This window comes from Cyanothece sp. BG0011 (genome assembly GCF_003013815.1).
In the GTDB taxonomy this organism is placed as follows: Bacteria; Cyanobacteriota; Cyanobacteriia; order Cyanobacteriales; family Microcystaceae; genus Crocosphaera.
In genome coordinates, this window is sequence record NZ_PRLH01000192.1 from 1 (window position 1) to 41,105 (window position 41,105).

The 41,105-nt window shown below is 36.8% G+C and carries 43 protein-coding genes, 1 tRNA gene and 1 pseudogene; 31 read left to right on the top strand and 14 right to left on the bottom strand.

The window, feature by feature from the left end:
• The first annotated feature begins 407 nt into the window (after positions 1-407).
• From C4E06_RS24675 to C4E06_RS27465, 6 genes and pseudogenes are all read left to right on the top strand, one after another.
• Positions 408-1,824, top strand: a pseudogene (locus C4E06_RS24675) (PP2C family protein-serine/threonine phosphatase).
• A 68-nt stretch (positions 1,825-1,892) separates the two neighbouring features.
• Positions 1,893-2,135, top strand: coding sequence for a hypothetical protein (locus tag C4E06_RS24680; RefSeq protein WP_107671020.1), 243 nt, complete (start codon positions 1,893-1,895; stop codon positions 2,133-2,135).
• 43 nt (positions 2,136-2,178) lie between these two features.
• Entirely contained in the window at positions 2,179-3,567 is a 1,389-nt protein-coding gene (gene argH, locus C4E06_RS24685; RefSeq protein ID WP_107671021.1) for an argininosuccinate lyase, read from the top strand.
• 17 nt (positions 3,568-3,584) lie between these two features.
• Positions 3,585-3,839 carry a plasmid stability protein gene (locus tag C4E06_RS24690; protein ID WP_107671022.1) on the top strand — a complete coding sequence of 85 codons (255 nt, stop codon included), beginning with the start codon at positions 3,585-3,587 and terminating at the stop codon, positions 3,837-3,839.
• Positions 3,836-4,255 (top strand): type II toxin-antitoxin system VapC family toxin, encoded by a 420-nt coding sequence (locus C4E06_RS24695; RefSeq protein WP_107671023.1) that lies wholly within the window; start codon positions 3,836-3,838, stop codon positions 4,253-4,255. Before C4E06_RS24690 ends, C4E06_RS24695 begins: the two co-directional genes overlap by 4 nt.
• A gap of 70 nt (positions 4,256-4,325) precedes the next feature.
• Entirely contained in the window at positions 4,326-4,478 is a 153-nt protein-coding gene (locus tag C4E06_RS27465; protein ID WP_157951240.1) for a hypothetical protein, read from the top strand.
• 76 nt (positions 4,479-4,554) lie between these two features.
• Here C4E06_RS27465 and C4E06_RS24700 read toward each other — a convergent pair whose 3' ends face one another.
• Both C4E06_RS24700 and C4E06_RS24705 read right to left on the bottom strand, forming a co-directional pair.
• On the bottom strand, positions 4,555-5,142 hold the full coding sequence (locus tag C4E06_RS24700; protein ID WP_107671024.1) for a ParA family protein: 588 nt from the start codon (positions 5,140-5,142) through the stop codon (positions 4,555-4,557).
• 314 nt (positions 5,143-5,456) lie between these two features.
• Positions 5,457-6,464, bottom strand: a complete 1,008-nt coding sequence (locus C4E06_RS24705) for an ABC transporter permease (RefSeq protein WP_232826366.1) — start codon at positions 6,462-6,464, stop codon at positions 5,457-5,459.
• 244 nt (positions 6,465-6,708) lie between these two features.
• On the opposite strand from C4E06_RS24705, the gene thrC reads away from it, so the two are divergent.
• The 5 genes from thrC (at position 6,709) to C4E06_RS24730 (ending at position 11,495) form a co-directional block, all read left to right on the top strand.
• Positions 6,709-8,016: a threonine synthase gene (thrC, locus tag C4E06_RS24710; protein WP_107671025.1), complete on the top strand. Its 1,308-nt coding sequence runs from the start codon at positions 6,709-6,711 to the stop codon at positions 8,014-8,016.
• A gap of 104 nt (positions 8,017-8,120) precedes the next feature.
• Complete coding sequence (locus C4E06_RS24715) at positions 8,121-8,396, top strand: MoaD/ThiS family protein (RefSeq protein ID WP_008274339.1); 276 nt, start codon at positions 8,121-8,123, stop codon at positions 8,394-8,396.
• Positions 8,397-8,468: 72 nt separating this feature from the next.
• Entirely contained in the window at positions 8,469-9,281 is an 813-nt protein-coding gene (locus C4E06_RS24720) for an endonuclease/exonuclease/phosphatase family protein (protein ID WP_198649013.1), read from the top strand.
• Positions 9,282-9,312: 31 nt separating this feature from the next.
• A complete protein-coding gene (locus tag C4E06_RS24725; RefSeq protein ID WP_107671026.1) occupies positions 9,313-9,750 on the top strand; it encodes a hypothetical protein in 438 nt (145 codons plus the stop codon).
• Positions 9,751-10,013: 263 nt separating this feature from the next.
• The gene (locus C4E06_RS24730) at positions 10,014-11,495 is read left to right on the top strand and encodes a cyclic nucleotide-binding domain-containing protein (RefSeq protein ID WP_107671027.1); all 1,482 of its coding nucleotides are present in this window, start codon (positions 10,014-10,016) and stop codon (positions 11,493-11,495) included.
• Positions 11,496-11,504: 9 nt separating this feature from the next.
• Here the strand turns inward: C4E06_RS24730 and C4E06_RS24735 are convergent, their stop codons facing one another.
• Positions 11,505-13,523, bottom strand: coding sequence for a TrkA family potassium uptake protein (locus C4E06_RS24735; RefSeq protein ID WP_107671028.1), 2,019 nt, complete (start codon positions 13,521-13,523; stop codon positions 11,505-11,507).
• Positions 13,524-14,039: 516 nt separating this feature from the next.
• Between C4E06_RS24735 and C4E06_RS24740 the strand changes: the two genes are divergently transcribed.
• The 3 genes from C4E06_RS24740 (at position 14,040) to C4E06_RS24750 (ending at position 17,525) form a co-directional block, all read left to right on the top strand.
• A complete protein-coding gene (locus C4E06_RS24740; RefSeq protein WP_107671029.1) occupies positions 14,040-14,507 on the top strand; it encodes a DUF29 domain-containing protein in 468 nt (155 codons plus the stop codon).
• Between the two features lie 285 nt (positions 14,508-14,792).
• A complete protein-coding gene (gene recN, locus C4E06_RS24745; protein ID WP_107671030.1) occupies positions 14,793-16,559 on the top strand; it encodes a DNA repair protein RecN in 1,767 nt (588 codons plus the stop codon).
• 198 nt (positions 16,560-16,757) lie between these two features.
• Positions 16,758-17,525 (top strand): HAD family hydrolase, encoded by a 768-nt coding sequence (locus tag C4E06_RS24750; RefSeq protein WP_107671031.1) that lies wholly within the window; start codon positions 16,758-16,760, stop codon positions 17,523-17,525.
• Positions 17,526-17,582: 57 nt separating this feature from the next.
• Here C4E06_RS24750 and C4E06_RS24755 read toward each other — a convergent pair whose 3' ends face one another.
• Positions 17,583-19,130, bottom strand: coding sequence for a hypothetical protein (locus C4E06_RS24755; RefSeq protein ID WP_107671032.1), 1,548 nt, complete (start codon positions 19,128-19,130; stop codon positions 17,583-17,585).
• 271 nt (positions 19,131-19,401) lie between these two features.
• On the opposite strand from C4E06_RS24755, the gene C4E06_RS24760 reads away from it, so the two are divergent.
• From C4E06_RS24760 to C4E06_RS24770, 4 genes are all read left to right on the top strand, one after another.
• Positions 19,402-20,280, top strand: a complete 879-nt coding sequence (locus C4E06_RS24760) for a formylglycine-generating enzyme family protein (RefSeq protein ID WP_107671033.1) — start codon at positions 19,402-19,404, stop codon at positions 20,278-20,280.
• Positions 20,281-20,353: 73 nt separating this feature from the next.
• Positions 20,354-20,665, top strand: coding sequence for a carbon dioxide-concentrating mechanism protein CcmK (locus C4E06_RS24765; protein WP_198649014.1), 312 nt, complete (start codon positions 20,354-20,356; stop codon positions 20,663-20,665).
• A gap of 61 nt (positions 20,666-20,726) precedes the next feature.
• Positions 20,727-20,858, top strand: a complete 132-nt coding sequence (locus C4E06_RS29355) for a hypothetical protein (RefSeq protein ID WP_255412193.1) — start codon at positions 20,727-20,729, stop codon at positions 20,856-20,858.
• A 2-nt stretch (positions 20,859-20,860) separates the two neighbouring features.
• Positions 20,861-21,208: a carbon dioxide-concentrating mechanism protein CcmK gene (locus C4E06_RS24770; RefSeq protein ID WP_107671035.1), complete on the top strand. Its 348-nt coding sequence runs from the start codon at positions 20,861-20,863 to the stop codon at positions 21,206-21,208.
• Between the two features lie 62 nt (positions 21,209-21,270).
• Here C4E06_RS24770 and C4E06_RS24775 read toward each other — a convergent pair whose 3' ends face one another.
• Complete coding sequence (locus C4E06_RS24775) at positions 21,271-21,549, bottom strand: hypothetical protein (RefSeq protein ID WP_107671036.1); 279 nt, start codon at positions 21,547-21,549, stop codon at positions 21,271-21,273.
• Between the two features lie 333 nt (positions 21,550-21,882).
• Here C4E06_RS24775 and C4E06_RS24780 point away from each other — a divergent pair, with 333 nt between their 5' ends.
• On the top strand, positions 21,883-23,013 hold the full coding sequence (locus tag C4E06_RS24780; RefSeq protein WP_107671037.1) for a TIGR00341 family protein: 1,131 nt from the start codon (positions 21,883-21,885) through the stop codon (positions 23,011-23,013).
• Positions 23,014-23,248: 235 nt separating this feature from the next.
• On the opposite strand, the gene msrA is transcribed toward C4E06_RS24780, so the two are convergent.
• The 5 genes from msrA to C4E06_RS24805 all read right to left on the bottom strand — a co-directional run bounded on the left by msrA (position 23,249) and on the right by C4E06_RS24805 (position 27,303).
• Positions 23,249-23,785, bottom strand: coding sequence for a peptide-methionine (S)-S-oxide reductase MsrA (msrA, locus tag C4E06_RS24790; protein ID WP_107671038.1), 537 nt, complete (start codon positions 23,783-23,785; stop codon positions 23,249-23,251).
• A 193-nt stretch (positions 23,786-23,978) separates the two neighbouring features.
• Complete coding sequence (locus C4E06_RS24795) at positions 23,979-24,749, bottom strand: peptidase (protein ID WP_107671039.1); 771 nt, start codon at positions 24,747-24,749, stop codon at positions 23,979-23,981.
• A gap of 130 nt (positions 24,750-24,879) precedes the next feature.
• Positions 24,880-25,200, bottom strand: coding sequence for a hypothetical protein (locus C4E06_RS24800; RefSeq protein ID WP_232826367.1), 321 nt, complete (start codon positions 25,198-25,200; stop codon positions 24,880-24,882).
• Positions 25,151-25,321, bottom strand: a complete 171-nt coding sequence (locus C4E06_RS29090; RefSeq protein WP_232826368.1) for a hypothetical protein — start codon at positions 25,319-25,321, stop codon at positions 25,151-25,153. Before C4E06_RS29090 ends, C4E06_RS24800 begins: the two co-directional genes overlap by 50 nt.
• A 299-nt stretch (positions 25,322-25,620) precedes the next feature.
• Complete coding sequence (locus C4E06_RS24805; protein WP_107671051.1) at positions 25,621-27,303, bottom strand: metallophosphoesterase; 1,683 nt, start codon at positions 27,301-27,303, stop codon at positions 25,621-25,623.
• Between the two features lie 294 nt (positions 27,304-27,597).
• Here C4E06_RS24805 and C4E06_RS24810 point away from each other — a divergent pair, with 294 nt between their 5' ends.
• The 3 genes from C4E06_RS24810 (at position 27,598) to C4E06_RS24820 (ending at position 30,863) form a co-directional block, all read left to right on the top strand.
• On the top strand, positions 27,598-28,833 hold the full coding sequence (locus tag C4E06_RS24810) for a glycosyltransferase family 4 protein (protein WP_198649016.1): 1,236 nt from the start codon (positions 27,598-27,600) through the stop codon (positions 28,831-28,833).
• A 14-nt stretch (positions 28,834-28,847) separates the two neighbouring features.
• The gene (locus C4E06_RS24815; RefSeq protein WP_107671041.1) at positions 28,848-29,774 is read left to right on the top strand and encodes a glycosyltransferase family 2 protein; all 927 of its coding nucleotides are present in this window, start codon (positions 28,848-28,850) and stop codon (positions 29,772-29,774) included.
• A 117-nt stretch (positions 29,775-29,891) separates the two neighbouring features.
• Positions 29,892-30,863 carry a GDP-mannose 4,6-dehydratase gene (locus C4E06_RS24820; RefSeq protein WP_107671042.1) on the top strand — a complete coding sequence of 324 codons (972 nt, stop codon included), beginning with the start codon at positions 29,892-29,894 and terminating at the stop codon, positions 30,861-30,863.
• A gap of 49 nt (positions 30,864-30,912) precedes the next feature.
• On the opposite strand, the gene C4E06_RS24825 is transcribed toward C4E06_RS24820, so the two are convergent.
• Positions 30,913-31,206, bottom strand: coding sequence for an RNA-binding protein (locus C4E06_RS24825; protein ID WP_009545489.1), 294 nt, complete (start codon positions 31,204-31,206; stop codon positions 30,913-30,915).
• A gap of 201 nt (positions 31,207-31,407) precedes the next feature.
• On the opposite strand from C4E06_RS24825, the gene C4E06_RS24830 reads away from it, so the two are divergent.
• Entirely contained in the window at positions 31,408-32,616 is a 1,209-nt protein-coding gene (locus tag C4E06_RS24830; protein ID WP_198649017.1) for a glycosyltransferase family 4 protein, read from the top strand.
• A gap of 98 nt (positions 32,617-32,714) precedes the next feature.
• The gene (locus tag C4E06_RS29360) at positions 32,715-32,843 is read left to right on the top strand and encodes a hypothetical protein (RefSeq protein ID WP_255412194.1); all 129 of its coding nucleotides are present in this window, start codon (positions 32,715-32,717) and stop codon (positions 32,841-32,843) included.
• 137 nt (positions 32,844-32,980) lie between these two features.
• Here the strand turns inward: C4E06_RS29360 and C4E06_RS24835 are convergent.
• Positions 32,981-33,052 (bottom strand) — tRNA-Asn (locus tag C4E06_RS24835).
• Between the two features lie 156 nt (positions 33,053-33,208).
• Between C4E06_RS24835 and C4E06_RS24840 the strand changes: the two genes are divergently transcribed.
• Positions 33,209-33,688 carry a hypothetical protein gene (locus C4E06_RS24840; RefSeq protein ID WP_107671043.1) on the top strand — a complete coding sequence of 160 codons (480 nt, stop codon included), beginning with the start codon at positions 33,209-33,211 and terminating at the stop codon, positions 33,686-33,688.
• Between the two features lie 50 nt (positions 33,689-33,738).
• Here C4E06_RS24840 and C4E06_RS24845 read toward each other — a convergent pair whose 3' ends face one another.
• Positions 33,739-34,071, bottom strand: a complete 333-nt coding sequence (locus tag C4E06_RS24845) for an antibiotic biosynthesis monooxygenase (protein WP_107671044.1) — start codon at positions 34,069-34,071, stop codon at positions 33,739-33,741.
• A gap of 275 nt (positions 34,072-34,346) precedes the next feature.
• Here C4E06_RS24845 and C4E06_RS24850 point away from each other — a divergent pair, with 275 nt between their 5' ends.
• From C4E06_RS24850 to C4E06_RS29095, 4 genes are all read left to right on the top strand, one after another.
• On the top strand, positions 34,347-35,819 hold the full coding sequence (locus C4E06_RS24850) for an aldehyde dehydrogenase family protein (RefSeq protein ID WP_107671045.1): 1,473 nt from the start codon (positions 34,347-34,349) through the stop codon (positions 35,817-35,819).
• Between the two features lie 125 nt (positions 35,820-35,944).
• A complete protein-coding gene (locus tag C4E06_RS24855; protein ID WP_107671046.1) occupies positions 35,945-37,507 on the top strand; it encodes a patatin-like phospholipase family protein in 1,563 nt (520 codons plus the stop codon).
• An 11-nt stretch (positions 37,508-37,518) separates the two neighbouring features.
• Positions 37,519-37,839, top strand: coding sequence for a hypothetical protein (locus tag C4E06_RS24860; protein WP_107671047.1), 321 nt, complete (start codon positions 37,519-37,521; stop codon positions 37,837-37,839).
• Positions 37,826-38,818, top strand: a complete 993-nt coding sequence (locus C4E06_RS29095) for a PIN domain-containing protein (RefSeq protein WP_157951242.1) — start codon at positions 37,826-37,828, stop codon at positions 38,816-38,818. Before C4E06_RS24860 ends, C4E06_RS29095 begins: the two co-directional genes overlap by 14 nt.
• Before the next feature lie 29 nt (positions 38,819-38,847).
• On the opposite strand, the gene rsmH is transcribed toward C4E06_RS29095, so the two are convergent.
• Entirely contained in the window at positions 38,848-39,750 is a 903-nt protein-coding gene (gene rsmH, locus C4E06_RS24870; protein ID WP_107671053.1) for a 16S rRNA (cytosine(1402)-N(4))-methyltransferase RsmH, read from the bottom strand.
• Positions 39,751-39,919: 169 nt separating this feature from the next.
• On the opposite strand from rsmH, the gene C4E06_RS24875 reads away from it, so the two are divergent.
• Positions 39,920-40,459, top strand: coding sequence for a DUF4168 domain-containing protein (locus C4E06_RS24875; RefSeq protein WP_107671049.1), 540 nt, complete (start codon positions 39,920-39,922; stop codon positions 40,457-40,459).
• Positions 40,460-40,840: 381 nt separating this feature from the next.
• Positions 40,841-41,105: general stress protein (locus tag C4E06_RS24880; RefSeq protein WP_339377200.1), on the top strand; the 265-nt coding region annotated here is incomplete at its 3' end.

A 41,105-nucleotide genomic window follows, 5' to 3' on the forward strand; every position in this document is an offset into this window, starting at 1 on the left:
ATAAAGATGTTCGAGGATACCAGTGTCAAAGATGGAAACACAGATAACCCTTTTCTAATCGAAGAAATGGTGGAGACATCTAAAACCCAGACTTCCTCATAAAATGTTGGCCAATTAAATTGTAGAGATGGAGGCTTGGTTAAACCAAGCCTCCATTTTTTTGACTCGAAAAGATAAAATTTTTACAGAAATCCCTTGGCAGATTGGTCAATTAACGTTATTATTAACCAGCCCTGAATCGAGTAAGGAATTTTCAACGCTGGGAAATTGGTATTTTGTTAATCCCAGTCTGTCCAACCTACTATGATCTCAACCATAGGGAGACGATCGCTCCTCTTGAACATTTCAGGGTCTAGGATAGAGAAAATCATTTTGGTTGTCAATCAATGTCCTCATCTCCTGATATCATGACTGCTGTGTCAATTAAACAACAGCCTCCCTCTAAAATGCACGGGCCCATCGGTGAACCATCAACTGAATCGACACCAGTATTTGCTTTGAAAGAACTGGTGGCTAGTCTGTATCGAGAACAAAACAAAGTTCAAAACTTATTAAGTTCTCTGGGGTTTGCCCTGCGAAGTTTTAATAATCTCAATCAATTTTTAGAATTGACCCCTTTGATGGCAGCCAGAGTCACCGATGCTGATGGGAGTGCCTTAATGTTATCGAAACGTCAAAACCATGTCTCTCTTGAACAAATACATTGTCAAGATCATCAAATGGCTCAAGACATTCGAGGCGTTATCAACGGTATTATCGATCAAACTAATAATAAACAAGCCACACCGGGAATTATCCCTATGTTTAGATGAGAAAATTCGTCAAGCATTAGGAAAAAGAATTCGTCTTTATAGCACCCCGATTTTAGTTAAAAATGTGGAAAGGGGACGCATTTATGTCTTTAGTAGTGACCCCGAATATGTATGGACTCAAACCAGACGAAAATTGCTACAGTTAGTCGCGGATCAAACCTCAGTGGCCATCGCTAACAATGAATTAACAGTAGAATTACGGTCCAAAGAAAGACAAGATCGAGAACTAGAAATTGCCTCAGAAATTCAACTGCGGTTATTACCCCGTCAATGTCCAGTGATCGACGGTATAGAATTGGCCGCCCGTTGTCAAACCGCCAACCGAGTGGGGGGAGATTATTACGATTTTATCCCCACTAATTATGATCAATTACGTCAAGATCAAGAAATTAAACCAGGGGATGCGGCCACCTTGGTTCCTTGGAGTATTGTGATCGGGGATGTCATGGGAAAAGGGGTTCCGGCTGGCTTAATTATGACCATGACCAGAGGAATGTTACGAGCAGAAGTGTTAAACCGTCATTCCCCGGCTCGAATCCTACAACATCTCAATCGCGTCATGTACGCTGACTTAGATAATTCTCATCGCTTTGTCACCTTATTTTACTCCGAATACGATCCCCAAACAAAAATACTGTCCTATAGTAATGCAGCCCATAATCCTCCCTTACTATGGCAAACAGCAAGCCAAACCATTAAAAAACTCGATACCGATGGGATGTTAATTGGATTAGACCCCAATTCTCAATACGAAGACGGACAAACTCAACTGGCTCCTGGGGATACGATTCTTTACTATACCGATGGTTTCACCGATGCCGTGAATCAAAAAGGTCAACGCTTTGATGAAGAAAATCTGATCAAAGTCTTTGAAGAAGGATGTCAACGCTATGATAGTCCTCAAGGCATTCTTGATTACCTGTTTGAGCAAATTAAAGCATTTATTGGCTCAGGACATAATAACAGCGATGACATGACTTTAATTGTGATACGGGTGAAATCAACTCAATAAAAGACGGAAAAATCTGAGCTAACTTTCGATCTTGATGTCTGACACGATTAAATATCTAAGGCTGTTTTATGCTGTTGTTTGAACCGACCATTCATCTAAACTGGCCCCATTTTGCCTTGTGGTCAGAGCCTTTATCATTATTTCATAATCCCCCGATGGAGGTGACTCACTTGTTTGCCCAAAAAATAGAAGATCCCCAAATCATTGAAAAAATGCAAAAATCTTGGAGAAATTTTATTGAGTCCGGTCAAGTTTGGGCTTTGGGGATTGGTTTTGTTTTGGGATATATATTCCGAACCTTCACTTCTTAAGACAGATTAAAGTTAAGTTTATTATTATTGACAAGGGTTGACCGTGACACAAAAAAAGACTTGGAGCGATCGCTTTGAAGGTAGTTTACACCCTGCGATTGTCGAATTCAATGCTAGTATTACCTTCGATATTGAACTGATTGAATATGATTTAACGGGGTCCATCGCCCACGCTAAAATGTTGGCGAAAACGGGCATCATCAGCGAAGCAGAAGCCCAAAAATTAGTTAATGGATTAGAACAAATTCGTCAAGAATATCGAGATGGCAATTTTACCCCAGGTATTGATCAAGAAGATGTTCACTTTGCCGTAGAAAGACGTTTAACCGAATTAGTGGGAGATGTGGGTAAAAAACTCCACACAGCAAGATCCCGTAACGATCAAGTCGGAACGGATATTCGTCTTTATCTACGGGATCAAATTCAACAAATACGGGAATACATCAGAGCCTTTCAACAAGTCTTATTAACCCACGCTCAAGAAAATGTTGAAACCCTAATCCCTGGTTATACCCATCTACAACGGGCCCAACCCATTAGCCTCGCTCATCATCTTCTCGCTTATTTCCAAATGGCCCAACGAGACTGGGAACGCTTAGGAGAAATTTATACTAGAACTAATGTTTCTCCTTTGGGCTGTGGGGCATTGGCTGGCACAACCTTTCCCATTGATCGCCATTATAGTGCCGAATTGTTAGGCTTTGAAGAGGTGTATGGTAATAGTTTAGATGGGGTGAGCGATCGCGATTTTGCCGTCGAATTTCTCAATGCAGCCAGTTTAATTATGGTCCATCTCAGTCGTCTTAGCGAAGAGATGATTCTCTGGGCTTCTCACGAGTTCGGTTTTATCAGTTTAACGGATAGTTGTGCCACCGGCTCGAGTATTATGCCTCAAAAGAAAAATCCTGATGTTCCTGAGTTAGTTAGAGGGAAAGCAGGGCGCGTTTTTGGGCATTTACAGGGAATGTTAGTGTTAATGAAGGGATTACCTTTAGCCTACAATAAAGACCTCCAGGAAGATAAAGAAGCCATCTTTGACGGGGTAAAAACCGTGAAAGGCTGTTTAGAAGCCATGACGGTGTTATTAGGAGAAGGGATCACCTTTCGCACAGAAAGATTAAGTGAAGCCGTAGCCGAAGACTTTTCTAATGCGACAGATGTGGCTGACTATTTAGCCGCCAAAGGGGTTCCTTTTCGTGAGGCTTATAATTTAGTGGGAAAAGTGGTAAAAACGAGCTTAGCCTCAGGAAAATTGTTAAAAGATTTAAGCTTAGAAGAATGGCAAGCATTACACCCCAAATTTGAAGCCGATATCTATGAAGCGATCGCCCCTAAACAAGTGGTTGCTGCCCGCAATAGTTATGGTGGAACTGGGTTTGAACAAATTCATCAAGCTATTGAAAGGGCAAAAAAACAGCTTGAACTATCTTAAATTCAAATAGGAAAATCATGAACAAATTAATCTTAGATAACCTTGATGAAAATCTCCAAGTTAGTCTAGAAAAACAAGCAAAAGAAAATGGACGTTCTCTAGAAGAAGAAGCAAAAGAGATTCTCCGAGGGGTATTACTAGAAAACCCTTCACATCCAAGGAATCTCGCATTAGCTATCAAAAGAAGATTCGCAGAGTTAGGAGATTTTGAAATACCTACAACTAGTAGAGATTCTATGAGGGAACCTCCTAACTTTGAAGACTTATTATGATTATTCTTGATACTAATGTTATATCTGAACTCATGAAACCCCAAGGTTCAACTATAGTCTATCAATGGGTAGCAGTACAACCAATCAAGCAACTTTTTACTACCACAATAACACAAGCAGAAATTCTTTATGGTATTGCTCTTTTACCAATAGGAAAACGTCAAAAACAACTAACAAAAATAGCTCAAAAAATGTTTACAGAAGATTTCGAGGATAGAATTCTTGCTTTTGACCAACAAGCAGCGATTTGCTTTGCTAAAATAGCCAGTCAGAGAAGACAGAAGGGTATTCCTATTTCTCAAGCTGATGCTCAAATAGCAGCCATTTGTGCTGCTAAACAAGCAACTCTAGCAACTCGTAATGTGACTGACTTTAGAGACTGTGAAATTGTTATAATTAATCCTTGGGGAAATTAGAAATTAGTTGTTAAGATATTGATATAATTGATGACAGTACACCTTAACTTTTCAGTAAAACTACAGGTTAATGATGACTAATATTCTCTCTGATGTTGATTTTAAAACGATGAAAAATGACCCGAATTTTAAAGAGGATAGTGTTAGAGAAGTTATGATTGTCCCTCTATTAAAACAGTTAGGTTATCAACAAGAAAATAAGGATCAGATGTTGATACCATAGAACAGATATGAGGACAGTTAAGTTTATTCTAACGGTAAGGGTCAACAACCGTTGACCCCTACGCCATCCGATATATTTAAGGTAATATTTCTTTACCGACTGCTTCATACGCTGACCAAGCAGTTTTGGAAGTAGGACTAGGATAATCTCTAGTAATAACACCCCTTTGAGAAGCCTTTTCAAAGACAACCAACAGAGGAATAGATGTCTTAAAGCGAGGTAAGTCAGCTTCTTTTAGTCGTTTTCTGGCTTCTTGTCCGCTTTTGGTACGGCCATCCACTTTGGTCAATAATACTTTAAAATTAGCATTAAGAGCTTGTAATTGTTCAACCGCTTTAAACGTTGCATCTAAGTCCAAATGATTAGGGGTGGTGGGAATAATTAATAAATCACTCCCATCGGCAAGATCCTTAAATTCTTCAGGTTCCGGTCTGGCCCTAGTATCAACAATAATGTGGGGATATTTACGAATAATACTGGTTGATCCGGCTTGGGAAGCCACATGAAACGGTAGTTTATCTTCCCTAGACCAAATTAACGCAGATCGATTGCGATCGGCATCTATCAGTAAAGTAGGGGCTTTTTCTTGTAAATACGCTGCCAGATGAATAGAAGTCGTGGTTTTGCCGACACCCCCTTTCAAAGCAGTAATAGAAATAATCATGATAGGGTAACTTATTGATCAAATTTATTATTATTTCCTCCCCGTTCCTAGATTACACTACTGTGAGCCTCTTTTTTCTGATGACAATTGAAAAAGCGTCACTTTTAGGAAACTTATTGGTTAAGGCTTGCGTCAGAATTAGAGTGTGTGTGAGGAGTAAGAACGAAAGACAAAAGCCTTTGAGGTCGAAACATGGCCAGACTCTTAAAGGCTTTTTTTCTTGTTTATTTTTCAGTTTGTGTGAAATTTACCCCTTCATAAAAATCTATCATATTCAGTTGAACAGGAATCGACTCTTGTAACGATGCTAGTTCTTATTTTTTGACTTGTGTACTAATAGCAACAAATAGTAAAGTTAATCCTTGAATTACCCCGACAATAGTCACGGGAACTTCTGCACTTCTTTGCATAATATTTGCTCCACTTAATAAAGCACCAAAAAATAAGGAAGTTACGCAAACACCGAGAACATTACCCCGACTTAAAAAGGCGATCGCAATGGCATTAAATCCATAACCAGGGGAAAAGTTTTCAAATAAACGGTATTTTAATCCCATCACTTCTGTTGCCCCTGCTAAGCCACATAATCCCCCCGATAATGCCATAACTAAAAGAATGGTTTGACTAACAGAAATCCCTCCATAACGGGCGGCTTGCTCGTTTAAGCCAACCACTTCTATTTGATAACCAACAATAGTTTTTTTGAGTAAAATACCAACAATAATAATAAATAAAATTCCTATCAAAATACCAGCATGAGCCAAGGTTTTTGGTAAGATAATGGGCAGTTTAGCAGATTCAGCAATTAAGGGAGAATAGGCACTAGGGGCATTAGGTTCAGCCAAAGGATGATGCACTAAATAACTAATTAAATTAATAGCAATGTAGTTTAGTAATAAGGTGATTATGACTTCATTTACCCCTCGATAAGCTTTCAAATAACCAGGGATAATTCCCCATAATGCACCGAATAAAAATCCAGCGGTTAAAGCTACAATAATATGCAAAAAACTGGGCAAATTATTAACCCATAAACCCCCTAAAGTGCTACCCAAAGCCCCTAAATAGATTTGTCCTTCTCCTCCAATATTAAATTGTCCTCCTTTTAAGGCAATTAAAATTCCTAAACTAGCTAATAATAATGGACTTGTTTTTGTTAATGTATTAGCAAAACCATAATAATTAAATAGAGATTCTTGAAATAAAATTTTGTATGCTTCTAAGGGATTTTTACCGATTAATACAATTAAAATTCCCCCCACTATTAAAGACATTACAATAGCAAAAACTGGATAAATTAAATGACTAAATTTATCTAACAAAGTTCAGATTTTCCCCCATCACATGAATAAATTTCTTCGCTATTAATATATAGCACTACGGATGATTACGTTAATCAGATTTCTTATCACTTCAGCATGACAGTTAAACCATCCTTCTCCCTGTTCCCACCGTAAAAACCTCAATAAAATCAATCCCGACCAATTTAGTCGGGTATGTTTGACGCTAGTTTTTGACCGTGTTACTATCCAAAAAGATTGACAAAGTGTTACTCAGTACCCAACTATGACCCAGGCAACTCAAACCCAAACAACTCAAGGCTTAGCTCCTACTTTCACCCACCTCGTTTCTAAAGAAGGTGGGGTTAAATATCCCCTCAAAGCCCTTCATGTTTGCGAAGAAACCTTTTCTCCCTTGGAAGTGGCCTATGATTACGATGCCATCCGCGCTCAAGTGAGCCGTGAAACCATCGAAGCTGGACCTAACTCCATCTGGCGTTATAAAGCATTTTTGCCCGTAAACAGCGAAAATCCTATTGATGTCGGCACAGGAATGACACCCCTGGTTAAATCTACTCGTCTCGCCCGTCGCCTGGGTCTAAAAAATCTCTACATTAAAAATGATGCGGTGAATATGCCCACCCTCAGCTTTAAAGATCGGGTGGTTTCCGTCGCTTTAACCCGTGCTAGAGAATTAGGGTTTACCACCGTTTCTTGTGCCAGTACCGGGAACTTAGCCAATTCTACCGCAGCGATCGCAGCCCATGCTGGTTTAGACTGTTGTGTGTTCATTCCCTCAGACTTAGAAGCCGGTAAAGTGCTAGGAACCCTCATCTACAACCCGACTGTAATGGCAGTGAAAGGTAACTACGACCAAGTTAACCGCCTCTGTTGCGAAGTGGGCAATACTTACGGTTGGGGCTTTGTCAATATTAATCTACGTCCTTACTATTCTGAAGGGTCCAAGACATTAGGCTTTGAAGTCGCCGAACAGTTAGGATGGAAATTACCGGATCATGTAGTTGCACCTTTAGCTTCTGGTTCTTTATACACCAAAATTTATAAAGGCTTCCAAGAGTTCGTTAAAACCGGCTTAGTGGAAGATAAAGCCGTTCGTTTCAGTGGCGCACAAGCCGAAGGCTGTTCTCCCATCGCCTCTGCCTTCAAAGAAGGACGGGACTTTGTCACCCCAGTTAAACCTAACACAATTGCTAAATCTATCGCGATCGGCAACCCTGCAGATGGTTACTACGCTTTAGATATTGCTCGCAAGACCAATGGTAATATTGAAAGTGTTACCGATGCTGAGATCGTCGAAGGGATCAAGTTATTAGCCGAAACCGAAGGCATCTTTACCGAAACCGCCGGCGGAACCACCGTTGCTGTTCTCAAGAAGTTGGTAGAAGCAGGAAAAATTGATCCTGAGGAAACCACCGTGGTTTACATCACCGGAAACGGACTGAAAACCCAAGAAGCGGTACAAGAATATATTGGTCAACCTTTAACCATTGAGCCAAAATTAGATAGTTTTGAGCGTGCATTGGAACGTTCTCGCACCTTAGATCGTCTAGATTGGCAACAAGTTCTCGTTTAGTCCCCCTTAAAGTCGTCAGGGTTTCCCTTGTTGTATCCTTGACGGCTGTTTTTTTGGCAATTTTTAGCCATCATGATTGATAATTGGTTCATTTTTGGATAACTATGGCTGTCAAAGTATTAATTCCCACTCCTTTGCAAAAATACACCAACAACCAAGCGACTTTAGAATGTAGCGCGGATAATGTTGGGGCATTAATTGAAACCTTGGAAAGTAGTTTTCCTGGGATAAAAGCCCGTTTGTGCGATGATGATGGTAAACCCCGTCGCTTCTTAAATTTTTATGTGAATAGTGAAGATATTCGCTTTTTAGACAATACCGAAACTGCTTTAAAAGATGGAGATGAAGTCAGTATCGTTCCTGCGGTTGCTGGTGGTTAAATTCAACACTAACGGTATATGATGTAACATAATAAAAATCCTGCTAATGTGGGATTTTTTTCTTTTGAATTGATGAAAACCTTTTTATTTTGGAATCTCAATAAGAAACCACTCATTGATAATATTGTCTCTTTAACTCAATTTTATGATGTTGATGTCTTGATGTTTTGTGAGTGGAATATTGTTATTGCTGATCTCCTCAATGCTTTAAATGCTGATGGAAAAGGAAGTTATTATTATATACCTGGTAATTGTGAAAAAATTAAAATTTTTACTAAATTTCCTAACGAGTTTATTAAACCTGTTTTTGAATCTGATCGCTTAACCATTCGCCATATTACCTTACCAGGAAGTGACAGTATATTATTAGCAGTTATTCATTTTGTTGACAAATATAACTGGGATGACGACAGCCAAAATGCAGAATGTTATAATTTAGCGGAAACCATCAAAGAAACAGAATTAAGATTAGGTCATAGTCGGACTGTTTTGGTAGGTGATTTGAATATGAACCCGTTTCAAGCAGGAGTTATTATGGCCAATGGGTTACACGCAGTTATGACTAAAAAAATTGCGTCATCCATGTCTAGAAAAGTTCAACAAAAAGAGTATAAATTCTTTTATAATCCAATGTGGAATTTATTAGGGGATCATTTTCCAGGTGTACCAGGAACCTATTATTTGCGTCAAGGAGTTCATAAAGTTTATTTTTGGAATATGTTAGATCAAGTGTTAATTCGTCCTGAACTTTTGGATAATTTTAGGGTAGAAGATTTAGAAATTGTTGAGTTTGATGGGAAGGTTTCTTTATTGAATTCTCAAGGGTATCCGAATAAAAAACAATATTCTGATCATCTTCCCATTAAGTTTACATTAGCTATCTAACTTATATTTATTATTAAAGGAGAATTTTAAAATGGTAGATTACAAACAAGATTTATGGCCAGATGAAATTAAATCTATAGAAGTTATTTCTCCTGTCACTATTATTAAAGAACAAGGAAAAATATTGGGAAAAAAGACAAATAATATTGTTGTTGGAGAAGTTAAAACTTTTCAGTCTAGTCAGTTTCCACCTAGTCGCTTTCCCTTTACTTATAGATTTGTTCTTGTTTGTTCTATTATGAATTATGTCTATAGGTTATTTGATTTTGGATTTGCAATAGAAATGTATCCGGTAACTATTGTTCCTGATGCTTCAATAAGAAAAGAATTAGCTTGTAAAGAAGAAATAAAAGCTGATTCAGAAGAAGATTTAATACAAACACTTAAAGAAATTTTTTCAGCCCAAAAAACAGTAAAAATTATTACTACTTTACTTGCACAGTCACAAGATATTAAAGATGAAAGTTAGTAATTATTCAATTTCTTTTTAATTTTTAGATTGACATAGACTTTCAAACTGTACAAGCAAGATGCTTGTGTTACAGGGTTCATAACTTTAAAAGAAACAAAAAAATTTTATTAAATAAAGACTACTTTACTATTTAACAGCGATAGTATTAATTCAAGCTGTTTGCTGGTCGTAGATTTATATAAAAATTATTATTTTGAATTAAAAATCATATCAAGTCACACTATGAATTATTTATCTAGATAAAGAAAGGATATTAACTAATGTTTAACTTACAGAAAATTTTCAATAATCTAATTGGTATTTTAGATAGTATCACCTTTTCTATTGGCAAGAATGAGGTTACTTTAACCTATTTATTTCAAGTTATTGCTTATTTAATTATTATTGCTATTTTAGCCAATTACTTAAACAAAATTTTAAGACGTAGACTACTAACAAGATTAATTAGTGAACATGGAATTCGTTATGTTTTTGCTAGTTTAATTAGTTATGGAGTGGGTGCTTTTTGTTTTATTATAATCTTACAAACCACAGGATTTAATGTTTCAGCCCTTGCTTTTTTAGGAGGTGGTGTTGGCATTGGAATTGGTTTAGGGTTACAAGGAATGACTAAAAATTTGGTCAGTGGACTCAGTTTATTGTTAGAAAGAAAAATAAAAATAGGTAATTTTATTAAGTTTAATGAGATAGAAGGTTATGTCACTGAAATTTCGACTCGTTCTGCTACAATTCAACTAGAAAATGGAGCTTCGGTGATTGTACCTAACCGTAATTTAATGGAAAATCCACTGACTAATTACCATTATAAAACTGATAACGTACGTTTAAATTTATTAATTAGAGTTGACTATAATAGTGATCTAGTATTAGTTACTGAAACTTTATTGATGTCTGTTTATTCAGAAAATCATATTATTAAAAATCCTCATCCTAAAGTTATTTTTAAAGGATTTGCTGATAGCTGTTTAGAATTTGAACTTTGGTTTTGGATAGAAAGTGATAATATGGGGATTCGCTTTGAAATTATGAGTTCTTTATACTTTGCCGTTGAATATAATTTACGAAAACGACAGATTAGAATACCGTTAGCACAACGAGAATTATGGTTTAAAAATTATGAAACAACTAACTTTTTACCCACAAATCAAGCCGATCATTTGATAACATTAGCTACTCATCAAGCAATTAATAATCATTATACACAACCTGATAGATTAACTTCATCTGGTTTATTATCTATTAAAGACTTATTAACCAAAGTAGAATATTTTAAAACATTGGATGATTTACACATTAGAAAGTTAATTGAAATTGGTACATTAAAACAATTAAAACATAATGAAGTTTTATTTAAAGAAAATGATCCAGGAGATGCTTTTTATATTATTTTATCAGGAGCAGTGGAAATTTATACAGAAACCTTGAATAAAACCTTAGCTATTTTACAAAAAGGGGATTTTTTCGGAGAATTAGCATTAATGTTAGGTATTCCTCGCACGGCAAGCGTCAAAGCGCAACAAGAAACTATCTTATTTTCTATTAATAATCAACAATTTGATAGACTTTTAAAAGATTATCCAGAATTGTCTGAATGTATTATAGGACAATTAACTAAAAACCAAGAAGAATTGAATCGTCGTCGCCAAGAATTAAAAGAAAAAGGATTGCTAAAAGTTGAAGAAGAAGAAAGTAATATTATTGATTGGGTGCGTCATCGTCTTCAATCTATTCTAACATTATAATTCAATTATTTAACTGTTATTTCCTTCAAGAGAAATTAAATGAGATTCAACCCGTAACTTACGTAATTCTCGCACTAATCTTAATCCTTGATGATGATATAACGGAATGGGAAAAAGAGTCGGTAATTGCTTCATTAAATTTCTTGCTAAGCTTAAAGAACAACCAGAAATCCTAGATAAAGTGTTAGCTCCTTCAAAAATAGCGTCATTGGTAGCAGCATCTTGGATCTGAATTTTCCATATCTTTTTATCTAAAGCAAGTTGTCCTTTTTCAATGGATTTTAACCCCTCAATGGTAGCTAAAATAACCAAGCGATCGCCCACTGATAACCTCAATTCTTCATGGGGCATAAAAATAGGAGATTGAGGGGGTTTTTGATACAAAATAGGAACAACACCGTAACCATAAGCGATATCTGCTAACAATAATCCATTTAAAGTATCATGGGACTCAATATAATATTCTGTCACTAAAATGGTTTGATTATTGAGGCGAAAAAGGGTAAGAATATTCTCTCCAAAAGCCGCACCTGCGAATACTTCTGCAGCCACTTCGTAGGTTCCTACAATTTGAGCATGGGGTAAAATTTGTAGTAAATATTTTCCTAATTGTTGTCCAGCAGTCCGAATCACTAAATGACAATTAGGATTGAGTTTTTTGGCGGTTAAAGCGACTTCTAAGTTGAGAATTTCATCATCAGTTACTACTACAATACTTTTAGCCGTTTCTAAATTAGCTTGAGGAAGAATATCTTGTAAATGTCCAGTCATTAAAGGAATATCTAACATCATTTCTGAAGCAATATCAGCCTTAAAACTAATGCCTAATAAAGCTTGTTTAAACCCTTGTAATAATCTAGCTATTTCTCTGCCAACTCTTCCTAAACCAATAATAATAATATGATTTTGCTCAGGAATCGGAGGACGACGTTTGACAAATTGAAATTTAGTTGATAATAATAATTCTGTTAATAAAGCATACAACACTCCCACAAAAGCCGTACCAGATAAAGTTAATCCTAAGCTAAATAATTGTAGCCAATGGGGAATTTGTTCCATTTGTTGAAATTCTCCAAATAGATCAGAATATCCACCTAATAATAAAATAATTGTAGCTGAAAAAGCAGAAAAAAAGGTTGATTCGGGATAATAACTATGAATTAAAATTGTACCCAAAAACAACAAAATCAAAACAATAGATCCACAAAGTAAGGCAACTCCTCGTAAATAGTTTCGTCCTTTTCTCCATAATTGAAAAATAGAACTTTTGACTTTCAATAGAAAAGGTTTTGACTGGAAAAAAATCGGGTAATTTAGTGATTTTGATGAATTAGTTGTTAATACATCTTGAACTTGAACATAGGTAATAAGATCACCCGGTTGTAAAATTGTCTCAGGGTTCCATTGATAGAAAGATCCCCAAAAATTTGGCGACTGATGATGATAGGAAAGTAAAGAACGAGTACGAGTATTTAATTCATGAAGATAACGGCTATAACACCAAGAATCATTACTTTTCAGACGACGTTGTATGATTTGTAAAGGTTGACCATCTAGAGTAAAAAAGCCTTTAATCTCACTTCCTAAAGCAGCTAAAGCAAAAGCAGTAGTGGGTAGTTGGGTGGGTTCATAAGCAATAAAATTCCCTAATTGTTCTTCGAGTAAACTGTTAAGATTATCTTGAGAGGAACGCACCACTAAACGGGTTTTCGGATTGAGTTGACGGATGGCTAAAGCGGTTTCAATATTAACCTGTTCACTGGTGGTAACTAATAAGGCCGCGCGACATTTTTTGAGGTTAGCTTGTTGTAAAATTTTAATGTATCGACAATCACCAAAAATTAACGGATCAATTAAGTCTTCTATATTGGGAATTTCCCAAATATTGGGTTTAAAAAGTTCAATGGCAACGACTTTCACCCCGAATTTTTTGAGAGATAAAACACAATGCTGTCCTAAACTTCCTAATCCACAGATTAAAAAGCTTTCTTCTTGATCAGGTCGTTTTTTACTAGAAGAATCAGACAAAGTGTTTTTACAGTTAAATTCGTTGATACTAACTTAATTGTAATTTGTTGACTCGATTTTTTTACCAATCCCTAGACACAATCCTCAAAACTGTGTTATTATTATATATAGTAAGGTAATATAGGAAGATAGTAAGTCTACGAAACCAACTAGAAGCCTTAGACATCCTTGACCTGGCTACTATGGACTCAACGCTCTTGAAAGAAACCTTTGACGTTTTCCAGAATACTACCGAAGACAGGTAATTGTTTAACCACGATTTCCACTAACTCCACAAAAGATTTTTCTGAGAGTCTATCATCCATTTTCAGTTGGAAAACACCAATTGAAATGAAGATTAGTATAGTAACAATAACAACAAAAGAACCTTTTACTGGACTGTTTTAACTAAGATGGTGGGTTACGATGGATGATTATGTTCTTGTTCTAATCTAGATTATAGCCGTCTAACCCACCCTACCAAGGTACAGTTTTTGTATATATAGAAAAAAGCGATCGCTACTTGAGGAAAAGATTATGATAAACTCAACCACCACATCAACCCAAAACTTATATGATCAAGACTATCAACTGTGGTTAGAAACAACTTTAGAACAACTACGTCAAGGAGACTATTCTCAAGTAGACTGGGAAAACTTATTAGAGGAAATAGAAGGAATGACGAGACGGGATAAACGTGCATTGAAAAGCTTATTAACTCGTCTATTTGAACATTTTTTAAAATTAGCTTACTGGGAAACAGAAAGAAACTATAATCAAGCCGGATGGATAGCAGAAATTCGTAACTTTCGTATTCAAATTAAAGATTTATTAGAAGATAGTCCTAGTTTAAAGCCTTATTTAAAAGAGATTCTTGAGCAATGCTATAAAAATGCTGTTAAAATAACCAGCGACAAAATGCAAATATCACCTAAACAGTTACCATCAGATCCTATTGCTAACCTAGAACAAATTTTAGATGAAGATTGGCTACCGATTCAATAAAATAAAATTGATAAATAGATTGAAAAATGTCAAATATTAGAACATTTGCAAAAAACTAAAGCATCTATAGAGGACATTGATTTTTTTGATCGAAGATTATTTTAAATAGGTTCAGGTTTGAATTTAATCTTGTGAAATGATTAAATCTTTATTTGACTTTATAGGACTGTATTTAAACATCACTGTGGTTTCGGTAACAAAAATAGTTGCAGTTTTTTGTAAATTGCTTAAGATCAAGGAATAAACTTATACTGGTTTCCAGGCTCGAAAGGTTAATATAACTCCATGCTCTCTTTATTGCAGATTAAAAATTTTGCGTTGGTCGATCGCTTAACCCTCCCGTTTGGTCAAGGGTTGAATGTGTTGACAGGGGAAACCGGGGCCGGGAAATCTATTATCCTAGATGCGATCGATGTTGTACTAGGGGGAAAAGTCAATAATCGTCTCATTCGTCAGGGAACTCAACACGCATCCCTAGAAGCGACATTTGAGGGGAATGAAAGGGTGTTACAGTGGTTACAGGAGCAAGAAATTGATCCCCTAGATGATGGGACTGTGGTATGTTTGCGAGAGTTGTCCTTAACAGGAGAAACCGTGCGATCGCGTTCTCGGATCAACGGGGTTCTGGTAAACTTGCCATTAATGGGACAATTCCGTAACCTGTTGGTAGAAATCACCGCACAAGGTCAAACTGTGCAATTGATGGATGCAACCCGTCAACGGGAATTATTGGATCTCTATGGGGGGAATGCTATCCTCAAACAACGAAAGGTCGTAGAATCTGCTTACGAAAGTTGCAAGAAAGCGGAAAAAGCTTTAGAAAAACGCAAAAAATCAGAACAAGAACGACTTCAACGCCTGGATTTATTAGAATATCAATTAAAAGAACTGGATGAGGCAGAATTAGGCGACCCCGATGAACTCGAACAACTCGAACAAGAACGCGATCGCCTTTCTCATGTGGTAGAGTTGCAGAAACTAAGTTACGAAACCTATCAACTTCTCTATCAAAACGATAGCGGAGAACCAGCGATCGCCGATCGCCTGGGAGAAGCAGAAATGCTCTTGACAGATATGACAGAATATGATAAGGAAATAGAGCCATTATTAGAGATGGTCCAATCCGCTTTAACCCAAGTCGTAGAAGCAGGAAAAGAGATAAATAGCTACGGAGACCGATTAGAAGCCGATCCCCAGAGATTAACAGAGGTAGAAGAGAGAATTAACTTAATTAAGCGGATTTGTCGCAAATATGGACCTAATTTATCAGATGCGATTAGTTTCTATGAGAAATTAAGGGGAGAATTAGAGGAATTAAACGATAGTGAACAGTCCATTGAAAAGTTAGAAAAAGAGTATCATCTTGCTTACGAAAAATTGACTCAAACCTGCCAAGACTTAACCGCATTAAGACAAAAAGCAGCCACAAAATTAGAGAAACAATTAGTCAAAGAATTAAAACCGTTGGCCATGGATAAAGTGGTGTTTGTCTGTCAAATTACCCCTTGTTCTCCTAGTATAAATGGTAGTGATAAAGTGGTGTTTTATTTTAGTCCTAACCCAGGGGAAAAAATACAACCCTTATCTCGTACTGCTTCCGGGGGAGAAATGAGTCGATTTCTATTAGCTTTAAAAGCTTGTTTTGCTAAGTCAGAAAACTGTTCAAGTACCCTAATTTTTGACGAAATTGATGCCGGCGTATCGGGAAAAGTTGCCCAAGCGATCGCAGAAAAATTACACAATTTAAGCGAAAGTTATCAAGTTTTGTGTGTTACCCATCAACCTTTAGTGGCAGCAATGGCCGAAAATCATTTCCGAGTTGAAAAACAAATTATTGAAGAACTATCACAGCTTGAAAACGAAGAAAATGGACAATTAAGTTTACCTGAATTACGAACCGTTGTCAGGGTGAAAGCATTAGAAAATATTCAGACTAGAAGAGAAGAATTAGCGCAATTGACAGGGGGACATTCTTCAGAAGATGCCATGGAATTTGCCACATCATTATTAGTTAAAGCGGAATCTTATCGCTTGGGAAAGCAGTCAATTTAGAACAAATAATTGATAATCAATCCTTTAAACTAATTAGTACAATGATAATTGTAACGATATTGATTGTCGTTTTTGTTTGGGGGTTTTTGATACTCATTTAGGAGAATTATTAATGAAAGTTAGAGAAGAACTACTCAATCTATAAAATATAGATTATACTAATAAAATTAGATATTTTATTGAGGATTATTATCTAGAATGTTGTTAACCAAACTGACAAAAGAATTAGTAACTAATCAGTTCAAAAAAATAAAACTAATTGCCACTGATATTGATGGAACTTTAACTAAAAAAGGTGAATTTAGTAGTCAATTATTATCAACTTTAGAACAATTACAAAAACATAAAATACAAGTCATATTAATCACAGGACGATCAGCCGGATGGTGTCAAGGAATTGTTAATTATTTGCCTGTTTGGGGAATTATTGCTGAAAATGGAGGAGTTTATTGTTTAAAAAATAATCAACAAATAACCCCATTAACAGCTGTTGATAATGTAGTCAAACATCGTCAATCATTACAAGATAACTTTGAATATTTAAAGTCTCAATTTCCTCACCTCGTTACTTCTAGTGATAATCAATTTAGAATTACAGATTGGACATTTGATTGTCATGAATTAAGTCAAGAAGAACTACTTAATATAAAAAAAATTTGTGATAAAAATAACTGGGGGTTTACTTATAGTCATATTCAAGGACATCTTAAACCCGTAGAACAGGATAAAGCAAAAGCATTAATCAGTCTCAAAGAAAATTATTTTAAACATTTATCTTTACAAGAAATTATGACCGTAGGAGATAGTCCTAATGATGAAAGTTTATTTAATTTAGACATATTTCCTGTTTCCGTTGGGGTTAATAATCTTCTCAAATATACAGAAAAATTACAACATAAACCTGTCTATCTAACTAACTTATCAGAAATTGACGGGTTTTGTGAATTAGCAAAATTGTTGATTTAATTTAAGAAAAGATTAGATTATCAATAAAAAGCCATTATAATCTAATCTATTTAAACTTTATCTTGAGTTAGTATTTAATTGACGCACTCTCATAATAATGCCAACAATCAAGACAATAATAATTCCTAATTTAATATAAGTCAAAGGATTAACCAAATAGAGATAAGGAATTTCTAGGACTATTTTTTCAAGGGAATCGGGTAACGCAAAGCGGACAAAGAAACCTAAAATCCAAGAAATTACAACCGCAGCCACTAGCCAAATGAGAATACGAATAGTATTATAAATTTGAATAACCGAAGGTTGGGGCCATCCTAAAGAAGGTTGTCCTGGTTGAAAATCATTCCCTTCTAATATCCACTTAGCTAATTGTTTCACTAATGGGGTGGGTCGAGTTGGTTTATAATTCAAATATTCTACATGACTCAACAAATGAATTCCTTCTGCTTTGTAAGCAATGTCTCTTGGTTGTTGTTTATTTCCATGATCGGTTTTAAAGTTAAAGAATCTCGTTTCGTCAGCTACGGGATCAGTGGGATCATAAACGTTTAACCACTCAAATTGAGAATTAAAAACACTGTTATCTTTATTAATCGGAACAATAGCTGGCCACACAACCCCAAACTTACTTAACGGAGAACCATAGGTAACAAATCCTTGCAAATTTTTAAACAACTCTGAACGGGCAATAATATCGTTGTTATTTAACCAAGCGGGACGAGGGGGAAACATATTTTTTGCTTCCTTGTCTTCTAAATTTTTCTCTGCTTTTTTAGGTTGAAAATCGGTTCGAGTTTTCCATTTATTCCATAAGTCTTGACTTAAATAATTAGGTAAAGCTTCCTCCGTTTCCATCAATCCATTAAAAGCAACAATGGTTCCTAAACTATGGGATAAAACATACCAACGATCATAATCTCTCAAACTCATTTCTACTAACCCTTTCACCATCCTTCGTCGAACAGAAACACGAGGGGGTTGACCGAGATCCATTAATGGACCTTTTCCTGTTCTTTTGCCTTCTTGATAAAGTTTAATATCCCCTAAATATTGAACTAAAATATCCGGTCGTAAATCAAAACCCAATACTTTACGCAAAATGACACTTAAGAACGATAGAACAGGAAGAACTAATAAAATAACTAAAGAGACCCAGAAAAATCGTAAACGACCATTTAAGTCCAGTTTCGGTTCATTTCCCTTTGTATCTCTCGGAGGGCGAACGCGATCGCTGGTTCCCAAATTAGGATCAATATATTGTTTTCTTGACCATAACGATAACCCCCATGCCCAAAAACTGAGTTCCGTTTTTAAACTATCTGGATCTCCGAGATCAGCCCACCAAACTTCACTAAAAGCTAACTCTGTTACCTGATTATCCTTGTCTTTAACTTCAATAATTAAAGGTTCTTTATCATCAGCTTGCCAAGTTTGTTGACTGGCTGCATAAGCCCCTGTATTTTGATCATTAAGGATAATTCTAACGGTGAGATTGGTATCAGCTTTTAAAGCCGTTGCCATATCTCTGACAATTTCTTCAACGGTTTGAAATTTTCGTTGTTCACCGATGCCATGAACCACTAAAATGCCGACTTTTGTTACCATAAGAACCCTTCCTACTTTGACGCGATAAAAACACAATCTCTGTGTTGATAATTGATAGGATTATTGTAGCTGACAGCCTCTTCAACAAGATATAAATTTTTATGACAATCAAGGGTAAAAATACCTTTTTTTAGTCAATAAAAATATCAATAATTAATCATTTAACCGAGGGGTGTCTTTTTCCACCCCAAGACGCAACTATGGTATTCTATGGTGAAACTTACAACCGATTAAAAACCTTTTAGTTAAACTCCCTAATCCCATAGTTTTCATGACGACTCAACTCTCCTCTTATGAATTCGAGGTTGTCACAGTCAACCCCCAAGGCGAAATTACTCAACGGGAAAATAAAAAAGCCTTATCTTTCCTAGAAAAATTAGAACACGAAGCTACCTTAGAAATGGTAGCCATTCCAGGGGGAACCTTTTATATGGGTTCTTTGAAGACAGAAGAAGGGTGTTTAGCTTCCCAAACCCCTCAACATTTAGTCACCCTCAAACCCTTTTGGATGAGTAAATATCCCATTACTCAACAACAATGGACAGCAGTGGCCAAACTCCCTTGTATTAAACAATCTCTCGATCCCGAACCCTCTCATTTTTCTCATCCCAATCATCCCGTTGAACAAGTTTCTTGGTACGATGCCCGAGAATTTTGTGCGAGACTCTCCCAATCGAGTCAACGGTCCTATTATCTCCCGAGTGAAGCGCAATGGGAATATGCCTGTCGCGCCAACACTACCACCCCTTTTCATTTTGGAGAAACCATTACCACCGATTTAGCCAACTATTCAGGGGTTAATTGGGAGTATCAAGGGAAAATTTGCAGCCAAGGATCTTATGGTCAAGGGCCTCTAGGACAAGATCGACGGGAAACCACACCAGTGGGACATTTTGGAGTCGCTAACGAATTCGGACTCTATGATATGTATGGTAATGTACGAGAATGGTGCGAGGATCTCTGGCATAGAAATTATTTGGGTTTTCCCGATAATGGTCAAGCTTGGATCAGCCATACCGATGAAGTCAAGCGAGTCTTGCGCGGCGGATCATGGAATTGTTCCCCCCATAAATGTCGTTCAGCTTATCGGGCCAAACTCGATCCCCTGACATCTCTCTATGATATTGGCTTTCGTATCGTTCATTATTGATTCGCATAGGACAATCCCTATCGTGATATGATAAATGAGCAAGAAAAACCATGCTTTTCTCATCATTACCCCTATGCCTCAAGCCGTTGGTGTCATTCAAACCGTAGGATTTCCCGCCGTTTTAGCGGCAGCCGATGCAATGGTTAAAGGAGGAAGGGTGACAATTGTGTATTTTGACAAAGCTGAACGTGGAGAGTTTTTAGTAGCCATTCGTGGCCCCGTTTCTGAGGTAAAAATTGCTATGGAAGCAGGAAAAGAAGCGGCTGAAAAATCCTACAACGGTAAGATATCGAGTCATTACATTGTCCCTAACCCACCGGAAAATCTGCTCAGCGTCCTACCTCTAGATTTCACAGAAGCAGTGGAGCAATTCCGCGTTTCATAACGTTATCAGGATAAAGGAATGAAAAACCCTGTCTCTTGATTGTATTACAGGGTAACTTCCTATGGATTTTAACGATCGCTCTGTCATCGTACTAAAGTTTAACGATGAAACGTCTGACTTCGTTATTGCACCCTTTCACCATAAAATTAATCCTATTGTTAACAACGCCATCAATCCCTATTTAGGAGACTAACTATGACTCAAAAAGCTGTCGGATCAATTGAATCAAAAGGTTTTCCAGGAATTTTAGCGGCCGCTGACGCTATGGTTAAAGCAGGTAGAATTACCATCGTCGGTTATATTCGCGCCGGAAGCGCCCGTTTTACCCTCAATATCAGGGGAGACGTTCAAGAAGTTAAAACCGCTATGGCCGCAGGAATTGAGGCCATAGAACGGACAGAAGGGGCTACCCTAGAAACTTGGGTGATTATTCCTCGTCCCCACGATAACGTTGTTGGAGTTTTACCCATCGATTATAGCGATGAGGTGGAGACGTTTCGCCAAGCGGCCGAAGGCATTGCCCTTCCTGCTTCGAGTTCTTAAAATTCCCTTTTGCCCTTCATGGGGGCGATTTTGCCCCCCAAACCCTAGGGCTAACCTTTCATCTAAGAATATAATCGGTCTTCATAAAAGTCTTCACAGCATACCTGTGTCACCCCTTTTAGCCCTAATTCTTGTAAATAATTCATCCAAGCTTCTGGGGTATCGTCAACGGGTAAAACCCCTAGAACCCTAGCCACATCAGCTACCCAAGGAACCGTAGAGATACAATAACCTTTCCAGTGAACTTCTAAAGATAACCAATCAGGGACTTGATGGGCATCAAATTGGGTCGATGCTCGATAATCTGCGTGAAAACAGTAAATTTTGCCTGTTTTGCTCATAGTTTAAGGAAAATAAAACAACCTGTCAATTGACGGGAGGCTTAAATCATTAACGCCTCGTTTACTGATCATGGGATAACATATTTATCTCTCAAAAATCAGCGATCGTGTCATCAAAAAAACACAAAGTTAGGGAAAACTGAATAAATTGAGTGAAACCATGAATAATATATAAGCAAACTCTTGATCACAAGACTTATTTTTATATTTTTTTTGTTTAATTCTTAACATTTAATTTTTATAATCGATGGCTAAGAAATGTCAGCCATTTTATTTGGCAATGGCTAAGCTAATAATTAATATTTTATCTTTTCTTCTGGTTCGAGGTGGTTAATGTTCATGGATATCAGGCAATGGCTAAAACGAAAAATTCCCAGAGTTCCCCCGGATATTAGGGAAAAATTGCAACAAGAACTTTTAGATGAGGCTGAACTCGATACTGAATTTCTTGTCTTAACCATTACTTCTTGTTTCATTGCCACCCTGGGCCTTTTAATGAACAGTGCTGCTGTTATTATCGGTGCCATGTTAATCGCCCCTTTAATGTTACCGTTACGGGGTTTGGCTTTGGGAATGTTAGACACCGATCGCCTGTTAGTAAAAATTAGCCTGATCACTCTGATCATTGGAACCATGACATCGATGATCATTTCTGGTCTAGTGGGGGGGTTTTTTGGTCTCCCAGAAGCCTCTTTTGGGTCAGAAATTTTAGGACGGACTCAGCCCAATTTAGCGGATTTAGGGGTGGCGGTGGCCGCCGGGGCCATTAGTGGGTTTGCGAAAATTCGTCGTAAATTGAGCGATGCATTAGCCGGAACCGCCATTTCTGTGGCGTTGATGCCTCCTTTATGTGTTGTGGGGATTGCCCTATCTCAACAGTCGCTACCCTTGGCCAGTGGCGCATTTTTGTTGTATTTAACCAACCTTTTAGGCATTACCCTATCCTGTATCATTATCTTTATTTTTGGAGGTTATTACCTCAATTACAGTCAAACCAGTCAAGCGTTGAGTGGGTTTGTGGCCATGACAGGAATTTTAGTGTTTCCTCTCTTTATCAGTTTTGGTAATCTCGTTCGACAAGAAAGGTTTGAAGGAAAAATTAAAACCCTCTTACAAAATAGAACCGTTACCGTTGGCCAGCAAAGTGAGTTAGTTGGCTTAACCGTTCAATGGCCGACGTTTCCCTGGAGTAAGGAATATCCCATTATCTTAGTCACCGTTCAAGAAAATGTTAAAAACCCCATTACTCCGACTCAAGTTAGCTTAGTTGAACAGTTAATTAAGAACGAGTTGGGGCAAAAGTTTAAACTCGTTTTTCGTGTCAGTCAACTGCGAGAAGTGGTGGCCGACTATGAACGGCCCTTATCCACTCCTCAGTTATTTGGTCCGGTATCTCCTCCTCCTGTTTCTCCCCTACCTCGACAAGACATTTCTCCCTCGGTTTGGTCAGAAGATAAAGAATAATTCACCTTCAATCAACCCCACCCCCCACACCCCCCACACCCCCCACACCCCCCACACCCCCCTTTATAAGGGGGGCAGGGGGGGTAGGGGGCAGGGGGGGTAGGGGGCAGGGGGGGTAGGGGGCAGGGGGGGTAGGGGGCAGGGGGGGTAGGGGGCAAAAGGCAATAATATGTCAATTAAATCCCTCTTAACTTCTAGAAGAGGCAAGAGGGTTCTCAAGCTTTTAAACTCTCAATTAAGCTAACATTTTCTCAGGAAAATATTTTTTGAGTTTGTTTAATTTAGGAGGGATACTAAACAAACAGTAAGGTTGATTAGGATTTCTTTCAAAGAAGTTTTGATGCTTTTCTTCAGCACGATAGTAGTCGGTTAATTCTTTTAATTCTGTGACAATCTTGCCGTTAAAAACATCTTCTTTATTGAGCTTATCAATAACTTGTTTAGCGGTTTCGAGTTGTTCTTGGGAGTCCCAGAGAATAATAGAACGGTATTGAGTTCCCACATCGTTTCCTTGTCGGTTTAACGTGGTCGGATCATGACTAACGGTGAAAAAGATTTGTAATATCTCTGTTAAGGAAATCTTTTGAGGGTTAAAGGTTACTTTAACCACTTCTGCGTGTCCGGTTCTACCACTACAAACTTGCTCATAAGTTGGGTTTTTCGTCTCTCCTCCAGCATAACCCGATTCGACACTTTCTACCCCTTCGACATTTTGATAGACTGATTCGACGCACCAAAAACAGCCACCACCTAATACGATTGTCTCTGACATTTTTTTATTTCCGTATATTTATCATAATTGCTACATTTCTTAATATAACAGTTTATATATCAGTTGCCATTCTGGTAAGGTCCAAATTTTTCTAGTTTGAGGAGTCAGGAGTCAGGAGTCAGGAGTTAAATATTTAGATATACCTAATAAGTTCTAATTCAGAAGTATGCTATAATTAGGCAATTATTAATCATTAATTATTAATTGGTAAACTCCATCCTAAACGAGTGGGTTGCTCATAAATTTTTTTTAAAGTGTTAATATCCCTAGAAGAAATAGGAATAGATGAACTAACTTGTGAGAAATAAAGGACATCATTTTCTTGTAAACTATGTCCCCAAATACCTAAACCATGGCCTAATTCATGACGCGCTGCGGATAAGGTTGCAAGGGGACCTAAACGGGGACTAATTTGTATGATCATTTTATGGAAAAGTTTATTATCTTTAATATAGAATTCATAGCGAGTTTGCGCCGTTTTTGCTCTCGGAATTTTTAAGTTTCCTGTTTCTGGATCAATTTGTGCATCAATGGGTGGGTCAATTCTTTCTATAATAATATCAGCTAATTCTGCTTGAGAAACTTCTGTTATAGGTAAATAATCATTCCATTCACTAATCGAGGTTTCTACTGCATTAACCCACTGATTAAAACGACGGGTTGTTGCAGCCGTATCATCAGGATTATCGGGACGATCAAAATATAGTTTAATAGGAAATTCTGACCATAATAAATATCCTGCGACACTCGGTTGAATTTGGTCAAAATAGTCCCCAGAATAAGGTTCATTTTCCCATTGATTTAATGTCGTTGGTAAGGAATGACTTTGTAAAGGAGGTAAGGATTTTTCTAAGTATTTTTCTAACGCAGACGATGGAGTAATAATTAATACAATAAAAAAGACAATTATCAGGAACGGTAAGAATAATTTTAAGTAAAATTTATTTTTTTTTCGTTTTTGCATAAATCAATAGATTAATTAACTTTTTAACCTAGAATCTATACCTTTAATAATAACAAGTTAGAGAAAATAAAGAAGTTGCTTCTCGTACATTTCCCCAACTTAAAGAAGATTTGATCTTAAACTATATCAATCATTTTAATATAGTTGTGCCTGACGACGATCCAATCTTTTTTTTAATCCAGTCAATACAATCATTAGGACTTAGAAATAAAGTCGGTGCGGCAATATTTCTTAATTCATGGGAAGGATAATGATCATAAAAACATCTCTTTCCTTCTTGATGAATAATAATTAAGGTATTGTGATAAGTATAGCGTTGATTAAAATAATTATCTTCTTTTAAATTGACACTATATTGATTAAGATGTTCTTGGGCAATATCGATGATACCACCTAATGTATTAGAACAGAGTCCGGTGGGATTTTTTAGCTTTGTGGAATTCATCATCATAACCCTCTGCGGATAATAAAGCATAGGAATAAATAAATTCTCCACTCACTTTAGCAATGAGAAAAGGAATAATTAAATATCCTAGGTAACTTTTAGATTTTTCGTACAGAAAACGATTCATAATTAACCATCACTGATTTTTAATAAGTTATAGCAAACTAACTCAAACGTGAGTAAATTAGCTATATTGTTATGAAAGAAATCATTATCTATAAAAGGAACACAAAAAATTGATTCATGAGAACAGTTTATAAATTGTCCCTAGAAAAAACACAACTTACTGACAGGTTGTGTACCCTTTATTATCAATTTAATGCTGTTGTCAGTATATCAAGAAATGTAACCTAAGCAAAGCCCCTAACTCAACAAATTACCTAATGGGGATCAACAAATAGAGTAGTTATCCTTATTAAAATACCATTAAATTGCAAATTCATCAAATTTAATCACATTAGAATTAGGTTTACGGGTATCAAAGTAATAACTACTAACGGTTCCTTTTTCTGTATCTAAAATACTAAAAACGGTAATTTCATTACTGGCAATATAGGGTAAAGGATTATTATTTTCATCTGTTAAAGGTGCTAAATTAGGAATGATGGGTTTAAGGCCATTGGGATCACCAATTTCAACATAATTTAACGGAGAATAATCAGGAGGAATCTGCCTTTTATTATTGCCTAAATGTGCGCCATAACTATTCCCAACGTTAGAAGATTCCAGAAAATTAATACCATTTGAACTGATAAAACGGTTCCATAGATGAGAATGACCATAGAACACTAAATCAACTTTTGCTGTTTCTAAAAGGGGCATTAAATCCCGAATAATATAATCATTTTCTTTTGGATATTCATAACGAATTTCTGTTATATTGCCCTCAGTATCCTTGTTAATTTTTTGTATGGGATTAGTATAAGCTGGAACAATATTTCCTCCCAAGGTATGAACAGGATGATGAAACATTACTATTTTATATTTGGCTTGTTGAAATGCTTCACTTTTTAATTCATTTTTTAACCATTGATATTGTTCACTTCCTTTTTCAATGGGTTTAAAAATATGTTGACCATAGCCCCAATTTTCAGGGTTATCAAAGTCTTTTTCTGCTTCTTGATATCTCCCTGTAACCTTCTTTTCTAAACTCGGAGAACGCCAAATATTAGTAACTTGTAAAACCACTAAACGAATATCCCCAAATGTAACAGCGTAATAATGACTGTTATTAGATGCTGTTTGAGGAAAGGAAAAAATCTCTTCATAAGTATCCGTATTAAATGAATTATTTTTTATCCAACTTTCTTTAAAATTATTATCATGATTAGGATTAATACTATCAGATTTTTCTGAGTAAAGATTTTCAGCCACTTCTCTAGGAATAGCATCTACAAATTGTCGAGATAAGCGTTTAGTTTCTGACCATTTTCCCATCACTTCATGATTACCAATGGTAGGAAATAATGGCGCAGATTGGATCAATTGACCCCCATGATAAACCGTTGTTTTATCTTCATTTTCGATGGTATAATTAGCCAATCCTTGTAAACAGGGAAAAAAGGCTCCACCCCTTTGATCATCAAACCATTCTGAAGCGCGATCGGGAATATTAACTAAATCACCAGCCAGAAAAATAGCATCAACTTTACCTATTGTTTCAACAACTTTTTGTAAATTAGCTGCCACCATTGGCTTTAATTGATGGTCAGAGGTTAATAAAATTTTTAAAGGAGTTTCTTTTTTAGGAGAAGAAGCCAAAGAAAAAACATTACTTTCTATTTTATCTTTTTTAACTAAAGTAACCACTTTATAAGGAACTTTTTCTCCTTGTTTTAACCCTGTAATTTCTCCCTCGTGTCGCCAAATTTGTCGCCTTGTTGTTTCGGAATAATCCCCCTTTACCTTTGACTGTTCATCTTCTCTCGTCCGACTTAACTCCGTCGTTTTAGCAATTATTTCTTTATCTAAATTTTGTCCATAAATAATTTTATTTTCCCTTCCCTGAAACTCAGTAAACCAAACCACTTTAACCGATGATTCTGTCGGAAACTGTAAAAAAGGATCACTGAGTAAAGAATAAGCGGAATTAGAATGACTAGAAGACATTTGTATAACGAATAAAAAAGCGAGGATAAATAATAAACTATAAATAAGTCTCACAATAATCAAGAGGTTGAATTTTTTAACTTAATCTTAAACAAGAAAAATAAACTTATAATTAAAGATTTTGGAACAAATGAACGACAAAAGTTAGCGAAACATAATAAATTATCAATAAAAAACCATAAAATTTAGTATTTCAGAGTTTTTTAGGACGACAGAGTGATAATATTTATTTGAAATAGGTTACAGATAAAGAGAAGCTTGCTAAACTAAACTAGATAACTAATGAATCTACCCATGAAGATTCTTGTAATTTCATCCCTTTTTCCTTATCCACCAATACAGGGAAAAGCCCAGGTGAGAACCTTTTCCTTACTCAAACATCTTAATACAAAGTATGACATTACCCTAGTCACCCAAGAACCCAAACAAGTGTTAGAAGAGGATATTGATGCGCTACAGCAGCACATCAGTGATTGCATTGTTTTTCCTGCTGTTAACCGCGACGAAAATGGCAAAGGTTTCCTAGAAACCGCTAAACAATTGGGAGTATTCGTACAACAAGGGACACCCCCACGGGTGTTATCCCGTTATTCGGTTGCAATTCAGGAATGGTTAGATCAAGCCATTGAATCTGAACAGTTTAATATTTTATTATGCGAAGGCAGTGCTAATGAAATCTATGTTAGACCAGAATGGCAAGAAAAAATTCCCACAGTGATTGATATCCACCGTTCTGTTTATGGGATGTATAAGCATCAAATTGAAACCAGTTCCAACGATGGGGGATTAAAGAATCAATTAAGCTTACCCCTATTACGTCGTTATGAAAGACAATATTGTCATAAATTTGCCTCCGTCATCGCAGCCAATCAAACCGAACAACAAACCCTAAAAAACTTAAAATTAGAAGTCCCTGTTATCCTCGTTCCCAACGGACTCAACTTACAAGTTTTTCCCAAACGGCCTAATAATCAAGACGGACACCGTATTACCTTTGTCGGTGCCATGGACAAACCAGCCAATGTTGATGCTGCACGGTTCTTTAGTTTAGAAGTTTTTCCGAAAATTCTTCAACGCTATCCCGATGCAACCCTTGATATCGTAGGAAGTCGGCCCGTTGAGGAAGTGTTAGAATTAAACGAACTCTCAGGGGTTCAGGTCACGGGACAAGTCCCTTGTGTGCTTGATTATCTCCATAACACCACCGTGTCAGTGATTCCCATTCGTAAAAGTATCGGCACGAAAATGCGAACCCTCGAAGCGTTGGCCACCGGAACCCCCTTAGTGGCCAGTGATTATGGTTTAGAAGGATTACCGGTTGATGGGCCGGGGGTTCCCTTAGTGGCCATGAGGGCCAACGATGTGGATGAATATGTTTATGCCGTAGGCCGTCTCTTTCAAGACGCAAAACTCAGAGAAAAATTATCCCACAACGGACGGACTTTAGTGGAAAATAAATATACTTGGGAACAAATGACGCAACGTTATGAACAAGTATTGTTAGATACCTATAGTAAATTTACATCCTGACAATGGCTTAATCCATGTCTAATCCTAAAATTGCTGCTATTATTTGTACCCATAACCGCGATCGCTATTTAGGTGAGGCGATTAAAAGTTTATTAGCACAAGAAGGGGTAACCTATGAAGTCCTCATCGTCGATAATGGCTCCACTGACGGCACAAAAGAGGTGGTTGAACCCTTTTTATCCAATCCTCACCTTAGATACGTTTATGAGCCAATTTTAGGGCTATCCGTTGCCCGTAATCGAGGAGCGGAAGAAACCACCGCCCCAATTTTAGCCTATCTCGATGATGATGCTGTGGCCTCCCCTCACTGGTTAAAGGTTTTGGTAGACTCCTATGAGGAGAATGAAAAATTAGCGATCGCAGGGGGTAAAGTCACCTTAATCTGGCCCGATAATATCACGCCGCCGGCTTGGATTTCTGAGGGGTTAGCCGGGGGTTTAGGGTCTTACGATTTAGGCGATAAAGAAGTATCAATTACCAACCCTCAACTTACTCCAAGAGGGTTAAATTATTCCCTAAGACGGTCATTTTTAGAGAAAATTGGGGGGTTTGATGCTAATTTAGGGAGAGTGGGCAAAAAACTCCTATCCAATGAAGAATTATTTATGACCGAATTAGCTTTAAATCAAGGATGGGAAGTTGCCTATCTTCCAGATGCTCTCGTTGCTCATAATGTTGCCCCAGAAAGGCTTCAGCGCAGTTGGTTTTTACGCCGCAGTTGGTGGCAAGGGGTGAGCGAATGTTATCGAGAAGAAATTGCTGGCCGTACAGGGATTAATCAGTTAGGAAGAGGGGGAGAAAGATTAATCAGAGGCTTATATAAATCGGTAAAATATATCGGTCAACCGGCACAAAGTTTTGATAATTTAGTTTATGCCTATGGTCAAATTGGCTATTTAAAAGAAGCTTTACAATTACTTTTAAAATCAGCCAAAAAATAGTATCTTTTTGTTTTAGGGAAGAGGCAAGAGGCAAGGGTTCTCCCCCTCACAAAAGGGGGAGTTAGAGGGGGTGGCAATAGGCAAGATAAAATATAATCTTCAAAGAGAACAATTAAAATGGCACAAAAAACAGCTTTAATCTGTGGCATTTCTGGACAAGATGGGTCTTATTTGGCTCAATTTCTTTTAAATAAGGGTTATGTGGTTTGTGGAACCTCACGGGATGCTCAAATGTCTTCGTTTCAAAACTTAGTACGTCTGGGAATTCGTGAACAAGTCAAAGTTGAATCGATGGCCCTTAATGACTTTCGCAGTGTGCTACAAATTCTCAACAAAATTGAACCGGATGAGGTCTATAATTTAGCCGGTCAAAGTTCCGTGGGATTGTCTTTTGAACTTCCTGTCGAAACCTTAGAAAGTATCGCCACAGGGACTTTAAATTTACTCGAAGCCATTCGTTTTACCGGCGCACCCATTAAGTTTTATAATGCAGGGTCAAGTGAATGTTTTGGGGATATTGGCACAACCCCGGCCGATGAATTAACCCCGTTTCGTCCTCGTAGTCCCTATGCTGTGGCGAAATCTGCGGCCTTTTGGGAAGTGGCAAATTATCGAGAAGCTTACGGGATTTTTGCCTGTTCTGGTATTTTATTTAATCACGAATCGCCCCTCCGTCCCCAACGTTTTGTAACGCAAAAAATTGTGGCAGCCGCTTGTAAAATTGCTCAAGGTCATTCCCATCCATTACAATTAGGAAATGTCAAAATTAAACGGGACTGGGGTTGGGCCCCTGAATATATTCAAGCCATGTATTTAATGCTGCAACAACCCCAAGCTGACGATTATGTGATTGCCACAGGTGAGAGTTATTCCTTAGAAGATTTTGTGATTGAAACCTTCAAATGTTTAGGTTTAAATTGGCAAGATTATGTAATTACTGATCAAAGTTTATTCCGTCCGACCGATATTTCTTACAGTTGTGGTAATCCGAGTAAAGCGGCCCAACAATTAGGCTGGAAACCTCAATATAAAATGCCAGAGGTGGTTAAAATGATGGTGGAATATCGACTCAGCCATAACAAAAGGTAGGAAGTCGAAAACCCCTACCCTTCAAATAAATTAAGTCAATGATGTGAACTTAGAAACGACCACGGCCTCTACCGCCACCACCGTTAAAAGAACCACGAGGTTGACGTTCTTTGGCTTTGTTCACTTTTAAGGTGCGACCCATCCATTCAGCCCCATCTAAGGTAGAAATGGCTTGTTCTTCTTGGTCATCAGAATTCATTTCTACAAAAGCAAAGCCACGCATACGACCGGTATCACGATCTGTAGGGATGTGAACACGCTTTACTTCGCCGTAATCTGTAAAGACTTCGCTAAGGTCTTCTTTGGTTACGTCATAGGATAGATTTCCTACATAAATTGACATTTTGTGATTATCTCCGCTATTTACAAGGATTGTAGAGAGTGAGTGATCGGAGAGAATCGTATCAAGGCTGAAAGGGAAAGACCCGTCAATGCTAATAACAAAATCTGCTACCGAATACTTATTTGTCTCACTTAATATACTAACATATTTTTTGGATTAAGATCATATAAATTTGTTTGTCGTTTCCATTACTCTAATGCAATGAAATTATTAATGATTTGTGCTACTTTTCCTTATCCTCCCAGTCGAGGGGGAACTCAAGTGAGAACCTTTAACTTATTAAAACAGTTGAGTTATCATCATCAGATAACGTTAGTAACCCAACAAGCTGAGGATGTTACCACAGAAGAAATAGAAGCCTTAAAACGTTGGGTTCAAACGTTAATGTTATTTCCTCGTCCTGCTAATCCTACAACAGGATTACTCAAAAAAATCAATAGATTTACTCAATTTTTAATCACAGGAACCCCCCCTAATGTTTCTTTTTTATACGATGAATCGATTCAAAATTGGCTAGATGACGCTGTTGAAGATAATCACTTTGATGCGATTACCTGTGAACATAGTGTTAATGAAATTTATATTCGTTCTTCTTATAAAAATAAAATTAAAACCATTGTTAATAGTCATAGTTCTGTCTATCGAACCTGTCAACATCAATTAGAAACAGGAACCTCAGAAAATCCTCAACGCGATCGCCTTTATTTACCTTTATTAAAACGCTACGAAAAAAGAGTTTATCAAAAATTTTCTCATATTGTTGTCACCACAGATGAAGATTATCAACAACTGAAAGAATTTAAAATTGATACGCCGGTTTCTGTTCTTCCTAATGGGGTTGATTTAGACATTTTTCCCTATCGAAATAGTGATCCAGGGGGTCATCATTTGATTATTACAGGGGGAATGGATTATGTGGTTAATATTGATGCTGCTTGCTTTTTTAGTCAAGAGATTTTTCCTTTAATTCGTCAAAAATATCCTGATGTTACCTTAACGATTGTTGGTGCAAACCCTGCGGATTCTGTGGTAAAATTAGCAGAAAACCCAGGGATTATTGTTACAGGAAAAGTGCCGTCAATGGCAGAGTATTTACACAAAGCAACGGTTTGTGTCATTCCGTTAAGATCAGGATTTGGTATTAAAAATAAAACCCTAGAAGCCATGGCCACAGGAGTTCCTATTGTAGCAAGCGATCGCGGTTTAGAAGGCATGGAAGTGAATGAAGAAAACACCCCTTTAAGAGCATTAAGAGCGAATACAATAGAAGAATATATTAAAGGAATTAGTGATTTATTGGAAGATGAAAAATTACGTCAAACTTTATCAAAAAATGGCAGAGAATATGTAGAAAATTATTTTACTTGGGAAAGTTTAGGAAAAGAATATGAGAAAATAATTACAAATTAATTTTTTATTTTACAACATCAAAATATGAGTTTTTATGACACAAAAAAAACCTTAAAACTTATTATAAACGCGATCAAATTAATGTCTTAATTAATAGAATGAATAACGACTATGAAAAATACAAAGATCCTAATAATTTGACAAACTATATGATTAAGGAGTTTAAAGAACTTTTAGAAACAGGAAAAATAACATTACATTATGGAAATAAAAAAGAAACAAGTTAGATTAATTAGGGTAGATAAACATTGCTGTTACTATATAAGTTAACAGAAGAGGCTAATGTGCCTAGCTTAGCATCCAATCAAAGATAAATATAAATCAGAAATCTGACTTCTGACTTCAAACTTCTGACTTGATTAAACTCCCCAGGTAGGATTCGAACCTACGACCAATCGGTTAACAGCCGACCGCTCTACCACTGAGCTACTGAGGATTGATTGCTCACACAATTACTAACTATAGCAACAACCTGTGTCATTTGGCAAGCCTTTGCTTTACTTTTCTTAAAAAAAATCATTCACCAAGGCGTTGTTAATTTTGACCTTTGGGCTTTATCGTATAAATATGCTCCTCACCGTCTAACTCAGAAATGCCTATCAATCACCATCGTCCTGTATCATTATCTTTAATGTCCACGGACTTAGCCATTGACTCTACTTTAGAAACCTCCGGGACGTTATACCAAAAAGATCGTTTTCGGTTCGATTTGCTCCTCAGTCAACCGGATAATTCCCAGTCAGTCAATGAAGAGGAAGCCACTTCAGCCGTTGAAACCGCTAGACATATGTTATGGCTAGAAATTTCTCCTGCAAGGATTATTATGAGCTTACAGGGAAATGGTAAATTCTGTTATCGTCATTTTTGGGAACCAGGAATTTACGGGTTAAGCCGTTACTGGTTAAACGATAACAGTGGGGACATTGCCAATGCTTTCCGTCTGCGTAATTATACTCGTCGCTTACAGCTAGACGGGGATATATTACCAGAATATCTCAGAATTGAATATGAGTTATGGTCAGGAAAAGTCCAACTAGGCAATTATATCCTCAATTTGGAAGTCTATCATTAACCTTTGCCTTAGAATATCCTGATAAACTTGTTAGTCTATAATCCTAAAAGTTAGGTTTCAGAAAAACCATCAATCTCGCTACAAACTTCATAAAAATCTGTTTTTGGAGGTTTGACAAATAACGGAGTCATTTCTTCAATAATTTTTTCATACACCTCACTTTGATTGGCCTCCATATCTTCAATTTTTTCCCACATAATCACCGCTATGCCTTCATCGGTTCCAGGCTTTTGTAATAAAAATGCCCCTTGAAACCCATCTTTATAGGTTGAAACTGCTTTTTCATAAAGTTTTTGGGCTTCAGAAAATTGGCCGGGCTTAAATTCTCCTACAGCAACATAAGCATACTTATGCTTAAGAAAATCGAGAAATTCTCCTGACATTATTAAACTCCAAAATCTTTCAAGGTTGCGGAAACATTAAATGATTGAGAAAATAGGGATAATTAATTATCAATTATTCTCAATATCTTCTCTTTACTATATATCTTATTTTGCTTCTTTTTATAACATCTTTTAACTTTTTCTTAAGTAATGGTAAAAATATCCATACTTAATTAAAAAATAAAATGTTAATTTTTGAAAAAAATAGGATCTAAATCACTCAGAATGTTTCACCCTAAAAATAAAGTCGAGATAAAAAATGGAGACTTAATAAAATGGTCACAGCAACACGACCAGAAAACAAAGCAAAAATAGGTCCAACTCAACTATTAATTAACAATGAATGGATAGAAAGTGTTTCAGGAAAACGCTTTGAAACCATTAACCCCACCACAGGGGAAGTCATTTGTGACGTAGCAGAAGCGGACGCAGAGGATGTTAATAAAGCTGTCAAAGCTGCGAGAAACGCCTTTAACCAGGGAGAGTGGCCTAACCTCTCGGCTACGCAACGAGGACACCTTTTATATAAGTTAGCTGATTTAATTGAAGCCAACATCGAAGAATTAGCCCGTCTCGAAACCTTAGATAACGGCAAACCTTATCAAGACTCCTTAAACGCTGATTTAAGGCTGGTTGTTGCTTGTTATCGTTATTATGCAGGTTGGGCAGATAAAATTCAAGGCAAAACCATTCCTATCAATGGTCCCTATTTTTGCTACACTCGCCATGAACCCGTTGGAGTGGTAGGGCAGATCATTCCTTGGAATTTTCCTCTTTTAATGCAAGCATGGAAACTTGCCCCCGCTTTGGCCACAGGAAACACAGTGGTAATGAAAACCGCCGAACAAACCCCCTTATCCGCGTTAAGAGTGGGAGAATTAATTATAGAGGCCGGGTTTCCTCCAGGGGTAGTTAACTTACTCTCAGGATATGGCCCAACGGCAGGACAAGCGATCGCCCGTCACCCTGATATTGATAAAGTAGCTTTTACCGGATCGACAGAAGTGGGCCATTTAATTCTAGAAGCGTCTGCTCAAACCAATTTAAAGCGCGTTACCTTAGAATTAGGGGGAAAAAGCCCGAATATTGTCTTTGCTGATGCTAACCTTGATCAGGCCATAGAAGGGGCGCATTTTGGTCTATTTTTTAATCAGGGTCAATGTTGTTGCGCCGGATCTCGTCTATTTGTAGAAGAGAAATGTTATGACGAGTTTGTGGCGAAAAGCGTCGAACGGGCTAAACAGCGCATTGTCGGCGATCCCTTTGATGATAACACCACCCAAGGGCCGCAAGTGGATAAGACTCAATTTGATAAAGTGATGGAGTATATTGAGTCAGGCCAACGAGAAGGGGCAAAACTTCTGTGTGGGGGTGGCCGTGTCGGCGATCGCGGTTACTTTATTGAACCCACGGTCTTTGCTGATGTACAAGATAACATGAAAATTGCCCAAGAAGAGATTTTTGGACCCGTGATGAGTATTATCAAGTTCAAAGACATGGATGAAGTGATCCAACGGGCGAATGATACCATGTATGGTTTAGCCGCTGCGGTTTGGACCCAAGATATTAGTAAAGGTCATGCGATCGCCAATGCTTTACGCGCCGGTACGGTTTGGGTTAACTGTTACGATGTTTTTGATGCGGCTGCGCCTTTTGGTGGCTTTAAACAGTCTGGTATGGGTCGAGAATTAGGAGAATATGGCTTACAACAATACACAGAAATTAAAACAGTAACTATGAAACTTTAATTACTTTTTAAACCGTTGTGGGAGTGTTATTAACTCCCACATTTTTTTAGTAATTATTTGGTTTAATTAGAGCCAAAATATGAAATAATAAAGAACAATAGAGTAGTTATTAAAAAAATCAAATCATGTTAACTAAAGCTTATGGTATTTTAGCCGGAGGTGGAGTAAAAGGTGCAGCCTTAGTAGGAGGAATACAAGCAATAGAACAAAATAAGATTGAATTTGTGGGTTATGGAGGAACATCAGCAGGGAGTATTATTGCTTTATTAGCCAGTGTTGGTTATACATCGGAAGAACTAGAAAAAATTATGATTGAAGAAATTGATTTTACTCAGTTTCTTGATAACTCAGCATCTGAATTAGAAAATTTGAAAGATTCTTTCAGACAGCTTTTCGAGAAAATTAATAATTTTAATCTTAATGATGAAATTTGGAGAATGGGAGAAAATAGAAGATTAATAATGACTTTAATCAACTTCTTGAAAAGACTTAATCAAGATTTAGGATTATGTGATGCAAATGGTTTAAAGCAATTTCTAGTAGAGAAAATTGGGGAAAAACATGATTCTCTTAAAAATAAAACAGATATTACTTTTCGAGAACTTCAAGAGCAAGGATGCTATCCTTTAAAAGTAGTTGCTTCAGATTTAATCAGTCGTCAAGCCGTTATTTATCCTTTAGATCAAGGACAAGGTTTAGACTATTCTGTAATTGATGCTGTGCGAGCATCTATGAGTTTTCCTTTTGTATTTTTTCCAGTACAAACTGATAATTATTTATTAGTTGATGGTGGTTTGAGTAGTAATTTACCTCTCTTTTTATTTCAAGAAGAAAGAAAAGTTAATAATTATCCAGTTATTGCACTTGATTTAGTAGTTGATGATAATAATCAATCAAACCATTCTTTAGATCAGAGTAACTATGGATTATTAAAGTTTATTCCAGATATGTTAGAGACAGTGTTAGAAGCAAGTGATAATTTAATTGAAACATTAATTAAGAATATTTATTATATTTCTATAAAACTCCCGAAAGATATTGGTACGCTTGATTTTGAAATTTCAAAACAAGATAGAGAAAGACTATTTGATAGAGGATATAGGGACGTAAGTTCCTACTTAAATAAGAATGTTTTTCAAGCTATCAAAAAAGTTAGAACCGAAAGAGAAAGATTAAGGGTTTTGTATGGTCGAATAGACTTAATTGAAAAGACATTGGAAAAAGTTGCTATAAGTTTTAAAAATTATTCTAATGCAGAAGAGATACGTGCTTATATTATGCTACCAACTGAACGAAATACACTAATTGTTGTTTATCAATATGGAATGGATAATGATCCAGATATCGATTGGGAAGTTCCTGTTAATAGTGGAAGTATAGGTTACACATGGGTCTCTCGTAAACATGGGCGAGTAAATATTGAAATGATGAAAAATAACTTAGAAGATTATAATTTAACTAAAACCCAAGTTAATAAAATCCGAAAAGATAGACAAGCAATTTATAGTGTTCCTATATTTGATTTAAGTTTATCCCGTACTGAAAAAATAGAAGATTTAGAAATGTTAGGAATTCTTTGTATAGATACTAGCACTTCCCTAGAAAATACGTTATGGTTAAATCAGGATAGTGTATGTAAAAATGAGATTGAATTATGGGCTGATATTCTGGCACTAATCTTAAAATAGAGGTAACAATTATGATAGAACCTAGCAGCATCCGACATCCACAAAATTATAAACCCATTACTACAGAAGTTAAACCTGGATTATATGTCATTGAAAATGCCTATGAAGGGGAATATGTGTATTTTGAGAATGATTCTTTTGAGATTCAAGAATCTTCTTCTGATATGACTGATGATTGTCAAGACACTTCCGAAACTCAAGAATTGAGTGGTGAAGAAATGCGTGAAATTTTAGGTGCAAGTGAACCTACGCCAACGAAACAACCTGAAAGGATAGAAAAAAGTCAGTCAAATAGGGACTTGATTGATGAGAAAGGTTTTGGTAGATCCTGACATCATTTTAGAGTATTTGCTAAATCGAGGAGATTTTAGGATAGAAGCTGAGGTTATCTGGAAAATGATAGAATCTCAGGTACTTGAACTGTTTGTAACAGAAAATGGATTAGAAAAAGTTCACTTTTATGTTCGCCAATTGACAAATACGAATGATGGAATAAAAATCATTAAAAGTCTCCAAAAAAAACTAAAAATTTGCCCTGTTGATAAGGATATTATATATGAAGCAAAAACAAGTAATTTGAGAAATTTTGACGCAGCTATTCAGGTTATTTGTGCAACTCAAATGAGGTTAGATGCAATTGTTGCTTGGAATCCTAAGGATTTTGATGTCGAATTATCTAGTATTAAGATTTTGAGTATCTATGAAATTTTTAAGATGGAATTAGATAAAAATTTTTCACAAGAATCCATAAATTTTTCAGAAAACTTACCAGAACAGACAAAAAACGTGGTATTTGCTGACGTTGCTGACGCATCTTTTAGACTTGATGAATTAACTTCTGAATCTAAACTAGCTAGACTTTTTAAGGAAGGACATCAGCGTCTTAATGTTGTTAATATTATTAGCGGCAATGCTAGTAGTATTGTTAGCAGTTCTGTTAGTAGTATGATAGCTGCCAATGAAACATTAAGTCAAATCGGTGGAAATTGCTATCCTCATCGTCGTATGGCTGCTTGTTTAAGGGATACAGAGATTATTCTACGTTACACAACTTACGCATTATTTTGTGGTGATTCGACTGTATTAGAAGATCGTTGTTTAAAGGGTTTAAGAGAGATTTATTTGGCATTGGGAGTTCCTATTGATTCTTCAATTTATTCTATAACTATGATGAAGAACAATATTATTAATCTAATTGATGATCTTCACAAGAATTCTAAATCAGAATGGATTACTACCGATGGTGACTATTCATCGATCAAAGAAGAACTGAACAATTATTTTGATATTATTGTTTCTTCACTTTCTTAATCGTTTGATAATTGGTCACTGATAGCTGTTCACTGTTCACTAAATTTCCGTTGTGCAAACCTTAATTTTGCCGATCGCGATCGCGGATTTTTTTCTATTTCTTCGGGTTGAGCAATCATCGGTTTTTTCGTCACAACATCCAATAATAAAGAGTCTCGAAAACTATATTTAACCCGACGATCTTCTAAACTATGAAAACTAATAATTCCCATACGTCCCCCAGGTTTTAACCAATGAGGGGCTTTTTCTAAGAACCTTTCTAATGATCCTAACTCATCATTAACCGCAATGCGTAACGCCTGAAAAACGCGCGTAGCAGGGTGTATGCGTCCATACCGTTGTTTTGGGGGGAAACACTTAGCGATCGCCTCTGCTAACTCTGTCGTTGTCTCAAAAGGACGTTGTTGTACAATACGACGAGCAATAGGCCGCGATCGCCTTTCCTCTCCATATTGATAAAATAAATCTGCTAGGCTGGTTTGATCCCAATGATTGATAATTTCTGCTGCGGTTAGGGACTGTTCACGGTTCATCCGCATATCTAAAGCTGCTTCCTGACGAAAACTAAAGCCTCTTTCGGGTACATCAAACTGGGGAGAACTTACCCCTAAATCAGCTAAAATACCGTTAAATTGTGCAGTTTTTCCTGGATAGTCTGCAAAATTGCCCTGCCAAACCTCAAAGCGATTTTCGGCCATGTCGGATAAATAAGCTTGAGTGGTCGCGATCGCTTCCCCATCGAGATCAATTCCTGTTACTCTAACATCAGGAAAAGCCTCTAAAATCAGACGACTATGGCCACCCCGTCCCAAAGTCGCATCTAAATAATGACCATTTGGTTCAATGGCTAAACCTTCTATCACCTCTTGACATAAAACGGGAGTGTGAAGGGTAGGGGTAACAAGCTCGTTAGTGGGATCTGTGTTAGTCATAAACACTAGATTAACAGAGACAGTAGAAAAAATAGAGTAAAAATCTAGACTCATCTTTTCGTTTTCGTCTCTTGCCTGATAACAGACTCAAACCCAGTCTAACCCTTAATTCTATCCTAATTCTGTTAACCCACAATCTCACTGGTGTGGCAATTGTCAGGAACTTATAATGCTTAAAATAATTCAAAACAAAAGAAACCCAGGCGGGGATTCAGTTATTATTATGGATTTGGCGGCTCAACGCATGGTGTTTATTCACTGTTCCCTTTTGAATTTGAACAGAATCTTCACTCGTTCTCTTATGTCTAGCTTAGTCGTATTTTTTGGTATTCTTAATGGGTGTAGTTTGGTGCCAAACGTCTCCCCTACCCCATCGCCGCCACCCTCTAGTTTTAGTGATGAAGAAGTCACGAATTATGCTCAGACGGTGTTAAAAATTGAAGATCAACGTCGCATCGCCTATGATGAAATCGAAGCAGTCATAGACAATCAACCCCCAGAAATTGCTTGCGATCAACCTGAAACCATTAAACAACTACCAGAGCAAGCTCAAAAGATTGCCGTTCAATTTTGTAATGAATCGAAGAAAATAGCCCAAGATAGTGGCTTATCCTCTAATCAGTTTAATGCCATCACAGAAAACGCCCAAAAAGATGCAACCCTCAAAAAGAGAATTCAAAATGCAATGATTCGTATTAGAAAGCCCTAAACTGTGTTGAGCAGTTAAAATAATCCTCATTATCGGTTCTATCTTATAAATTTCTCGCTTTAATATTGTTTTCTAAACTTGATTAAGTTTTTCTTCAGTCAGTTTAACTGCTGTGAAAAGCTCTATCAGTAATCTTTTTTTGATTCATTGATGAATTAACTTAAATATTGACAATTCCAACTCAATAATCAAGTTTTTGTCATCTTTCTTTTACCATAAAATTTAACTAAGGGATTAATAGTCTATTTATCTCTTTAGACAGATGGAAACCATTAAAAAAATGAAGATTATAGTAATAGTAAAGTCGATAAAAATATAGATATTAAGAATAGTAAATCGACTTGAAAGGCAGAATTTTACTGAAAGAATAGGTTAAACAATATGAGTAATACCACAATTAAACACGCTATTGGTACATTTGAGAATAGAAGTAATGCCGAAGTTGCACTACAAAAATTAAGAGATCAGGGTTTTAATATGGATAAAGTATCCATTATCACTCGTCATGAAGATGTTGATGCTGATTTCTCTGGTGCAGAGGTTAAATCCTCTGGAGAACAAGCTAAAGGAGGAGCTAAAGCCGGTGCAACAGCCGGTGCGGCCACTGGTGGTGTTTTAGGACTGATTGGTGGTTTAGGCGTATTAG

Coding starts and splice junctions, on each gene's coding strand:
- C4E06_RS24680 (WP_107671020.1), top strand. CDS start 1,893: ATGCTGTTGTTTGAACCGACCATTCATCTAAACTGGCCCCATTTTGCC.
- C4E06_RS24690 (WP_107671022.1), top strand. CDS start 3,585: ATGAACAAATTAATCTTAGATAACCTTGATGAAAATCTCCAAGTTAGT.
- C4E06_RS24695 (WP_107671023.1), top strand. CDS start 3,836: ATGATTATTCTTGATACTAATGTTATATCTGAACTCATGAAACCCCAA.
- C4E06_RS27465 (WP_157951240.1), top strand. CDS start 4,326: ATGATGACTAATATTCTCTCTGATGTTGATTTTAAAACGATGAAAAAT.
- C4E06_RS24700 (WP_107671024.1), bottom strand. CDS start 5,142: ATGATTATTTCTATTACTGCTTTGAAAGGGGGTGTCGGCAAAACCACG.
- thrC (WP_107671025.1), top strand. CDS start 6,709: ATGACCCAGGCAACTCAAACCCAAACAACTCAAGGCTTAGCTCCTACT.
- C4E06_RS24715 (WP_008274339.1), top strand. CDS start 8,121: ATGGCTGTCAAAGTATTAATTCCCACTCCTTTGCAAAAATACACCAAC.
- C4E06_RS24720 (WP_198649013.1), top strand. CDS start 8,469: ATGAAAACCTTTTTATTTTGGAATCTCAATAAGAAACCACTCATTGAT.
- C4E06_RS24725 (WP_107671026.1), top strand. CDS start 9,313: ATGGTAGATTACAAACAAGATTTATGGCCAGATGAAATTAAATCTATA.
- C4E06_RS24730 (WP_107671027.1), top strand. CDS start 10,014: ATGTTTAACTTACAGAAAATTTTCAATAATCTAATTGGTATTTTAGAT.
- C4E06_RS24740 (WP_107671029.1), top strand. CDS start 14,040: ATGATAAACTCAACCACCACATCAACCCAAAACTTATATGATCAAGAC.
- recN (WP_107671030.1), top strand. CDS start 14,793: ATGCTCTCTTTATTGCAGATTAAAAATTTTGCGTTGGTCGATCGCTTA.
- C4E06_RS24750 (WP_107671031.1), top strand. CDS start 16,758: ATGTTGTTAACCAAACTGACAAAAGAATTAGTAACTAATCAGTTCAAA.
- C4E06_RS24755 (WP_107671032.1), bottom strand. CDS start 19,130: ATGGTAACAAAAGTCGGCATTTTAGTGGTTCATGGCATCGGTGAACAA.
- C4E06_RS24760 (WP_107671033.1), top strand. CDS start 19,402: ATGACGACTCAACTCTCCTCTTATGAATTCGAGGTTGTCACAGTCAAC.
- C4E06_RS24765 (WP_198649014.1), top strand. CDS start 20,354: ATGCCTCAAGCCGTTGGTGTCATTCAAACCGTAGGATTTCCCGCCGTT.
- C4E06_RS29355 (WP_255412193.1), top strand. CDS start 20,727: ATGGATTTTAACGATCGCTCTGTCATCGTACTAAAGTTTAACGATGAA.
- C4E06_RS24770 (WP_107671035.1), top strand. CDS start 20,861: ATGACTCAAAAAGCTGTCGGATCAATTGAATCAAAAGGTTTTCCAGGA.
- C4E06_RS24775 (WP_107671036.1), bottom strand. CDS start 21,549: ATGAGCAAAACAGGCAAAATTTACTGTTTTCACGCAGATTATCGAGCA.
- C4E06_RS24780 (WP_107671037.1), top strand. CDS start 21,883: ATGTTCATGGATATCAGGCAATGGCTAAAACGAAAAATTCCCAGAGTT.
- msrA (WP_107671038.1), bottom strand. CDS start 23,785: ATGTCAGAGACAATCGTATTAGGTGGTGGCTGTTTTTGGTGCGTCGAA.
- C4E06_RS24795 (WP_107671039.1), bottom strand. CDS start 24,749: ATGCAAAAACGAAAAAAAAATAAATTTTACTTAAAATTATTCTTACCG.
- C4E06_RS24800 (WP_232826367.1), bottom strand. CDS start 25,200: ATGATGATGAATTCCACAAAGCTAAAAAATCCCACCGGACTCTGTTCT.
- C4E06_RS29090 (WP_232826368.1), bottom strand. CDS start 25,321: ATGAATCGTTTTCTGTACGAAAAATCTAAAAGTTACCTAGGATATTTA.
- C4E06_RS24805 (WP_107671051.1), bottom strand. CDS start 27,303: ATGTCTTCTAGTCATTCTAATTCCGCTTATTCTTTACTCAGTGATCCT.
- C4E06_RS24810 (WP_198649016.1), top strand. CDS start 27,598: ATGAAGATTCTTGTAATTTCATCCCTTTTTCCTTATCCACCAATACAG.
- C4E06_RS24815 (WP_107671041.1), top strand. CDS start 28,848: ATGTCTAATCCTAAAATTGCTGCTATTATTTGTACCCATAACCGCGAT.
- C4E06_RS24820 (WP_107671042.1), top strand. CDS start 29,892: ATGGCACAAAAAACAGCTTTAATCTGTGGCATTTCTGGACAAGATGGG.
- C4E06_RS24825 (WP_009545489.1), bottom strand. CDS start 31,206: ATGTCAATTTATGTAGGAAATCTATCCTATGACGTAACCAAAGAAGAC.
- C4E06_RS24830 (WP_198649017.1), top strand. CDS start 31,408: ATGAAATTATTAATGATTTGTGCTACTTTTCCTTATCCTCCCAGTCGA.
- C4E06_RS29360 (WP_255412194.1), top strand. CDS start 32,715: ATGAATAACGACTATGAAAAATACAAAGATCCTAATAATTTGACAAAC.
- C4E06_RS24840 (WP_107671043.1), top strand. CDS start 33,209: ATGCCTATCAATCACCATCGTCCTGTATCATTATCTTTAATGTCCACG.
- C4E06_RS24845 (WP_107671044.1), bottom strand. CDS start 34,071: ATGTCAGGAGAATTTCTCGATTTTCTTAAGCATAAGTATGCTTATGTT.
- C4E06_RS24850 (WP_107671045.1), top strand. CDS start 34,347: ATGGTCACAGCAACACGACCAGAAAACAAAGCAAAAATAGGTCCAACT.
- C4E06_RS24855 (WP_107671046.1), top strand. CDS start 35,945: ATGTTAACTAAAGCTTATGGTATTTTAGCCGGAGGTGGAGTAAAAGGT.
- C4E06_RS24860 (WP_107671047.1), top strand. CDS start 37,519: ATGATAGAACCTAGCAGCATCCGACATCCACAAAATTATAAACCCATT.
- rsmH (WP_107671053.1), bottom strand. CDS start 39,750: ATGACTAACACAGATCCCACTAACGAGCTTGTTACCCCTACCCTTCAC.
- C4E06_RS24875 (WP_107671049.1), top strand. CDS start 39,920: ATGCTTAAAATAATTCAAAACAAAAGAAACCCAGGCGGGGATTCAGTT.